This window comes from Verrucomicrobiia bacterium, assembly GCA_035629335.1.
Taxonomy (GTDB): Bacteria; Patescibacteriota; Saccharimonadia; order Saccharimonadales; family Saccharimonadaceae; genus DASUUR01.
The window spans coordinates 115344-170612 of sequence record DASPIB010000001.1 but is presented as its reverse complement, the minus strand read 5'-3'; the positions used below and the strand labels follow the sequence as shown (position 1 = coordinate 170612).

Below are 55269 nucleotides of genomic sequence, written 5' to 3'. Positions count from 1 at the left end.
TAACAGCACCACACTAAACGGTTGCTTCAGCACCTGGGCTGTTAAGCTGTGCGGATCTTCGGCGCCATCGGCGATCAAGCGTGCAACATCACCTGGCCCGACATATTCATTCAGATCGAGTCGGACAAGCTGGTTTTCGCCACCGAAATAAACATCGGCCAGGGCTTTTGAGAGCTCGGTCTTTCCTACCCCTGTTGGGCCTAGGAACAAAAAGGTGCCAATCGGGCGGTTCTGGTTGCGCACCCCCGCCCGCGCCCGGCGCAAAGCATTGCTCACTACATTGACCGCCCTGGTTTGGTTAATCATGCGCTGATGAATCAGCTGTTCCATATTCAGTAGGCGTTCGCGTTCTTCGCTGGTATTCGCAACGCCCACCTTAATATTGTACGTTTTTTCAATCGCCGCTTGCACCGATGGCGCTGATACCAGACCGTCATCGGCGTAGCTGGTAGCTGCTTCCAGTAACTTTAGGGAACGCCCGGGCATGGCTAGCTCGTGAATGTACCGCTCGCTTAAGCGGTAGGCTTCTAGTAGCGCCTGGTACATTACCGTGACTTTGTGCTGGAATTCAAGCACGATCAAGTGGTCCTGTAGCACCCGTAAGGTTTCTTCTTTGGTCGCCGGCGCTATCGTCACCCGATTCAGCGCATTCGCTAGCGCCGGATTCCGCTGGGAAATTTGTAGCCAGCGCTGTTCGTCCATGGTAAGAATAATCCTCAGCGCCCTGCCTTCAAGAATTGGCAGCAGGACATTACTAATATCCACCGACCCTACGCCTTCTTCAAAGAATAACTGCGCGTCATCGAGACAGATAATGATGTTTTTGGCTTTGTAGGCTTCTACCAGCAATTGGTTTACCAGCTGCTCTAATTCGCCACGCCCGGGTGCACTTGCAATTAGCGCCGCGGCATCGAGGCTAATAACTTGATGGTAGCGAAGATTGGCCGGAATATGGGCCGCTCCATCGAGTAGCAGCTCGGCAAAGGCATGCACAATCGTTGTTTTGCCGCTCCCGGCTGGCCCGACCAGCGCTACATTCTGCCGCCCACCGGTACTAAATACATCAAGCATTTGTGCTAATGCTTGATCGTGCGCCTCTAGCTGCACCGAGAGTAACCCCCCGCGAGCAATATTGGTGCTGACATTTACTCCGAACCGGGCAAGATACGGCGTGAAGCCAAACGACCAATCACGAGCGATGCCACCGGTTCGACGCGGGGTTTTATGCTTATTAATTAAATCTTGCACGTGGTGGTACCAGCGCACGCCATCAATTACATCGGCTTCATCCAGCTGCATATGCGCCAGCAAGTTGGTCGCCTCGGGGCTTGCCTGCAGCAAACTGACGGCGATCATCGGCGTTGAAATACCGGCGGTTGCGAATTGCTGTTTTAGCGCCATTGCTTTTTGCCAAATAGCTTGCATTTGGCCTGGGTCTTCAGCGGCAAAGTGTTGCAAAAATGCTGGCCCTAGCCCAAAGCGCGCAATCATAAAATGCCCGCCGCTCGCCTGCATGGCTGCTTCAGCGACACTATTAGGAGTCGGCCGTTCGGGTAATAAGCCAAGCAGCTCACTATCCAAGAAAGCGTCAATCGACTGACCTTTTGGATCGGGCGGGATGGCCTGTAGCTCGTGTTTCCACCAAAAAAGCAGCATCACGCCAAGGCTCGAAACTCCCAACAGTAACCACCCAACAGCCATGCTATACAAGAGCATCCCCGCGCCGCCCAAAATTAGTAGTAGCATCAATAATGCGGCGCTGACCCTTACGGGTTTGGTTAACTTACGAGCGAACCGAGCTTTACGAGCACGTAAGCTCGAGTAGTTAAATTTTACCTCCATGGCAGCCACCCCTGGATAAACAACACAACACCTACTACTGGCAATAGTGGTAACAAAGGCCAGATCATGAGTAGTGCCACATTAACAACAACCGCCAACAACAGGGCAAATGCACCGATAATAATCATGAATAATCGCATAATTGCCCCGATAACGCGCGAAAACAGCCGATCAATAAAGGCACGAAACTGCATGTTCAACGACCCATTCACCCGGCCAGCGGAAATTTGCCGAAAAGGCGCAAAGAGCGTTTTTAATAGTAAATCAATCGAAAACAGATCGGCAATGCCAGCCAGCCGCAAGACTGCCTTTTTTAACTGCTGTTTCCACCCCTCGGTATACCACCACAAGAAAAACGCCACCAACATATATGCTTATTGTAGCATGGGTGCGGTATACTGGACGTATTGATATGGCGAAAAAACACATTACTTTACTAGGCAAAGCTGTGCAAAAGGTTGCCGCGCTTCGCGGTGGCGGTTCGGCACTTCCGGGATTAGTGGTCGAGAAACTCGATCCGCACTTTTTAAGTCGCACTCTGCGTTCACTTCCAATGGGGGTGGTGGTTATTAGCGGCACCAACGGCAAAACTACCACGACTAAAATGGTGGTGGCGCTGCTTGAAAGCCAGGGTTTGCGGGTTTTTACCAACCGCACTGGCAGTAACTTTACCAGAGGCGTCGTTGCGGCGTTGCTCCAAGAAATTGATCTCGATGGCCAGCTGCACGCCGATATTGCGGTTCTAGAGCTTGATGAAGCCCACGCCGTACAATTTGTTGCAAGCGTGGCGCCGCGCTACACGCTACTGCTAAATGTTATGCGCGATCAGCTCGACCGGTTTGGCGAAATCGACAACACTGCAAAACTATTGAAAAAAATCGCCGATAGCACCAGCCATGGCTTAGTACTCAATAGCACTGATCCGCGCATTCGAGCCATTGCCGAAACGATTACCGGCAAGCAAATTAACTTTTTCGGCCTCGGAAAAGAAGTGCGGCCGCTGTTCCCTAGTGACGATGAGCTCTATCACACTAAACTCGATACCCCTATCAATAAAAATGAAGTTGAGCTATCAGCAATTTCAGATGATACCGTCACCTTTACCATCGATAAAAAACCGCTACCGGTAAAACTTAAAATTACCGGCGCATACAACTTTTTGAATGCCGCAGCCGCGCTGGCTTTTACCCGGATGATCATTCCTAGCGCTCAGCGCGATGACGCCAAACTCATGGCTGCCCTGCAGCAGGTCACGCCGGCATTTGGTCGCGGCGAAGTGCTGATGGTGAATGGCCAGCCGCTAGAACTAATTTTAGTCAAGAATCCGGCTGGTTTTCGCCTGGCGCTGCAATCGTTCCTGCCCGAAAAAAACGCCACCATGATCGCTATCAACGATAATTATGCCGATGGACGGGATATGTCGTGGCTATGGGACGTCGATTTTAGTTCACTGCGCGAGTCAGGTGTAGCCGTCGTCAGCGGGGTTCGTGCCTACGACATGGCCTTGCGCCTGCAATACGATGAAGTTGAAATCGGCGACGTCGACACCTCACTGGAGGAGGCACTGGCTACTTTACTTGCCAAGCATCCGGAAAAGCCAAAACGCATTTTCTGCACCTACACCGCCATGCTTGCCCTGCGCCGCAAACTGAAAAAACTGACTACTGTGGAGCACATTTCATGAGCAAAAAAACCATCACAATCGTGCAGCTATATCCGCGCGAAATGAATATTTACGGCGACTGGGGTAATGTGCTTACCCTTGGTCGACGCTTGCAGTGGCATGGCTATGCGCCAAAAGTTGTGCCCTACCACCCAGGCACTCCTTTCCCAAAAGAGGCTGATATTATTGTTGGTGGTGGCGGCCAGGATTCGGGCCAGAATAAAGTACAAGACGATTTACTGGCTATTGGCGATAGGCTTCATGCGCTGGCTGATGACCACGTACCGATGCTCGTTATTTGCGGATTATACCAGTTATTTGGCCGCTTTTTCCGTACGGCGAGCGGCGAAACAATTCGCGGCATCGAACTTTTTAAAGCCGAAACTATCGCCGGACCAAAACGCTTGGTGGGCAATATTATTATTGAAACCGATTTTGGCGATGTTATCGGTTATGAAAATCATAGCGGCCTCACAACGCTCGACCACGACCAGCCCGCCTTCGGCCGCGTCCGAAAAGGTGCTGGCAATAATGGCCAAGATAAAACCGAAGGTGCCGCTTACAAAAACGTTATTGGTAGTTATTTGCACGGCTCAATTCTCCCCAAAAACCCCAGTTTAGCTGATGCGATTATCGAAGCGGCGGTGATACGAAAATACGGCGAGTTTCATCCTGAAATTATTGATGACCGCTTTGCAGAGCAGGCGCGAATGGTGGCGGCTAAGCGACCGCGCTAATATTATCATCAATTTTAAGAGGGCCTCGCCGATTGCTGGCAAGACCCCTTGGTTCTAGCTGAGGCGTGTGTTCAATTCGCGGATATACCGCGGCTCAGCTTGCGGATTGCGCGGCCAATATCGCTCGGTATCCAGGTAACGTACAAGCTTCACGCCCATCCCAAGCAGCATCAACTTTTCGGCGATTGCCTCATCTTTGGTCCAGCGTTCGCCGTGCTGATTCAGACAAACCTCACTTAGCGGTAGAGCGCCTCCTTGAATAAAAGCGATAGGCAACTTCGCCAGGTAGATGCGAATTTCAGGGAGCCTGGTGGCAAGCGCCATGGTACTAAACCTGACCTCGCCTCCTGGGCTCATTACCACAACATCACCGCCACGCCCCTTGAAGTTCTCGTACAAGCACTCCTCAAAGCAGGTCTCAACTTCCTCTGCGGTTTCCGTCGTGAGGTCAGTAAATTCCCTACTCATTAGCATCCCTTCTTTAGGAGCCCTTTGCGCGTAAGTATACCATAGAGGCTATATATTGGATAGATCAGTGAGAGTATCATGCACCAAATATTGACAAATATTCTTTAATCTGTTACCTTAGTAAAGTTGTGTTGAGCTAAAACTGCTCAGTCAAAAATAAACAAGAAAGTAAAATAGCGGCATGCCTAACGAAGATACTACCCTTCTGAAATACATTGAATTATGCTGTTTTCTCAGCGCCTATTTTAAGCTAACGGTGCTCCGACGCGACGACGACTGGCAGCGATCGGCAAACGAGATCGTCGAAAATTGCACTTTTAGGTGCGTTGAAACCATCATTCGTCAAATTAGCCAACTTTTAGATGAGCTAAGTGGCGAAGCGTTACTTAGCTGGGTCACTCGGTTTGCAGCTGGCTGGGAATGTCGGTCGCCACAAGACGCGAAGCAGTGCTTGTTTCGCTTGCAGAATGAGCTAGAAGAAGCGATGAGCCGCAGAGAACAGCAACAATCCTACCTACTCGTGGCTTAGGCTTGTCACTAAACAGGGAATTATTAGAAATATCTTAACTCTAAGCTGTCATCTATTGACGCTTACGCTTGTGGCCGATTACAATACAGGGTACATATAAAGGATCCCTGACGTAACTATGAACAAATGGTTCGCACTGCTATTTCTTGTACTGATTGTTCTTAGTGGCGTCGCTTTTATTCTGCCGGCCACCCCAGGAGTAGAAGCAACTTCCGAGCGGGTTAATTTGGCGATCTGTTTGTTGATTTTTTTCACTCAAGCTGCGGCCACCCTCTTTTTCCTCTCAAGCCTACCGGCGTTTAAGAAGCATCTTCGCCGCGCCTACGGCCTGCTCGCGAGCGGCATTTTCTTGCTTGGCTTAGTGCAGTTACAGTTACCGATCAGTAACTTTATTTTCATCGACCCGATCGTTCTTTCGTGGACGGTGGTACTACTGTCTTTCATGAGTTCAACGGTGATGTATTATTCTGCAAAAAGATTCGCCAAGCAGCTGGCATTCTCTTCGCTATGGACTAATGCACTGGTGGTGGCAGTGTTAGCGGCCATACTATTCTTTGCAACTTCATTGCTCCCCCACGATGAACTTGGTATCGAAGAATGGATTGTCGACGGCGTCTTTGGTTTATTTGCGGGCAGCGGCGTTTTTGCTCTTGCCAGTGCCCTTGTAATGCTTAAACTCCGCCACCGTATCAATCCGCGCTATTTTACACCCATTACCTGGCTCAGCTTCGCTTTTATAGCAGTGGCAGTGGCAGGAGTTCATGAACCAATTGTTCGATTGCTTCCCTATTTTAGCCAAGAACAATTTCTTGATTATTTCCTTTACGGTTTTGCTTTGTGGCCACTACTGCTAGCCTCAAGCCTGTTCTTATATGCCAGCATGGCTTTTGCGCGCCTGCGAAAACCCTCGCCACTGTTTCCTGAACATGCAACTCCTGTGCAAGTTGTTGAAACCGTCGCGGCAATGGTCTCAGATTCGCGCGCTATCCAGCCCATCATCGACCGGCTGCGTGAAATAGATAACGTTCGCGCTTACGCCTTAAGCGATCAAGAACGCATCGCTTTAAAAGATATTTACTTACAGCTGGAAATTTACCTCACTACCGAAGAGCCGATTCGAAAGCTTAACCGCGAAGCTTTGCGCGAATCATTGCCCGATGATTTCAGAAGTGCTTTTAAGCTATAGGGTACGCTATACTTTACTGCATGGATATTGCTGCTTTTCAAAAAGAATTTCAACTTGGCGTTGCACACTTAAAACATCATGACCCGATTTTAGGTGCTCATATTGCAACCGGACCGATGCCGACGCTCACACCTCACACTAATTACTACCAAGATCTTGTGAGTGCGATTATTGGCCAACAACTCAGTGTTAAGGCAGCGGCGGCAATTAAAAAACGTTTTCTTGATCTGTTTGATGGTGCCTTTCCAACGCCCGACATGATCTTGACCAAGGACATTACCACTCTTAAGAGTGTCGGCCTTTCTTTACCAAAAGCTAAGTATATTCAAGACTTAGCCCGACGAATTATTGATGGCACGGTTCGGTTCGATACGCTCGACGCCATGACCGACCAGGAAATAATTGCCGTGCTAACCGAGGTAAAGGGTATTGGCGAGTGGACGGTGCACATGTTTTTAATGTTTTGTATGGGGCGATTGGATGTTTTACCGGTTGGCGATCTTGGGATTCGTAATAGCATTAAGCGATTGTATAATCTAGAAACCCTCCCGTCTCCCACAGTCATCAACGAACTGGCCGATAAGAACGGCTGGCACCCCTATTGCTCAATTGCCGCCTTATATTTATGGCAGGGACTCGATAATATGCCTAAATAATCGAGGCTGTTTTGCGCACTTCCCCCAGGGGTCTTATAGACATTTTTGATGAAAGCATCTCCACGCGACTTGTTCATTGGCCCCTTTCTATAAAACTTCTATTTGCCGTGGTGAAACGTCAGTGGTAATCATGACCTCCGGGCGCGGTACCATTGCTAGATCAGCCTGTTCTAGCGGCACTACCGCCGCCCAATAGCGAACACCGAGTTGCCGTAGCTCGGCTTCAGATAGTTGCTGTATGTTCTGCTTCACGGCGTCGTACAGGTCGAGATTAGAGAGAAAACAGTTACCAAAGGGGACCTGTAAGCGCAGTAACTGCCTCCCTTGTTTTCTGTAATTAGAAAGTGGAACATACCCGCCAGTTTTTATGTCTTTCACCGCCGTTTCATTCCCAAGAAAAGTGTAGAGATTGTTGTCGCGGCTAACTCCCCTTTGCTTTAGTTCGGGCGGACAAATGCTATCAAGAAACTCGTCCGTGCGAATAATCGCCGCAGCTTGCCCTTTTTCACCCCGTGAAGTGCAGCGTAAGCCATTTTTAAGCGCATCGGGGAGCAGGTTTTGGGAAATCTCATGATACAACACCATTGCTTTAAGTATACGGCAATTTGCCATAAGCTGTGAGATAATAACCGATATGAACTTCGACAAACAGCGCCTGCAACTCGCCTCTCATACCGTTTTTATCCAGAAAAGCCTCACCGAGAAGCCACTCACCTTTGTGCTCATCCATGGCATTGGTGCTTCGAGCACCTATTTTTTGCCGCTGTTTGCAGCGCTCGCACCTCATTATAACGTTGTGGCTATCGACCTGCCCGGCTATGGTAAAACGCCAACGCCACCCAAAGCCTTAAGCATCCCTGAACTAAGCGCAGTCGTTATTGAGTATCTGCAGCAGGAAAAAATCAGCCAGGCAGTACTTGTTGGCCACTCGATGGGCTGTCAGATTGCTGCGCACATAGCAAAGCAGCGTCCCGGGCTGTGCAAGGCGCTAATTTTACTGGGTCCAACCGTCAATAAATGGGAACGCGGGCGGTTATTACAGGGCTGGCGTTTACTGCAGGACGCCTTCCAAGAGCCACTGCGACTCAATAAAATTCTCATTCGTAGCTATCTTGAAATGGGGCCGCGGCGCTACTGGCAAACCTCACGCTACATGATCGCTGATCGAATCGAGAAAACACTCGACAATGTTGCCATCCCCACCCTGATTATTCGAGGTGATAAAGATACGGTTGTTTCAAAGGCCTGGATGCAGTATCTAGCTTCCCGATTAAAACATGCCGAAATAGTAGAAATACCAGGTGCCGGACATGTGGTGCAGTTTACTAAACCAAAACAGATACTCAATTTGTGCCAAGGTTTTTTGCGGCGACACTAAGTAGGTTCGTTTACTTTGCCTGAAATAGGTCTATAATAAATAGTAGCCAACATAAATGGGGAAACAGGCATGAGATTTCTTTCATCAAAAATACATACAATTATAGGGCTACTTGTGGGGATTGTGCTGTTATTTGCACCACAATTATTCAGTTTTACCAATAACGCCGCGGCTTCAAACGTTGCTCTCTACGTGGGCATCTTTATTATCTTAAGCGAACTTATTACCACCAGTCGCTTCAGCCCATTAAAACTCGTGCCCATGCGCACCCACCTCATTCTCGACTACCTAACCGGTGCCTTTTTGGCAGTGTCGCCGTGGCTGTTTGGTTTCGCCAATGAACCAAGCAACTACTGGCTACCGCACCTGCTTGTCGGTATCTTGGTCATAGGCTACGCCCTTGTTACTAATCCTAACGCCGACACTAACGAACCGACCGTGAGCTAATGGCGCGCACCACGACCGAAGTATTTGAAGATCACTTACAAAAACGCCTGCATGGCGATATCGAAGGTGATGTCACACAGAATTACGCGAAAGATGTGGTATTTCTCACCGGAACCGGTGCTTTCCATGGGCACGAAGGAGTGCGTCAATCCGCGCAACAGTTAGCGGCAATTGTGGGAGAACAAGCCACCTTCGAATACCGGCATACCTTAGTAGACGGCCCGTACGCCTTCTTGGAATGGACAGCGACATCAGGCAAAAAGACAGTTCTTGATGGCGCAGATAGCTTTGTCATTCACGATGGAAAAATTGTCTTTCAATCGATTCACTACTCTACTAATAAAACAAAGCGCGAGAAGCAGTAACGTCAACTTTCATTAAAAAGGGCAAGAGTGGACGGCTCTTGCCCTTTTATGTTCACTACCCAAAAGCGCCGACAAACTGCTGATGCAGAATATCCGTCACATCCCGGGCCGTCATCGTGGCAACGGTAGCTACATCTCCCAGCAATTCTCCGACTGTTCCCTGATAGCCAATCCGCATCGTTAGCTGCTGCGGCTTAATTCGCATGCCATGCAATGCCCGCAACAGCTGTAGCCGCGAAAAGGTATCAAACCGGAAGGGAACAATCAGGGTGCGATTGAAGGCATCAGGGGGCAGCAACTTAATGATCTTTCCCACGCCTTGCTGCCAAGGACGCTTCACCGCATCCATCACGCCCCCAGCCGGGCACAGCACAACACTGCCTTCATCCAAAACGGTGCTCACACAGGCTTGAAGGCTCAGCGCGTTAATTATCCTGATTTCTTCAGCCGACGGCAATCTGCCACGAGCCCGTAGGCGCCAGTAAAGATCACGATTCAGCTTGCGCTTGCGATCTCGAGCCAAGGTGCCTGGAATAACCGGAATCATGGCGGCTAGATCGACTTTAAGCGAGGCCAGGATACGCGCCTGCATCGAAAATGGTTTAGCCACAAGCCGCACGCTTTCTCGGCCGTACTGGCCAAGCACCGCCAAAAACGGCACCAGCTCAACTGCTTGACGATGATCACCGACAAACAGTACACCTCGTGCGTGTTGTCTCAAGCATTCAGTATCTCCAATCACACGCAGGTCGACTTGAATCGCCTCGAACAAGGAGGCCATTCCAGCAGCGAGACTTTTGCCTTCCATTGCTGCCCGCATCCGGCGAATGATCGGCAGCCCAAAACGATACGGCTGGGGCAACACAAACTGTGTCAAACCGCCCAAACTTTCCGACATCATCGTCTCCCATCGTAGAGCTTGCCTTTACTTGTAGCACATGTAGGCCGTTAGTACAAACCTTCGAAGCTTCGTGACTAATGGTGAGATGCTCTTTTTGTTGACATTTATATGATTCTATTATATACTCTAATTGTCTTCGACACTTCAACAGGAGGCGGGCCTTGCAGTCGCCATTAGCTCAGACACCACGCTTCGCTTTCAATGCCGGCATTGACGAAGAAAGTGTGTCACAAGCAATCAATTGGCTGCTCAACAATCAGACGCAGAAGCATCTCACCGTCCTCCTCACAACTCAAGGAGGCAGTGCTTTTCAAGGGCTGGCGCTTCGCGATGCGATCCGTCTGGTTTCACAGAATACAAAGGTATCTGTCGTAACATTGGGTGCCTGTATGTCAGCCGGAATACTGGTCCTGACCGCTGTCCCGCGTGAGAATAGGTTCTCAGGACCGCTGACGCGTTTCTTGATCCACCCACCGAAGACCTGGAACGACAAGCAGAATTTTGCGCACTCCACCTCACGCCCTAGCGACAAAGTACTAAAGACGCAAGAGGCGATGTTTGACCATCACCTTGAAGAGGGATACAACATTCGGGAGATTCTCATCCGCCTACTGCACGAAGATAGCTGCCTCTCGCTTGAAGAGGCGGAAGCGCTTTACAGCAAGGAAAGTTATTTCTCGGCAGCCGAAGCTCTTAAGATGGGGATCATCGGCAGTGTCCTGAGCCACGCCCCGATCCAATCGGACACAACTGGAATCAAACGCCCATGGTGGCGATTCTGGTAACAACCCGCTCGTGAGATTCCCGTCTCTTGGAGCGGGTTTCTCATTTGTAATGTCTTAGGCGTATATATTTGAAAATATGAAGAACGGGCCTGCCAATAACGGCGGGCCCGTTTAAGATTACTTGCGCAAACGCACGGCGACTATGTTCTTATCGCCTTCTGCGAGCCGTTGCAAGGCCTTGAGTGTGTCCTGGACCACTTCTTCCAGCTTGGCTTGGTCTCTCAGCTCGGGTTTAGTAAGAATCAACGAGTCAAAGCTGTACCTTGTCACCCACTTTTCGTCCTCATCCGGTAGAACATAACATATGCCATGAGGCGCATCGAACGCACTGGGCCGTCGTAGCCTTCCCTCGCTATCCAACTTTTCGTTTGGTAACGTAGAGCCAAAATGCGAAAAGTAGTTCTTGAGCGACCCTGCTCCACGTCCCCGAACTTCAATATATCGGCCGGTAATCAACGCTGCTTCCTCCACTAGGTGATTGTCACGCCAGAAGGTCACATTCAATCTATACTGCTCTTGGCATCACTACGGATACCTGAGTTACTTTAGTGAAAACCGCTTTGCAGTATTCCCCGGCAGTAAATTTAGAATCGTCCACCCATCTTCATAAGAAAGAGGGGTGGACGACCGAAGGGCCGCTACTCGTTACGTGGCGCTTCAGTGGCACCGCTAGTGCGGTCAGGGTCAACGGGTGGAGGAGTAACTCCCTCTCCCGTGTTTGATGGCCTCAACCGTCGACCACCCACGTCCCCTGGAGGATCCGCCGGTCGCTGTGGCTTGCAATGACTAAGCGGACGCTTAACATGAGACATAGCCTCTCCATTAAAACAGGTGCTTTCGCACTGGAATGAATTCGTCAGCAAACCACACGAAACACGAGCTAGCGCCTCTATTATACCATGCATTCCACTAAGGGAAAGATTCGAACCTTCTCGTGTTCTACTGATTAATGCGTCCGATCCCGGCGAGGCATTTAGAGCTTCAGTTGCATGGGATACTGTTTGTTATATTCTTAACATGTACTTCTGAGCGAGTAGACGAGCAAAAAAATGGCTTCTACACTGCAAGAGATTGGATTTTTCATGAGCAATGACTCACAGTCGCACGCTAAGGTTACTGCCGAGAACTGGGATGAATTGCGGCAAGCAGGATTTGAATTCTTGAGCAATATTGGGCGAGAGAGTTATGTTTCCGGGCCCGATGAGAATCACTATCCGCGCTATCTAAACGATCTTCGCAAAGAGCATGGGCCAGAAAATGTCAAATTGGGCCACCCTATGAACAAGCTTACAGGCCATCCGGATCCTGACTTCGGGGGTGGCGACCTTCTCGGCGTCTACGCCAAGCGAAGGTAGCCGCATATTCATCCCCGGCGAGCAGTTTCTGGCTGCTCGCCACTTTTTATGTAATTCTGACTATGCGCTCAGCTTAAAGACTATACTTCAGCTGTTCTTAGCCATAGAAAAATGACAGAACATAAAAGCTCTGTCATTTTTCTATGGTCGCAGAGAAGATACTGCTGTCGAACCTATTTTGGAAGCGCTACAATCATTATTGCAAAACCATCAAACGCTGAAGTCTAAGGTGGTCGACCTAAAATCACTGACGGGCAACATGATTAAATCAGAAAGAGCTATGTCGATGGATTTCTTATTGTAAACCTTTAATCAACCCTAGTTTCTGGGTTGAACTTTCTTCTTGCTTTGCGCTGCATAGTTTGAAGATGTTAGATTTGAGGATAAGTAATCGTCATTTAAGATACTAATGAGACTCTTGGCATCTCTCTTATTTTTAATAATCATCTTGCCAGTTTCAGTATTAAGCTCTATATCGAGGTCGTGCGAGTCTTTAAGCTCTTGGAGTTTTATTTGCGAGAGAGTTATGTTATTGTCTTCAAGTTTTTGTAACTTATTTAGTGCAACTTTATCGCCAGCGAGTAATGATTCCAAGGTTGTACCATCTTCAAGTTCGATATTTGCCGCATGCCGAGATTCAATTCCGCCTAATTTTATTGAAGCTATTGCTACTTTTTGTGTTTCATAATCAAATAGCGCTTCAAAATGCCCAGGATGTAAAATATGAATAGTATCTCCAAAATAAACAACATGGTTATCTCGTGACACCTGAAAGTTGGTAGGATGCTCTAGCTTGCCAAAATTTGAACCCGTAAAAAACAAACCAAATTTTCTGCTTTCTTTCAGTATGTGTGCGGGGAATAATCTTTGGAATACAACCATTTCTTGCTCGTTAAACTGGATGCGAAGTGCTAGAGCTGTCACACCATCTAAATTGCCTTCTTCGTTCTGAAACAATTCGAGAGAATCAAGGCTGCCAGACAACTGGTCTTTAACGGACTCAAAAGCAGGCACCTCACTATCCTTGAGCGTCCATAATACGGGATGTTCAGGAGTTTGCTGGGGGTCGTACTCTTGTTTTACTAGACCCTCGTCGGGTCCCAGCGTAATGTAATTGCATATTGGACGTGCAAAGGAGTCAATCAAGCCATCTTCAATGTTTTGGTCGATATTTGTTCGATACAGTGTCTTGTCTTTGGTCATAACAAGTAACTGAACTGTAATCTCGTCAGTTCTAAGGTCTTGGCCACCTAAAGAATTAACGTACTGGAAGATGTCATTTGTCGGATTCAATGTAAAGTCCTTCGGATAAAATGGTTACCTTTATGCCATTGTCGTTTTTGAGGTTATTTTTTGCAAGCATTAGCACTTCATTGTCTTTAACGACTAATTTAAGTACTTTATACCCTAGTATGCTTAGTACTGGATTTAAGTAAATCATATTCGACTGTATATATAAGAAACCAATCATTCCGAATATGAATATATTTGCTATAAGGGCATTATAGTCATCAAACGTGAATCCTACGAAAGGTATCAAATATGTAATCAAGTAGGCTAGTGTATCCTGCATGTTTCTATCTAATACAGTTGGCCTGATTGTAACTGGTGATAGCTTTTTAGCAATTTTCAAAAAGGACAGCACAATGACTATGCCGATAAACGCTAATGCTATGAATAAGAACGATAAATATGGCAGCTCAAGCCATCCGTATTTGAAACTTCCAAGGAGATTATTTTTCCAATGTAAAATTGAAAGCAAAATAAAAAGGGGTGAATACGAACCAAGAAACAGACCAAACCTAGCACTTCTTTTCATTTCAAAACTCTTAACTTTACATTAGCATCCGTACGTCTATATATCTAGTGAGCATTATAGCCACACATTCAGAACTACAGAGCTAGGTAGAAGCGCCTTACAAATCTTTTGGTGGAATCTGAAAAAGCCTATAGTTATGGAGTTATTGTTATAATCAAAACAATGGACGAAAAAAAGAAACCAGAACCAAAGCTGGATACTAAGACCAAAGTAGTTACTATCCCAGGCCAGAAGTCAGCTCAGGACACCTCTAATTGGGATGATAAGGCCTTTGGAACTCCAAGGGGCCGTGACCTCATACCAGCATTAGCCAAAGAAGCGAAAGACCCTAGCCAAATAAAAAATCACATTGACCCTGCATCTCGTAAGAAGAGACCAAGTGCCAAGTAATTTAGATTAACCAATAACTTGTTGAACCTATCTTTAAGAGACTGTTGATGCAGTATAACTTAGGCCGCCACTAAGAATGACAAAATCAATTCTAACTTTTCATCTCGTGTACGCTTTCTTTTTATATCAGACTCCCAAACTACAAGTAATTTCCAGCCATCTTGCATTAAAGCTTCTCGTACTTCTTTGTCCCGCTCGATATTCCGTGCAATCTTCTTTACCCAATAATCATTTGGGCTGCGGTTTTTAAGCACTCTGTCATAATCTTTGCCGTGCCAAAATTCGCTATCAATGAATACAGCTTTCTTCTTTCGAGGTAAAGCAATATCGGGTTTTCCAGACACTTTGCTGTAGTGTTTTTGAAAGTATACTTTGTTTTTGCGCAAGTAGCGGAATACTATCAATTCTGCTTGTGTATTCTTGGAGCGTATACGAGACATAATCTCGCTTCGCTTTTCGGCAGAAAACGTATCCGCCATAGAAGCTAATCTATCCTATGGAATACTTTACCGTAAGGTAGTTTGATATTTGGAACCCAAAACTCCGCACCATCCCATCCCTTTTCTACTTGACCTAGAAGTTTGTAGAGTATGATTACAGATTGGTTTACATTTGACTTGCTTATACTTCTATCAGTTGGTGACAAGAGGGTTCCTGTTCCTCGCTTGATGTCACGACCCCTGCGGATAACTAATTTTGCAGTATTCCCGAATGCTTTGGACGCTTTAACGGATTCTAGTGCATTTATATAGGCATTGACTGACCAATCGTTTGTTAGGTCTGAAGAAAAGGCCTTTAGCACAAGAATCGCATCATCAATAGAGACTTCATACTCACCATCAACGAAAGCATCTACGACGCTGTCAACATTCGCCACGTTATTCTGGTCAGGACGTGGCGGAAAATAATTCACTCCACCTACGATATAGCCGTACTTGCTTTGGTCGATTACAGCTTTACGTGTAGGCTTTATCTTTGGATGTAAAACAAGTTGAATGTCATCGAAAGTTCCTTCTTGAATTTGTTTGATTAGAACCTCGTTGGCTTCATTGATTTCAGAGAACAAATTAAATAGAGCTTCAGGCATGAATACTCTCATTAACAGTGGGTCGCGGTCATATCCAAACATTCGGCAGTGCTGCCAGAAAGTATCCGCTTGAGGAGTTTTAGCTGAACGACAATAATACACGGTTTGAAGACCCTTGAATGTCACGCCTCGCCCCAGGGTATTTCCTCCAATTACTATATTTAACCCTTCTTCAAAGGTTTGCCCAGACGTACCTTCGGGGCCAGAGTTGAGAGTGTGAATAGAAATTACAGGACTACTGTTGATGAATTCAAAAATTTCATTGAATGAACGAATGTCGGGCTTCGTCTGCTGCAAATCAGTCCATGCTGCCTTGAGCCGCTTAGTAAGTTCATCATTTCCCTTGGATGCAAGGACTTCTTTGACGTATGACGTAACTTTTCTACGTATATTTTCATGGTCATCAATTTTAGAGCTTGGATGTACCAAAAATGTGCATACTTTGGCGCTTGCTGACAATGTTACATGGCCTGCTGTAATTAAGTAGGTTTCGATTGCCCGTTTAATGCCATCGGCAATCACGTCGGTCTTTAGAAGTGTATTAAGTTCGTCGTCTTCAGTTACACGGTTAGTGAATGGTTTCGGTTTACTATAGAAGAACTCGCCGCCAAGATAACTTTTTCCAGGAGGAAAATAGTGCGTAAAACTAGGCTTCCATCCCGATTCTTCACTTTGAAGAAAGAGTGCTTGAGGGGTAGCGGTGACCTGTAGGTAGATACTACTGGTAGATAAACGCTGTATTGCCTGAAGGTGAGTATTGATAGTACTCTGTTCAGCTTTATTAACTTTTGTATTTGGACTCGCCGCATCGGCTTCGTCATCCACTATGAAAATAGGGCGTCCTTTACAAGCATCCGAAGCACTTAATATGTTCCGCCAGTTAAGCAGAATTTTATCGTTCTTTTTTAGAATTATCAGAGTAGGGCGACGTTTGCCCGCTTCTGTAAAACGAACTTCGTCCTGCTCACTACAGACAGCAAAGGTATTATCGAGAGCTTCTAGCGCACGTCTGTAAGTTTGTTTTTGTAGTGCAACATTGTCGCTGGTCAGTAATATAAAGACACCAAAAGCATCATCAGCATCGGCAGCACCTGCAATAACGCCAAACATTTGACCTGTTTTTCCACTTTGTACTTGCCCAAATAACAATCCCTGAATATGTTCCTTGTGAGTAAAGGTTTCAACATATTTTGGGATGAGCGCATTTACTGTATTTTTGACGGAATCAACTGCATCTGGTGCATCTTTCGCTAATACTTCAAGGTAACTGTCTAAATGTTTTCCCATTTTAATTTACTCCAAAATCTAGATACCAAACTTGTGAATCTTCTAATTTAGTCATTGTTAATGTCGAACGGCCATATTCAGTTAGTGTATCGTCTGTTACTAAATCGCCAGGTTTCAAAACCCCTGCGTTTTCCAGCCTACCTTTAAGCCAACGACCCAGTATCTTCAGGTCATCTTCTGAACGTAAGTTTTTACTGAAGTCGCCGCTCGTTTTGCACCTGAATGCCCAGCCGTCATCAGTAATGACATCAAATCCGCCTTCATCATTTCGGGGGCTTGCTTGAGGGTATCCAGGGACTGTAGTGATAGTTTTAGGCACAATCAATTCAACTTCATACCAAGGACGTGGCATGACAAATCCCTGTGAATTTTCCCTACCTTTTCCAAAAGCAGTATTGAATCCGCTTTTCTGAGAACCATCCCCCTTAAGCGGTATCTCGAAACTCAATTCTGAAAGTTTTTGCTTTGTTGCTAAAAGCTCTGAGTCGATTAGCTTCAATACTCCTACTTGGTCCTTTAAGAGATTATTTTCAGGTAATGAGGGTTTTATTTCTAGCTCTGAAAGAGGACGGGCAGAAATATCAATTAAATCTTTAATGAATGATTTAATTTCAGGTGCTGTTGCATCGGCATTATTGAACAAATAGTCTGCTTCGTACTGTCTTTGGCCATCAACGATATTAGTGAGGTTAGATGAACCTAAGATGGAACCAAGTAGAGTTTCATTTTTACTAAAAGCTACCAATTTTCCATGAAAAGGAAAAGTAGTAACCATATAAACTTGACCTAGATTATTGTTACGCAATGTTTCATCTAGTGAACGCAAAGCATCTAATTGAGCAACACTCAATCCATCAAAGTAGTGCATTCCAACGCAAAGCTCTAACCTGGGACCGCCGTTAGCTTCTATAATGCTTTTTAAGTCTACGGCAGAGTCAGTAGAGATGTACCCGCTTGCAATATGTATCTGGTCAGAATCCTCTAAAAGGTCTCGAAAAATTTTGGTATATGTTTTGAACTGAGTTCGCAGAGGTGAGAGGTTGGAAAGCAGCAAGGACATACTAATTTGCTGCCATCACTAAGTGCTTGAGTCCCACTAACTCGCTTGTCATAAAGTTTTTATAATCGACTTCTTTTTGGTTCAGCACTACAACACTGTCTGCACTGAATGCAGGCAACAGGTGCATGGCAACTTTATTGGCTGCAACAGGCGGAACCGAATTACCTATCTGCTTCCTGACTTCAGTGATTGTCCCCTCAAAGATGAAGTCATCAGGGTATCCAAACAGTCTTGCTCGTTCACGGTTTGTGAGTGGACGGTTTTCTTCGTAGTGATAGCCCCACGTCCCACCACCTCCGCCAGCGATGATAGTCGTCGATGGTTTATTGCGGTCTAAGCGTCGGTATACGTGACTAATCATTCCTTTTACGTAGTAAGGGCTATCTTTAGGAATAGATGTGAAGTTGCCACCTTCTGGTATCAAAGCAAGCATCTCTTTAGTCTTTTCTTTGATATTTTGGTGTTCGTTATTGAAAGGTACTTTTTCTACACCTTTAAGAGCTTCTCCCGCAGTAACATAACTATCTGCATCATTAGTAGGTTCAGGCTTAGTGTATGTAAAGTCGATATCGTGCCGAACTCCAACGATTAAGACTCGCTCACGAAGCTGCGGTGCGCCGTATTGTGCAAAGTTGTATAAGTTGATGTCTAGCTTATATCCAAGTGCCGCAAAGTCTTCAGAGATTTGCTGAATAGCTTTACCTTTGTTGGCAGTAAGGAGTCCTTTAACGTTTTCCGCTACAAATACTTTTGGCATTTTAGTTTCAACAGCACGTACAAATTGTTTGTAGAGATTTCCTCGGTCTGTTTCTAGGCCGCCACGCTTAGAAACCATAGAGAAATCCTGGCAAGGGAATCCACCAGTGATAATATCTACATCAGGCGTTTGATTAAAATCAATATCAATGATGCTACCTTCGACCATGTGTGGCCCAAAGTTTCTGCTATAAGTTTTACATGCAGCATGTTCAAAATCGTTAGCCCATACAATTTCATATCCCGCTTGCTTAAAACCTAAATCAAGACCGCCGCATCCTGAGAATAGTGATAAAACTTTTGGCTTCCGTGTCTTCATTTTGTACCCCCGCTTATATTGTTTATGCTGTTTTTGTGGTTAATATCGATTATAAATCATATTGCTTAAAAAAGCCGCTATAAAATGGCCGCCCCAGTCTTGTAAATAGCAGTCAATCATTTGATGGCTACATTGTTTCATCTGTTATCTTAATTCTAGCTCTCTCGATTTTCACTGAAACTTTATTTATTTGGTTGGCCATTTTTTAATATGACATGAAGCTATATTTTATATCCTTTCTTTCAAGCCATTGTTTGAATTCACCCTGTGTTTCAAATGTGTCCTTTATAAGCTCTAGAAATGCTTTCTGAGCGTCACCAAACTCTATAGTGACCCAATACTCGTAATCACTGTCTCCACCGTTAGGAGCCGTCTGTGCGGTTCGTTTTCCCATATCAGTCTGTTCGTATATCAGTTCGCCTAATTTATTGATTTCTAGACTTCTGAATCTTTTATCTCCATCAGGAAGGATAATGGTTGGATATTCTAGTGTTGGCATACATAGCTCACTTTCTGTCGCAATAGAAAACGACTCGAACCTTAATGTTTCGAGCCGCAATAGACGTTCTGATGAACCGCTGTCCTCAGTTATATTATAGCAAAATTACCCCCGTTATCCTAGAATATATTCATGTTGGAATTAACTACGAAACAACTTGAAAAGTGGAAAGAAACTTTTGCCAAGGATGGCATTGTTTACGATAATGATGAAGACTACAGAGAAGCGGTGAGTAACTTGGTTGGTTACTTTGATGTACTGATTAGCATAGACCAGGAACAAAAGCGTAAAATGAAGACAGAAGAAAAAACAAGCTACCAAGGAGAATAAAAAATGAAAGATAATACTCAGCCAAAAACTAGCGAAAAATTTTTATTGAAGCCAATGAAGAATGAATCCAAAGAAGAATTCAAGTCACGGCTTAAACTGCTCATGAAGCCGAAGGTTGAGCGGTCTTAGAATTAACGACGGTCTTTAAGAAGGTCACGAATCTCAATTAGTACAGCTAGTATGTCTTTTAGGTATTTGCCCATATCATTTCTCCTTTTGGATTAGTGTCATGACGGCAAACAAAAAACCTGCCGTCAGTGAGCTTGCGCCCTACAACCGTTTCCAGTTGTAACCACTTAGAAGAAGTCCTGACGACAGGTTTATTACTTCTAAGTGGATTTTCGACCATACCTTCTCTTGCGAGTGGCTCTAGGACGAGAGTAGCCAAAGCTATTCACTTTTGATTATATAAGAAAATGCACAACATCAGAGCAGTATCAGTGAAGAATCGAGTTTATCTCTGACTATTTATGTTGAACAAATATGCTCATTCTTATATACTATTGGTAGGAATTGTTAAGTTAAAACAAAATTATGCCAGAATATCTAACCATTAAGCAAGCATCAGAGATACTACAGGTTCACCCTAACACGCTTAGGAACTGGGACAAGAATGGTCTACTAAAGGCGGTTAGGATTGGCGTACGTAAGGACAGGCGATACAAACGACAGGATGTCATGAAACTGCTGAATGAGGGTTCGGATAATGATTGAAAAGAAGGCCAAAAAACCACGTCAACGCAGGGAAAAGGTTTCACTTACTGAAGAACAATATCAAAAGGCCGCCGAAAAACTTGCTGAGAGAAAGAACAAAAATCCTGATGCGTTTGTCCTTCCCGTAAGTAGACGCACCATTGATGACTTAGCCAGCTACTTCGCTGCTGATGACAAAGATACAAAAAGAATTTTACCTTTAGAAAAACGACGTTACGCCATCTATTTACGAAAGTCTACAGATGATGAAGCAAAGCAAGTTCGCTCACTAGACGACCAACGTTCGGAATGCTTAGAACTGGCAAGTAGAATGGGAATTACTGTACGCAGTGAGGATATTTTAGAAGAAAGTGCATCAGCTAAGAAGTCGGGTAATCGGCCGATATTCGATGATATGATTCTTGGTTTTAAGACTGGTAAATATCACGGGCTTATTTCTTGGTCGCCAGACCGAATTTCCAGGAATATGAAAGAAGCGGGCGAAGTTATCGAACTAATTGACCATGAGTATATACAGGACCTTCAATTTAAGACGTATCAGTTTGAAAATAATCCAAATGGAAAGATGCTATTAGGCATACTGTTTGCAACTTCTAAGCAGTACTCGGACAAACTTTCTGTAGACGTTAAGCGAGGTACAGACGGGAATATCAAAGAAGGTAAGTATAACGGTGTAATCAAGAAAGGTTACTACGTCGATGCTAGCAATGGTTTCTTTATTCCTGATAGTTATAACTGGGACCTGTTGCGAGAAGCCGTTAATATGCGCCTGTACCAAAACAAAGATAATGTAGAAATTGCAAAATTTTTGAATGATTCGCTATTGAGCCAACGCAAAAGCCAAGATGAGCCATTTACTAAAGTCTTTGTAGATAAGCAGATGGTGGGTGACATATTCAAAGACTCCTTTTACTTTGGTTTATATAAATACGGCGATAATCTTGCGGACCTTACGGAAGTATCAGATTTTTTACCACTCATTACGCCTGATGAATATCTGGCCCTCAATCACCAAGTAGGAACAGACTTCGGAGTAAAACAAACACGAAGAAAACCAAATTACGATAAACTGGATTTCGGTTTACTAAGGAATAAAGTCGTTTGTGATTTTTGCGACGTGCCAATGCAATTCCAGCATAATCCAATTAAACGAGGTAAGAATACTGGAAAATGGGTTGTTAGCTTTTACTGCCGTAATAAGGCATGCCAACGCTACAAGACGGAAGAAAACAAGGCAAATGGAATCACTCTCAAGAAGAGTATTCGTGCAAAATATATACTTGCTGCGATTGAGTGGGAGCTAAGACACTGCACTAAGCGCAGTAAAAAAGCGTATCAACTTCACGTTGATAAACTGCGTAATAGAATTGCTCAAGATACTGCCATTGCAAGGCGCAAACTTGCAGAAGCCAAAAATGATTTACGCATAAACGAAAAACAGTACATGAAGTATCAGGACTTTCAGGTAAATCAACCCGAAGACTATAAGCGTCACCATCAAGGCAAACTTGAACATCATCAACAGTTAATCAACGTTGCAGAGCATAGCATTAAGAAGCATACACAGGAACTTGAACAATTGAAGGCTGGGCTACCTACAGAAGATGAGTTCTACGAACTCATCGACTTATATCTGTTAAGTATGCTGAACTTCAATGATTTAGTCGAACTTGATGCAATATGCAATGAACTTGTGTCGAACCTACGTGCTGGAAACGATTCTGTATCTGTTATAAAACTAAATCCACCATACAATTTGCTGGTGGATTTAGGTGAAATATCTTCTGGTCGGGGTGAAAGGACTCGAACCTTCGACCTCACGGTCCCAAACCGCGCGCGCTACCAGCTGCGCCACACCCCGATGATGTGAACTGGTAGGATTATAGCTGATTTTAAGGAGTTGCGCAACTCCAGAAGACACAATAATTACGTGCGACGATAGGCTCGGTCTTCTTCTTCCTCTTGGTAGCGGGTTTGCATGTAGTTGCTCATTTGCTGCGCAAAGCGTTCAATGGTACTGAAGCGGGTTTTAAGCTCATGAATGTCATTTTGCAGCGTCACCACCCGTTGGTCGTCATTTTCGTCGTTGACACCACGCGCGATCTGATCCATCTGCGTTTGCATGTTAGAAATAGCCCGGTGGATATCTTGAACATCGCGGGAAATATCATCAATCAGTTGTACTTGTTGGGCGATGCTGCTACTATCGTTTACCAAGCGCTGGGTGTCATTTTGGACACTGCGAATCGCATCTTGTACCGCTCGCTGTACGTCGTTATAAGTAAGATCTGCCATGGCTTTATTATAGCATTATTGCAAGATGAGCAGTTCGCTCTTGCTACAATAGTCTGTCGTCTCCGTCGGCGTAGCGGGGTTGTTGACTTTGTAAGACCTTAGCTATGAATTGCCGCAAGTGATTGCCGGCCAACATAGCCACCGCTTGCTCCTGCGGCAGCCATCTATACGCCTCAATCTCGCTTTCGTCAATTTGCAGGGCGTCCCGTGCTGGTTTAGTAATGCTCGTATGAAACAGAAAATGTAAGAAGTCGCCCTGGCTAACCTTCGAAGTGCCGTAACGTACCCCAGCAAATTGCAGCGCTTCGGGCGCAATAACCAATCCTAGCTCCTCTTTAATTTCGCGAATCGCCCCTTCAAGCGGTGACTCCCAAGCTTCTACCATGCCACCAGGGATATCCCAATGCTTTTTGTAATTCGGTTTTATAACCAACAACTCTCGCCGTTCATCCCATACCAACAGCTTGCTGCTCAGCGGTTTTTTGGGCTGCGCGGCGAGCCAGGCAATTTTCTCTTGTTTGGTGAATTCGCGGGTCATTTCTTATTTAGCAAATTCAATAGCGCGCGTTTCACGGATAACATTTACTTTAATGGTGCCGGGGTAGCTCATGGTGCTTTCGATCTTGGTGGCAATATCTCGGGCGAGCTTGATGGCACTTAAATCATCGATTTGCTCAGATTTAACAATTACTCGAATTTCACGTCCAGCGCTTATGGCATACGACTTCTCGATTCCCTTAAAGCCATTAGCGACATTTTCGAGGTCACGCATACGTTCAGCGAAGTTTTCGGCACTAATATTGCGGGCGCCTGGACGCGCCGCAGATAGTGCATCGCATACCCGCACCACGAGCGCTTCAACTGTTGTTGCCTCAACATCATCGTGATGAGCTTCTATTGCGTGGGCAATGGCTTCACTCATACCATATTTACGCGCCAGTTCGGCACCAATATGGTGATGCTTGCCTTCCATGCGGTGCGTGACGGCTTTGCCAATGTCATGCAGCAGTGTGGCAGTTTTCGCAACCCGCACATTAGCCCCAATGTCCTGGGCAATGATGCCGGCAATGTGCGCCATTTCGGTGCTATGTTTCAGCACATTTTGGCCATAACTGGTACGAAACTTGAGCTCACCGAGCAGTCGTAGTAGCTCTTTCGGAACACCAACCACTCCAACTTCACGGGCGGCATCCTCGCCGGCGCGATCGATTTCTTTATCGATTTGTTTTTGGGCTTTTTCAACTACTTCTTCTATGCGCGCCGGGTGAATGCGGCCGTCTTTCATTAACATTTCAAGCGCCGATCGAGCAATCTGGCGCCGCACGGGGTCAAAGCTCGAGAGCACAATCATGCCTGGCGTATCGTCCACTAAAATATCTACCCCAGTTGCTCGCTGCAAGGCCTGAATGTTACGGCCTTCTTTGCCAATAATCCGGCCTTTCATTTCGTCGTCGTCAAGCCGCAGGGCGGTAACCGTGCGCTCGGCAGTGACGTCGCTGGCCATCCGCTCCATGGCAGTCACCAAAATCGTCTGGGCGCGCTCTTCAGCGTCGTGTTGGGCTTCTGCTTGTAATTTACTTATAAGCCCAGTAAGATCCTGCTGAATGTCCCGTTCGGTCATTTGTAGCAGTTTTTCAGCGGCTTGATCTTTTTTAAGGCCGGCAATTTTTTCAAGTTTTTCTTGTTGGCGAGTGCGAATTTCGCGAATTTCGGCCTTTAAGGCTTCGACTTCGTCTTCTTGCTTGCGTAGCTTTTCGGTACGAATATCGAGCTCCTCAAGCTTACGATCAAGGTTCGCTTCGCGTTCGGCAGTGCGGTCTTCAGCTTTTTTAAGCTCTTTTCGCCGCTGACTCTCTTCTTTGGTGGCGGCTTCGCGCACTTTTAAGGCTTCGCCTTTGGCCTGCAGTACAATGTCGCTGGCTTTTGTTTTAGCTTCCAGAATCAGCGCTTCGACCTTGTGGGCGGCACTCGAGCCGCGCCGCTGCCCCATATACGCTAAAGCCCCTGCGCCAGCAGCCCCGCCAATCACGAGGCCAATGAGTATTTCTATCATAAAAGGATCCTTTCTTCCCCTCCGGATCGTCGTGCTATGTAGTACTTCTTTGAAAACCTATCTGATACTGAAGAATGCCTGAAACGGTTATCGGCAGTTATACATCTCTAAAGATCCGGCACAGTTCAATAAATGTAAAACGTAAAAATAGTTGCGCAAACTACAACATTAACTGTTGGTAGTGTCACTATGTATTGTATGCTTAAATAGCCCCGAAATGCAAACGGCGAGTTATTTTTTAGCCTTGGTAATATGTGGTTCAGCGCCGTATTCTGGAAGTACTAACTTATCGTTTTCGCTGTTTTGCAGACGTTTAAGGCCGTCAGTGGCCCAAGTGTCGCCTCCAGTACCAACTATTGGGATATCACTGGCATAAGCAATAGTATTAGCAACGGTAATACCAATCCGTAGACCCGTAAAACTCCCGGGGCCTTTAAAAACGATAATTCCAGACACGCTGTCCCAATCGGTCCCCGCTTCAGTGAGCTTAGCTTCAATAAAAGCAAGTAGCCCCTTCGCGAGTTCACGCCCAGCTTCCCAGGTATACATGTGGGGTTGGCCGTTTTCGGGCACCAGCTGGATTTCACAGGTTGGAGTATCGGTTTTAATTGCTAAAATCATAGGTTCATCTCAAAATTTTCCATACCACTAAGGCCGACCCGACGGTTGGTTTCGCCGGTGGCGACAATTTTTAAACGAATATGGCTGGTGGGTAAAATGTCGTGCACCACATCGGCCCATTCCACCACGGTAATTGCCCGCGGATTAGCCAGAGATTCGGCAAATTCGTATTCGAGCACTCCCGCATCGGGCAAACGGTAAAAGTCGTAATGATGCAGTTCCAGGCCACTAGGCGCTTGGTACACTCGGCTAATTGTGAAGCTGGGGCTTTGTATGTCTTCAGTGATACCTAGGCCCTCACCAAGCCCTTTGACAAAAGTGGTTTTGCCGGCGCCAACATCACCCACCAGCTCAAGGCAGTCGCCGCCTTTGACATAGTGAGCCAGGTGCTTTCCAAAAGCACGCATCATGCCTTCAGAGATAATACGGATTTCGTGTTGCTTCATATAACTAAATTGATAATACCATGATTTTTTACGGCTCAGATACCCGAGAAGTTGATCTCGGCTATCTGAGCCTGATTTTAGGACCTAATGGAGGCTCTAACTCTTCTGGAACAGAATCCTTAGACACTGCTTCACTCGCTCCTTCAAGCTTCTGGGGTATAGGCGCTGCTCGAGCGCCCTGATTTGCTTGTCTTTTTCGGCAAGTTGCCGCAAAAGTTCTTCTTCAAGCCGTTGCTGCTTCAGTTGGTAGCGTGCAGCGATCTTTAGGCCTTGAACCTGAAGCCGCTTCCGCATACCATCAAGAGCTGCTTCGAGATCATTGATTCGTCGCTCTTGCGGCGAAACCGTAAGACGTGGCATCATTGCCGGCGTTACGCCTGGCGTAGCAGTAGTAGCCTTACTCCTTGGCGCAGGTAGCGGAAAATTGACCTGGCATTCATCCGTTCCTGGCGCGACAACCCAGCAACCATTATTCAGCCGAATTTTACCGTCATCACGCAGACCGGTAAAGGCATGACGCACGAGCTTTTTATGCTCTTGTTCCGTCACGCCTGACCGGCGAGGAATTGCAGTTTCCATTTCCTCCCACAGGTAAATATCTCGAATCCCCCCCTCTCTGCTTGCAATTACTTCAAGCATTGTTTCGTCGAGCCGAACACCCATCTCCTTACCCCGATCATTAGGCGACGAGGACATATATATTTATAACAGAATAAAAATATTTGGTCAATTCAGCGGTGCCTTAAATAAGACACCGCTGAATTTGTTAAAAATGCCCAAGGGAAGAGGAAAAGACTTTATCCTTTACTTCTTTTGGTGTTGCCTTTTGCACGACCAGCCCCAATTGGAAGTCTTCATACCGAAAGCTGCGAACTTCTTCAAAGCCCGGCCAGACTTCGCACTGCGCAACTACACTACCTCCTTCTGGCGCATGGAGAAGCTTAGCATATCGCCAGTCGTCATCACCGTAGTGGAACTTAATATACCCGCCCAACAACTCGTAGAGATCGTTGATGCAGGTGATGCTATTGTCTTGGTTCGGTTGCTTCGCCATGTGCATTCCCGCTTTGTTAGGTATGGTTGGGCGTCATTATGTTCTCACTCATATGGTCTATTCGTCAAGCAAATAAGCGGTCAGAGGCGAACTTGCGCTAATAGCAGAGTAGAACAGCTTCTAACAATGCAAATTGCTACTATTTACTTTTATCAAAATTAATGTTATTATAAAATAAATCGATCTACTCATCGCTTAAAGCGCTAGGAGCGATCTTGCACCTTTCTGCGTCTACCCGAGAACCGGAAGTTTCCATCGAGGAAGCCTGGTCGCGTATCGAGGACCAGGTCTATTTCATGCTCGGCGGTGAAAGCATCAACTACTGGTGGCGCTGCATTCAGCAGACCGTGACCGCCGGGCAGCTCAATCGCGTTTGGGATGAGTGGCCGGAATACGAAAAGTGGCTACACGCCAAGCTGCACGAGAGTCGCGAAAACCGGCTGCTTTACCTGTTGAGCGAACTCACGACCACCGACAACCCGTTCATGGTTGTGCAAATCATGGACAAAATCTCCCGGCCACCCTTCGGCGACCAGCTGCAGGAGCACTTCGGCTTCAGCCAAGAGGGGGTCGAAAAGCTGGAGAAGGTCGCCTGGAAGCGTTGTGGGCCGGCCATGATGGCCCAAATCAAGGATGACATGGCCGAAGGTTCACCGATCCTAGTCGAAGACTCTGTCAAGTGGCTCATCCGAACCATCGAGGAAGGCTTCGACCCCAGCACCTTGCCGCCCGACGACCTCAAGTTGTGCCAGGAGTTGATCAGCGGGAGGATCGAAATATAGGCCCGCACGAAGAAGCAAATAGCCCGCCGAAGGGCACCGCTTCTTCGGCGGGCTATTTGCTTGTCCGTAAAACCACCCCATAACTCATGGTTCATTCTTTTTCACCCTAACCATTAGCATTGTCAGCTAAAATTGCTTATAGTAATAAGTAACTATGAGAATTTCTGACGCCACAATTGAAGCGCTCATTCAATCGAGCGGCTATGTCACGCCGGAGCAGATGGCCGAGCTTAAAGACGAGCAGGCCGCCAATCACCGGCCGCTCCAAGATTTGGTTATTCGTCATGGGCTGCTCACCGACCAACAGCTCACCGAGCTGTACGCCCGCTACGCCGATATTCCGTATATCGAAATCGACCCGCGCGAAGTGCCCAGCGAAGCCCTGCTGCTCATTCCCGAGCGGGTTGCCCGTCAATACAACGCGGTGGTATTTAAAGTGGTTGATGGCGTCCGGTATTTGGCCATGGAAGACCCGGACGATATCCAGGCGGTTAACTTTATTGAAAAACAAATCGGGACCGATGTAAAAATTCATATTGCGACCCACGAAAATATCCTCCAGGTGCTCGATAACTACCGGGCCGATGTTGATAAAGAGCTTAGTAACGTTATTCAGGTCCAAAAAGATGACAGCGACGAAGACGACAATCAGGCCGAGCGTGTCTCGGAAGCCGATATTGCCGAAGATTCGCCAATCGCGAAAACTGTTAACTTGCTGCTTGAATACGCCATTCGTTCGAATGCCTCTGATGTTCATATTGAACCGCGTGAAGAATATGTGCAGGTGCGCTATCGAATTGACGGCGTACTCCAAGAAGCTAATCGGCTGCCACGTAACGTGCTTGATGCGCTGGTGAGCCGCATTAAAATCTTAAGTAACCTCAAGATTGATGAACGACGCGTACCACAGGATGGCCGCTTTAAAATTACTATTTCTGGCCACACTTATGCTCTGCGCGTGTCAACCCTACCGGTAACTGATGGTGAAAAGGTGGCGATGCGTATTTTAGATGAAGACAACTCGGCGTTATCGCTTGAACAGCTAGGTTACTGGGGTCAGGCTCTTACAACCGTTTCTGAAGCTATTACCCAGCCCTATGGTATGGTACTGGTGACCGGCCCAACTGGTTCCGGGAAATCGACCAGCTTATTTAGTATTTTGACGATTCTCAACCGACAAACGGTCAATATTTCTACCATTGAAGACCCTGTGGAATACAAGATTCAAGGCGTCAACCAAACCCAGGTTAACCCAAAGGCGGGCATGAGCTTTGCAGCTGGGCTTCGGGCGCTTTTACGCCAAGACCCAAATATTATTATGGTGGGCGAGATTCGTGACTCCGAAACTGCCAATTTAGCAGTGCAGGCCGCACTCACTGGCCACTTGGTGCTGAGCACCCTGCACACCAACAACGCCTCAACCACTCTTCCCCGCCTGCTTGATATGAATATTGAACCATTCTTAATTGCCAGTACCATTCGTACGGTTGTTGGCCAGCGCTTGGTGCGCAAGCTGTGTCGTAATTGCCGCGTATCGTACAGCCCTAGCAAAGATCAAGCCGCCGAAGTCGCCCGGCTGTTTGGTATTGAAAAATCCCTGGCTACCGTTCATAAGCTTGAAACCGAAGCCGCAAAACAAAATATCGGTAATCTTCCGGCCGATGAACTAAGCTCAAGCTCAACCGCCATCACTCGCCTGTGGAAGGCCTCAGAAGCCGGCTGCGATGAATGCAACCACCTTGGTTACCGCGGCCGTATAGGAATTTACGAAGCTTTGCCGAATTCTGATACAATCCAAAAACTGATTGTGAGTAATGCCACCAGCGCCGTCATTCAAGACCAAGCAATTAAGGACGGGATGGTGACTATGCAGATGGATGGGCTGATTAAAGTGCTTCGCGGTGAAACAACCATCGAAGAAATTTTACAGGCAACCCGAGAGTAAGCTATGGCATTTTTTTCGTATCAAGCGGTAAATAAATCCGGCAGCATTATAAATGGCACGGTCGAAGCGACTGATCGCCCAGGCGCGCTTGAAGCGCTCAGCCGTGAAGGGCTCCGGCCGGTCAGCCTGAAAGAGCAAAGGCAAAAGGCATCATTTGATATTAAACGCCTCTTCAAAAAACGAGTAAAGGCTGACAGCTTAGTGATGTTTACCCGGCAGCTGAGCACCATGGTCAGTGCCGGCGTGCCGCTGTTTCGCGCCCTGACCGGCCTGCAGGCCAACACCGAAGATGCCATGCTCAAAGAAGTACTTGAACAGGTCAGCAAAGATATCCAAGGCGGCTCCACGTTAGCCGATGCATTCGCCAAGCACCCCCAAGTTTTTAGCGATGTCTACATCAATATGACCCGCGCCGGCGAAACGGCTGGTATTCTTGATACCATTTTGAAACGGCTAGCGCTTCAGCAAGAAAAAAACGCTGCCATTCGTAAAAAAGTCCGTAGCGCCATGACCTACCCGATGATCCTTTTGGTCATCACGGTCGGGGCATTCTTTGGCCTGATGATATTTGTCGTACCGCAAATTGGCGCTATCATCAAAGATCTTGGTGGACCCGATGCTGAATTACCACTGATTACCCAAGTGATGCTTGGCCTCAGCGGCTTTATGCAAACCTTCTGGTACTTGATTATCGGGGGTATCGCTGCGATCTTTTTCTTGGTATCGCGCTACATCCAAACACCAACTGGTAAGCGAAAATTTCATCAGCTACTGCTACGGGTACCAATAGTTAAAAATGTCATTAAAAAAGTGGCGTTGGCTCGTTTCGCCCGGACCTTTGCTGCCCTGCTCGGTGCCGGCGTCAGTGTAATCGAATCATTAAAAGTAACTGGTCGGGCAATCGGCAATGTTGTCTACGAAGAAGATGTTGCCCGGGCAATTGACGAAGTCAAAAACGGCAAGCAGCTTTCTGAAGCCCTCAAAAAAAGTAGCCTGTTTCCGCCACTGATTTCCCAAATGCTGGCAGTCGGTGAAGAAACCGGCCAAACTGACACCGTACTTATAAAAGTAGCCGACTTTTATGACGAGGAAGTCGACGCCACCATCGAATCGCTCAGCTCGGTAATTGAGCCGGTCATGATTGTTATTATGGGTGCCATGGTGGGATTAATTGCTGCCAGCGTGATGGGGCCGATTAGTAGCCTGGCCCAAAACATTAAACAGTAAATCATAAGCTTTTTATGCTATACTGGTCGTAATAGCTAGTGGGCATCATGAGTAAATTATTTTACAGGGACAAGCCGATCATTGGTCTCGACTTTAGTCAAACGAGTATTAAAGTCATGGACTGCGACCCGCGCCGTAATAAGGTGTTTGGGTATGGTTCGATTGATCTCGACCCGGTAAAGGCCCAGCAAGCTTTCGACGAGGGTGACAGCGACTACTTAGCTAGCTGCATTGAGCAACTACTAAAAGACAAACTTGTCGGAACCGTTCAGAGCAATCATGCCGTGGTAAGCATCCCAACTGCCCGCACCTATACCCGTTCATTCAGCCTGCCGGCAAGTGCCGAAAAAAACCTCAGCGAGGCCATTACGCTTGAGGCCGAGCAGTATATTCCGGTGCCACTATCACAGCTCTATAGCGATTATGAAATTATCGAGCGTACCAACGAAACTATCTCGGTACTCCTTTGTGCGGTACCACAACGAATTGTCGATGTCTGTTTAGCTGCCTGCAAAGCCGCTGGGCTTCGGGTCATACTGGTTGAGCCGAGCATAAGCGCCGTCGCTCGCTTACTTACTCACACCGAAGAAGGTGGGCTCTCGACGGTAATTGTTGATGTTGGGCCGGCAACCACCGATATTGCCATTCTCGATGGCTCTATTCGGGTGACCGGCGGTATCGCTATCGGAGGCAACACGTTTACGCTTGATATCGCCAAAAAGCTGCATGTCACCCTAGAAAATGCCCATCAGCTTAAAGTACTTCATGGGTTAAACGCCGGGCCACGACAAGCAAAAATCTTAGAGGCGGTCGAACCAAACTTAAAGCGAATCGTCACTGAAGTCCGAAAAGTAATGCGCTATTACACTGAACGCATTGGCGTTGGCAAAAAGATTGAACAAGTAGTGATTGTCGGGGGTGGATCAAATATCCCTGGTCTTGGTGACTACTTTACCAACTCCCTGGTTATGCCGGCGCGAATCGCCAGCCCGTGGCAAATCCTCGATTTTAATACGCTCGAACAGCCGCCGCGTCAGTTTAAGCCGCGCTACATCACTGTCGCGGGGCTAGCGAGCATCGCCCCGGAGGATGTCTGGAAATGATCAACCTCCTCAGCCCAGAAGAAAAACGGCAACTGCGGGCCGCCCGAACCAATGTTTTATTGCTTCGCTACAACATTTTAGTCGCGATTACCATCTTAGCTGTCGGTGGGGTTTTTGGTGTCGGATTCTTTATTACTTTCCAAGAACGTGAACAAGCGCTACAAGAGCAGCGTGATAACCAAGCGCGAACAGCAGATTTCAGCCAGGTCCGACGCGAAGCAGAAGAATTCACGAAGAACCTAGCCACTGCCAAATCTATTTTGTCGCAAGAAATCGTCTACAGCGAACTACTGGTAGCGGTTGCCAAAACACTCCCGCGTGGCACGGTACTGACCGATATCTCCCTGACCCCAGCTAACTTCAACACTCCCTCAACCCTGGCTGCCCGGACAAAAAACTACGATGGCGCACTGCAGCTCAAAGGCACCCTCGAAGCTTCGCCGCTATTTAGCAACGTCAGTATTACCAATATCATCCAAGATAGCACTAACCGAGCGTATCCTGTCAGCGTTCAACTAAATGTTACTTTGCACCCTGAAGGAACCACCCAATGAAACAAGGCATGACAGCGGTGGCGTTTCGCCGGGTGCTGCTTGGGAGCTTGCTATTACTGATTCTTCTTGCAGCACTTGGGTATTACCTGCTCGGTACAATGCTTACCGAGGCTGCGCGTGACTCCATGCAAAAGAAGATCGATGCCACAGTCGGTCGGAGTGACTTAGAGCAACTGCAGCGCATGGAAACGTACTTGCGCGACCACCAAGACATTGTGAAGCGAGCGTCAGAGATTGTCGCCGAATCAAAAGAATACCAGTATCAAAATCAGATCATCGACGATATCAATACTTTTGCTCGGCGCTCAGGTGTAACCGTCACTGGTTTCAGCTTTGATACCAACACCGCGCCAACCACTGGTAGCGGACAAGCCGCCCCCCGGGTAGCACCAGGAGGATTAAAAATCGTCCCGGTCACAATTACCCTACAAAACCCGCTACCTTACACCAACTTTCTTCGCTTTTTAAAATCTATCGAGCAAAATTTAACCAAAATGCAAGTCACCGGCGTGTCGCTGAGCCCTGATACTGAAAACGCGGCACGAATCACCAACCCAACTATCGGCCTTGAGGTATATGTGAGGTAATATGAAAACCAATTTTCTTGCTCCTAATAAATTTAATCGACTCACATCGCCATTCCGTAAGCACCACGCGCTGATCTTTATTTTGTTAGCACTAGCGGTGATGATTATTAGCGTTTATAGCATCAACCAAATCTTAAGCCAACCAGTTGACCAAAACTATAAAGCCGAGGCCGAAGCTAAGTCTTTGCGCACCAACTTTGACCAACAAACAATCGATAAAATCACCGAACTTCGCGGGCGTGGCGATAATTGGGCAAACAACTTACCTGGCGGCCGAATTAACCCGTTCAGTGAATAAGCATACCGAATGATTTAGCTTTCGCTGCTTTTCATATATACTGCTTATAGTATGTTATTCATGGTCCAAAACTTTATTGGCACACCGGTAATGAGCCTGCAAACCGGCACCGAACTGGCAGCAACGAGCCAGCCGGTGATTGATCCACGCCGCTTAGAAATTGTCGCATTTTACCTTGAAGGGTCACTTCTTGATTTTAACCCCGCGCTGCTTCTGGCTGAGGATATTCGCGAGGTAAGCGATATCGGTTTTATTATAAATTCCAGCGAAGAGCTGGTGTCACCGGAAGATATGTTTTCTATGCAAGAAATACTTGATCTTCAGTTTGCACTCGAAGGTATGGCCGTATTCGATGATACCGGCAGCAAGCTCGGTAAGGTAATGACATATAGCGTGAATTCTGCTAACTTTTTAGTCCAGCAATTATACGTACAGCGCCCATTTTTGCAAAATTTGGTCAACACCGAGCTGCTAATCCATCGTTCGCAAATTGTCAATGTGACCAATAAAGCCATTACCGTCCGCTCTACCCGCACACCAATTAAAAACCCGGTTGCTACCGCTCAGGAAAAGCTATTTTATAACCCATTCCGGAGCGGCGAGCCACGGCCGAAACCCGAAGCCTAGCTATCTTCGCTTTCGCGCAAGACTTGTTTAATAGCATCAAAGCTAAACCCCTGACGCGCCAGATACGCCATAAACTTCTGTTCATCCGTATAACGGTGCCGTCGCTTGTCGACAATTCGCCGCAATTCTCCTAGTTCATCAAAGTCATTTTCTTCCAGCGCCTGCTCTATGCTGGCCGCATCCACGCCTTTTTGCCGTAGTTCAAGTGTCAGTTTTCTTTTACTGCTGGGTTTCGTAGCCTGGCGCGAGCGCACCCACGATTCGGCAAAAGCCGTATCGTTTATATAGTTTTTCTCTTCTAGCTTCTTGACGATCTTAGCCGTCATTTCGGGTGGCCACTGCTTCCGGTAGGCATACGTTTCAATCTCTTTGCGGCTGCGCGGTCGTCGAAAAATGTACTCTAATGCGCGCGCGTAGGCTTTACCAAACGCGCTGTCGTCTTTTAGCCCAGCCAGACGTTGTTCGGTAATCTCGAGCCCAACCCTGACACCGCTATCAATCAGCTGGGCTTCACTAAGCGAGAACGAAAACGACCCATCAATAAATATGTTGTAGCGACCTTTGGTTTTTACGGCGCCCTTGATGGCAGTTACTTTAGGCATGCGCTACGCGAAATCCCTGTTTTTTAGAGCGTTGAAGTAAGTTACCTTCGTGCTACACCTCTTCAGCGGCAACTTTTTCGCGGACTTTAGCTTCAATTTCGGCCATAACATCGCTATGTTCTTTAAGGTAGGCCTTGGTAGCTTCACGGCCCTGGCCAATCTTAGCATCGTTATAGTCGAACCAGGCACCAGCCTTACCAACAACTCCGTGCTGCACGGCAAGATCAAGCACATCGCCAGTTTTAGAAATACCTTCGTTGTACATAATGTCAAATTCTGCCACACGGAATGGCGGCGCAATCTTGTTTTTCACGACTTTCACTTTGGTGCGGTTGCCGGTAATATCTTCGCCCACCTTAATCTGGCCAGTACGGCGAATATCGAGCCGCACCGATGCGTAAAACTTTAGAGCATTACCACCAGTAGTGGTTTCTGGGTTACCAAACATCACGCCAATCTTCATGCGAATTTGGTTAATAAAGACAACCGTCGCTTTTGACTTATTAATAATACCGGTCAGCTTGCGGAGTGCCTGACTCATCAGCCGTGCCTGTAGGCCCATGTGGCTATCGCCCATATCACCTTCAATTTCAGCTTGCGGTACCAGTGCCGCCACCGAGTCGACCACAATTAAATCAACCGCGTTTGACCGCACCAAAGTTTCGGTAATTTCGAGTGCTTGTTCACCGTTATCTGGCTGACTCACCAGCAGGTTATCAGTATCAACTCCAAGCCGCTTGGCGTAGCTCGGGTCAAGCGCGTGCTCGGCATCAATAAAGGCCGCCGTGCCACCCTGGCGCTGCACTTCGGCAATAGCATGGAGCGTTAAGGTGGTTTTACCTGAGCTTTCTGGCCCGTAAATTTCAATAATACGCCCTTTGGGGTAGCCGCCGCCCAAAGCAAGGTCCAAGCTCAACGAGCCTGACGGAATTAACTCAACATGCGCCCGGTGCCCTTCACCAAGCTTCATGATCGAGCCGTCGCCGAATTGCTTGGTGATTTGCTCAACTGCTAGCCCCAAGGCCTTCAGCTTACCATCATCAGCACTTGATTCTTTCTTTGCAGTCTTTTTCGTCGTCTCTGCCATTATCCTGTCCTCCTGAAAACCTATTTACTCTTACTTTAATTATACGCGAGAGTACCACGCCTTGGCTACATGCTACAATACCTATATGAAGAATTATGCACGCGGATTTACGGTAGTTGAGCTTTTAGTAATAATTGTGATTACAATTGGCGCTGGCGCGCTGTTTATTATCCAGAAAAATGACCTCGAGATGCTTGCCCGCGACACCCAGCGTAAAACCGCCATTAACGCCATGCACCAGAGCTTAGAAGAAGTATTCTTTAAGGAGCACAAATTTTATCCAGAAAAAATCACCGCCGAAATTCTGCCCTCAGTTGATCCACAGCTACTGACGGATCCCGCTGGTAACAAAATTGGTGATGCAAAAAGCACCTATCGCTATGATCCAACTAATTGTAGCCAAGGAAAGTGCGAAGGTTACACGCTCCGCACTAGCCTCGAAAAAGAAGCTGATTACGTCAAAACGAATCGTTAACTAATCGTCGTTAGGCATCACTGGCCGGCCGTTTTTGAAGGCTTCAACCGCATTGTTCAAAATGGAAATTTGTTTACGCGGGTTAATGGCAAAATGAAAGCGATACGTGGTTTCTTCACCTTCGGTCGATAGCCGGATCGAGCCGTAATCAAGCAAATGCTGCAAAATACCATGTTGACGAAAACTGGCATCTTCGACGTTTTGTAAGCTGATTGTCTGTTCTTTTCGCGAAAACAAACCAGTTTGAATAAACTGAATCACACTTTCGTTAGTCAAGAAGAACTTGTTGCCAAGATAAATAATCGTCCCGACCCAACCGAGCAAGAAGAGTAGAATGATCACTAAAATACCGATGCCCATCATCGCATCGAAGTTAAGCCCCAGCGAATTTAGTAGCTGGGCGCCATCAGGAGTTGTGGCGTGGATGCCAAGCGCTGCAAACAGCGCAATCGCCACTCCTTCGGCTAGCCATACCGACAAAAGACCAATTGGATGACGAGTTATAGCACTGACAACATATTCGCCTTCGCTCAGGTTAAGAAAAGGATATTTGCGTTTTGATTCCTCGTGTTTACGCCGAATCTCCTCGGGTATTACCGGATCTTGCGGCTGCAATGGCCGCGCCATGTAGACGACTTGCGGCGCTGCATCTTGAGCGGTACCAGAGCTTGGTGGATGAGCAAAGAGCGGTCGACCGGCTTGATCATAAGCTACCGGCTGCGCTGCTGGGTCGGGCTGCAGCGGCGCCGATGGTGGCTGAATGTGTGGCGATTGCGGATACTGAGGTGGTTGCTGGTCTTTCTTCATTACCGTTATTATAACAGATCGTGATTCGCACGCGCACAGAGCCCGTCGCTGGGATCCATACAATCTATTGACTACGCAGCCGATTGCGTATCAGGAGCCGATAGGCCAAGATGTGCATAAGCCTTATGGGTCACCTTTCGCCCCCGCGGCGTGCGCTCGAGGAAGCCAATCTGTAGCAGATAGGGCTCGTAAAAGTCTTCAATTGTCGAACGCTCATCACCGGTAATCGCCGCGAGTGTTTCAACACCTACTGGGCCACCCCTGTAATTCTCGATGATCGCTGCGAGAAGATTGCGATCGGCAGTATCAAGGCCAAGCTCGTCAATTTCGAGCAGCTCCAGCGCTTTATGGGCAGTGGGATGATCAATTATGCCGTCACCATTCACATCAGCGTAATCTCGCACCCGCTTAAGAAGACGATTAGCAATCCTTGGAGTAAGCCGGGCCCGAGTCGCGAGGCTGGCCGAAGCCTTCGGATGAATAGCGACACCGAGGATTTCCGCGGCCCGCTCGATAATTTGCTGCACTTCTTGTGGCGTATAAAATTCTAACCGATGAATAATCCCAAACCGATCACGCAAAGGTGCTGCTAACGCGCCAGTTCGTGTTGTAGCACCCACAACAGTAAATTTGGGTAGGTCAAGTCGCACACTATGCGCCGCCGGCCCCTTGCCGATCACAATATCGAGCTTGAAATCTTCCATGGCGCTATAAAGTACCTCTTCAACCGTGCGGCTGAGGCGATGGATCTCATCTATAAACAAGATATCCCCTTCATTTAGATTGGTCAGGATACTTGCGAGGTCGCCTGCCCGCTCGATTGCCGGCCCGGCAGTCACCCGAATCGCCGCTCCCATTTCGTTAGCGATCACCGTGGCCATGGTGGTTTTACCGAGCCCTGGTGGGCCATAAAGCAATACATGATCGATCGGTTCACCACGTTTTTTTGCGGCGGTTATTGCCAGTTGTAAGTTTTTCTTTAAACGTTCTTGCCCGATATATTCGTGAAACCGTTTCGGACGCAAACTTATCTCCAGAATTTCTTCTTCTGGAACCGTTTGATCCACCGTTGTTTGCACAATCCGTTCGATAGCCATAATCATTACAAGTATACAGTAAGTTGGCTAGAAAAACGAAATTGTATTTAAGTTATGGAATAATGGACTAGACTCCCTCAGTTCAGATAGCGCAGCTCGGGAGACTGTGAAAATCGATTACAATAATCGATTTTCAGCCGAACGCTTCTATAAGCTTCCAGTGGAAGGTTATAGAAAAAGAGTGCTCCCGGGCTGTGCTATCTGAGCTGAGGGAGCTCCATGACACCCCCTTTATCTACTGCCGCGCCAGCCGCTTTAAGGCAGTACGAATTTTTTCTTCAACCGAAAGACTCTGATCAATTCCATCCAACGCCTCCGTGGCCTGCCGCAAAGTGTAGCCCAACGCCATCATGGCTTCAAGAGCGTCGTCTTTTTGTGGCCTCAGTTCTGTTATATGCGTGCCGCCGCTTATGCCGACTTTGTCTTTCAAGTCCACCACCACTCGGTCGGCCGTGCGCTTCCCAACGCCACTCGCCCCCTGAATATAAGCGCCGTCGCCAGCTGCAATCGCCGAACGTACCGCCTCGCTACTCCCCAGGCTTAAAATCGCCAGCGCCGCCTTCGGTCCAACACCCTGCACGGTAATTAATAGCTCAAATAACCTCTTCCCGGCAAGGGTAGAAAATCCGTATAATTCTTCGGCCTGTTCGCGTACATGATGATGCGTGTAGAGCTTTGCCGTGTCGTGCAGCTGCAAAGCGTCGTACTCGCCGGCTGGCACCTGCACTTCGTAGCCAACGCCATTAACGTCAATAATAACTGAGCCAATAAATTTTTCTGCAACTTCTCCGTAAACATGGGCAATCATAACTTTAAGTATACCTTATTACGGCCGCGAAGAAGCGCTCCCGCTATATTGACCTTGCCTCACTCGTCGGCACTAAACCTTAACTATTTATTTATAACAAATATATTTTCGAAGCGAATACGACTTAATCATCGTTATTAAGGGCGCCAAAGACCATGTCTCTGGCGCCCTGTTGGAGCAAGCTACCTAAGCCTCCTTACATCGAACGCATCACGAATCATCCATAAGACGGCGTCGTCAAAATCTTCTTGACTACAGGCATCAGCCTTCTGCCAAATCACGAGTGATTCGTTTCTCACAGTTCTTGCGGCACTGATGACAGTGGGAAACGTCTCTATAAGCTCTGCGCACCAGTTCGCGAGAGATTCTTTACTGCTCGTAAAAATTCCCAAAATCGGTATGACGGTGATCGTGAAGGTATCCTTCTGGGTACTGCGTACGACTCGAACAGCGTCTCGATTTATCTGAATTTCTTACCGCCTTTCGTGACCACATTTACTTTGGGGTATTCGGCTCGAGGTATAGCCGATTTCGGCTCAAGTACTAGAGACCAAAGCGATCCCGGAGCATCTGTCCGTGTCGCTCTACCTCCGCTTGGATCACTGGGTCATCTGCCGAACGGTGCGTGACCGCAACCATCATTTCAGCAAATTCAGCCACTGTTTGTGGAGCGTGGTCTTGCCAGCAAGGAGGACGAACTTCGTCCATGCCTGACCGGCCGACATTGGTCTGCAGCAATCGTACCACCCACTCGGCCAGATTGCTCACGCCGCGCCATCCTGTAATCTCTTCGATCAGTGATTCGATTCGTGGCTGAGCTGCACTAATCTTTCGATTGAAGGAGTCGTAGAGGGAACTTTCGTGCGCCAGTGGCGAGTTGTTAGGAGTCACAGCCATACAATAACACAATTATTTTAATTTGCAAAGCTGAAGAATTATCCGTCTTGCGCTAAGATGATCGAGCGACCAGCGAATGCATAATTGCTACCGCCAGGGCGTCCGCGCAGTCGTCTGGTTTTGGCACTTCTGTTAAGTTAAGCTGGATACGTACCATTTCTTGAATTTGTTTTTTTGTCGCCCTGCCATAGCCAGTCATAGTTTGCTTTATTTGAAGAGGAGTGTATTCGGCAATCTGTAGCCCAGCCTGCGCGCCGGCGAGCATCGCCACCCCACGAGCATGAGCCACGCTCATAGCGGTGGTGACGTTTTGTGCAAAGAATAACTTTTCGATTGCCATATATTGCGGGGTAGTGTCGGCAATAATTTCGGTAAGCGATTGGTGGATTTCGAGCAAGCGCTCGTCGAGCGGCTGGTGGACGCGCGTGCGAATCACACCGGCATCCACAAGTTGTAGTTTCTTACCAGCCGCGACTTCTATCACACCAAACCCTAATATACCGGTGCCCGGATCTATCCCAATAATACGCATGTGTTTAGTATAGCTTATTCCTGTGGAGGGCGGCGAAAGATACTGCTCACCCGCCTGAAGGCGCCCGCAATTGGCTGTCGCCACTCGTAGGCAGCATAGCCGAGCGCCCCCACGGCCACCGCGCCGCCAATCCCCCAACCGAGCATATTTTCGGGTTGCGGTGGGGTATCGGTTTTGATTTCTTGGTCGGCAGCCGTCGTTGCTGCGATCTTACGACAACGGTTCGTTTCCGGATGCCGCTCTTGACCAGGCTTACATGGCACTAAAGTTGCTTCCGCTACCGCAATCTTCCGGCACCGATTAGTTTCTGGATTTCTGGCATATCCTGGCCGGCAGTCGGCCGCATCACTCGCCAGCACCGCACTGCGGCAGCGGTTAGTTTCTGGGTGACGGGTTTGGCCAGGCTTACAAGGAGTTAGGACGGCTGTACTCGTGCTAGTCTGTTTTCGACAACGCTTGGTTTCAGGGTGGCGATAGTACCCGGCTTTACAAGCGGCCGTTACTGGTGTTTTAGCAGCTTGAGGCGGTAAAAACAGATTTTTTCCGAGTGGTTGAGGTTCGCCTTTTCGCCAATTTCCAGTGCGAGCGTCGTATGCCCACGATACACCTTTGTCGAGCGAGGGGTGCCCAACCAACGAGTCTCCAAATACCGCCACGCCCTTAATATCCTCCAGCCAAATATAGCCGCCGTTCACGAGCTCAATTGGGGCTGGCTTTTCGGGAGCATTATTATTTTGGACCGCTACCACAATATAAGCGCCAGGTGACAAAATGTATTCTTCTTCATTAGTTATTTCCCTTCCCCAGGTGAAAGTATTTTTTACCGTCGGATTTTGGCCGTGATACCCCGTTCGTAGCCGGTACCGGGCTAGATCGATGGGTTGGCTTGATGTGTTTTGCAACTTAACATAATCGCCGCAGGAAATGGTCACTTCTGCCGGGCTACACTGCCGCGGATTTGCCAATACTTCAATAATTTTGAGGCCTTCGGTTGTCGTTGCTGGCCGGTAGAGCGGTTCGCTGTAAATTTCGGCGTCATCTGTTTTGACCGTATAGTCTTTTGTAAAAATACCGGTGTGCGTTAAAGAAGTTTTTCCGCGCTGCTTGTGCTGCGCCCACTGCCCAGGTAGCGCCGCCCCGGGCACGATGCTTTGACGCACGACTTGTTGATGATCAACTAGCTTCACTTCTTGGAGCACTGGAGACTCAAGCGTCGCCAACTGCGCTTCATCAACCGTAAAACCGGTACTAATTGTGCCGTCGGCATCTCGCTGATAAGCAGTGTATTTTTCGGGGAGCAACCACCCTTGTAGCACTGGTGTTTCAAATTGTAGTTTCTTGCTGGTATCTTCAGCGTCATTTACGACAAGTTTAACTCGCCAGCCAGTAACATTTACCGCCACATCAAGTTGGTTGTAGAGCTCTACAAATTCTAAAGTAGCCTCACCGCCGAAACTGGTTATTACTATTGGTGGTTTGGCAGTAAGGTGGGGTTTGGGCGGGGGAGACACCACCGGAGCCGCGTGTAGTTGCAGCGCACTCAGGACGCACAAAACAACACTTGTCATCGAAGCAAGCAACAGTCGCATAAACACCTCTTTCTGGATTAATGTGGGTTCATTCTGCCCCAGTTAGGCTCGAACTGTCAAGCGAATTATTCGCTTTTACCGTGCTATAAAAGCTGCAACCCTACCGCTTCCCGTGTTTCAAGCAGTAAAAATACTCCCGGAAAGGGAGTATTTTTGGTCACTTTTTTGGTTATCTCTTAGTCGGCAATCTCAAAGTTACTATGTACATTCACCACATCATCAAGATCGTCAAGCGCATCCATTAACTTCATAGCCTTGCGCGCCACTTCAGGGTCGGTCAGTTCAATGGTATTATTTGGGACATATTGTAGCTCGGCCTCTGTTACCGTGAGCCCAGCCGCAGTTACTGTTTCACGAACCTTAGCGAGCTCTTTTGGCTCGGTATACACCACTAGTTCATTATCTTCTTCAACTGCATCTTCAGCGCCAGCATCGAGCACGGTCAGCAGCGCTTCTTCGCCGCTGGCCGCCACCCGAATCACCCCTTTGCGAGTAAACTGAAACATCACACTGCCGGGTTCGGCTACTGAGCCGCCATTTTTGGTTAAGGCGTGGCGCACTTCAGGGAAGGTGCGGTTACGGTTATCGGTAGCGCATTCGATGATAACACCAATGCCACCGGGGCCGTACCCTTCGTAGGTGACTTCTTCCATGGCAGCAGCGTTTTTATCAGCCACGCGGTCGATTGCCCGCTGGATGTTGGCCATGGGCATATTGGCTGCTTTGGCTTTTTCAATTACCAATGCTAGCGCCGAATTGATACTCGGATCAGTACCACTGCGGGCAGCTACGGCAATTTGATTACCGATTTTTGTGAAAATAGCGCCACGCTTAGCATCGTTTGCACCTTTTTGCCGCTTGATCGTAGACCATTTGCTGTGTCCGGACACGTGAACTCCTTGTAACTACTCCGCATATGGTTTTATCGGAGCTTGTAAAATATACTCTTTATCTTATTATACCAAATGGTCGCGCCCTCTGACACTCCTTGTAGTCTTTTTGAGCCAACTAGCCATCAATAATTGAAGCGCTGCGAAAATCATACCCAGTTTTGCGCCATAAAATTAGCAGCAGCCCCAGAATCCCTAGGTAACTCGTTGTAAGCGCAATTTCGCCAAAGGTCACTTCGATTTGTGCGTGCGGCAAACGCGCCACCCATTCAACCACGCCGGTCATGTACTGTAGTAGCGCATTAGCCGGTACCCCCACCCACCCGGCAATTGGTGGCGCCAGCACCCCACCGACGCCGGCTATAAAAGTCAGGAGCATCGCCAGCGGCACGAGCGGCACCACTACCAAATTAGCCGGCAGCGAAACCAGCGACAGCGTACCAAACATGTACAAAATTACCGGCAACGTGAGCACTTGCGCCGAAAAAGTTTCAATCAGCACCTGCTGCCAAAGCCCAGGTGTCTTCTGTTTGTATATCATTTTGGAAAGCATCGGCGCCATAATCAACACTCCCGCAAAAGCCAAGAATGACAAGTACCAGCCAGCATCACCCCAGATAAAAAACGGATTTATCAGCACCGTTACCGCCGCCGAGAATACTAATAGCAGCACCGGATGCATCACTCGGCCGTAATACCAAGCGAGCAAGCTCAAGCCAGCCACGAGCGCTGCCCGAGACATGCTTGGGCTAAAACCTGTTACCAGTACAAAGCTGGCAATCATTCCGGCCGCGGCAATAAACGACAAATATTTCGAATGTCGACTAAAAATCCTCCGGGCGAGCCGCACCAAAATTGTTAAATTATAGCCACTGGCTACCACAATGTGCGTTAAGCCGGCTATCTGCAGCTGCTCATCAAGCTCTGGTGGCAGCGCACTGCGCTGGCCCACCACATACCCGACTCCTAAACTCGCTTGCGGTTCTGGAATAGCATTACGCACCCCAGCCGCAAACCAGTCACGCACTTCTCGGGCGGGGTCGTTCATCACCGGGCGTTCAGCGGCTTGCACGGTTGTGTATGACATCGCCCCCACGAACGCCCCAAAGCCCGCCCGTAACTTTCCGCTTACAATTACATGGTCGCTGCGTTTTATATCCAAAATACTAAGTGCACTTACCCACAGCTTGCCAGGGACTTTTTGGCCATCTACTTCTAGTTCACTGATCCTTAGCTGTTGCTCGCCTCGTTTGCCATATTCTGGATCGTCAGTCACTTTTCCCTGTACAGCGACCTGATGACCCACTAGCTGGGCTAGTTGCTGGACGCCATGCAGTTCACTATTTCCTCGTACCACACCAAGTAGGCTGCCGGCAAACAGCACCAGCAGCACACCTACTGGGGTTCGTAGCACAAAACCAATCCCGCCGCATAGTAGCGCCACACTCAGCGCCCACCCGACATTTAAAGCTAAAAATTGCGACGCCACCACACCAATGAGCACACCAAGCGCACCCCAACCTATTAGAAAAGAAGGGTGGAATTGACGCCGTATGAGAGCTGGCCGCAGCATGCGCCCTAGTGTGACATACTTTACCTCAGAAAATAAATGCTTTTATTACATAAATCTCATAGTACGTTAAATTATACTATTGATAAAATACTATCCATAGGATATAATATCCAAGTTATCGATCCCGCAGGAAGGCGATCATGGCTATCAGTGTCATTAATGACGGCACGCATCTGTTTGACATCCGTGACGTACACGGGCCTATCCAGGCACATGGCGACACGGCCGAAGAGGCGCGTGCCAATCTTGAGCGAAAGGCCTCGGAGTCCGACGTTAGCTTGATCACCTGGTACTCAAACGGCCGCGGTGGCGCTTTTGGCCGCAAATACACGGCAAAGGGTATCGGCTATATTGCTTCCGATAGGCCGATCAAGTTCCAGACGCCCCGTGAGCCGTTTGACTTCCGCCACGCCCCAAAGGGCACCGTCGTCAGGCTGACGTTCACCAACGACCACAAGGTTGATATCCTGTTCACCGGTGATAAGACCCATGGCAGCATGGATGGAATCTTGGTGAAGGTGCTGGACTGCACTGTCACTCACCGAGCACCCATCAAGGCGCATCTGTTTGTTCATGCTATTGCCGGCGCGCGACCCACGCCACGCGAGCTCTTCGATATGACCGCTCAGCACATCGAGCCCGGAATCTACGTTCGACTCGATGATTATTACAACCAGGCAGACGGTCGCTGGAAGGTGGGTTGCAAGATCGCATCGATCGAAGTCAGGGAGAAGTAATTAACACCTCATAACTAGCAGCATGTTAGTTAAGGGTTGGTCCGTAGCGATGCGGATCAACCCTGTTTTTTATGAAATAATGGCCATCTAAAAAGTCCTTCGATTCGTCATAAAATCAAAGGACTTTTTTATAATAATACCTGGAGGAACCACTGGGACTTGAACCCAGGACACCCTGCTTAAAAGGCAGGTGCTCTAACCAGCTGAGCTATGGTTCCATACATAATGCTCAGAAAAGACAATACCATTTTCGAGCCATGTCTGTCAATGCCCGCCCGCGATTTTCACGGTTATTCGTGCTTTTCGCGCCGAGGGCGTTTGAATTTTGGCGTTTTCAGCAAAAAGGTATCGAGCACCGCTAGACTCAGCCCCGCTACCACGATATATGGCCGATAGGTTTCAATAACTAGTGCAAACATTGCGCTTGTGTGGTCGAACTGCAAGGTGGCAGCAAAGTAATTAAACAAAAAGGTCGTGGCCAGCAATGCAAAAATTAACGAACCGATAAATCGCCACAATTTACTAGTGTACATTGGCCCGCTGAATAGCAAGATCACCGGCGGCAGCAATAACAATACCGATCGCACGAGTACTTCTAGCGGTGGTGCAGCAACGTAAATCCCCTGCTGCTCAATCGCTGGCGTTAAGGTGGCCGCCCAACTCTCACTAATTAAAGCACCGGCAGCGAGCGCCAAGCCCAGCACCCCAAACCGCCGTTTGGTAATAAAACTAAACAAAAATAACCCGGCAAGCAGAATTATAAAGAAAAGACTAGCTGACATACCCTTACTATACCGCTAGTGACGCGGGAGTTCAAAGCTCGCCTGTTTGCCAATGGTAATATTTTTGGCGTCAACCGTTCCGGCTGGCACTTCTAGGATATATCGGGCTGGATTTTTCGGCTTAAAAGTACCGGGGTAGGTATCGGGCGAAATGTTTTTGACAATATGCACTACTTTTTTATCTTTGTCGAGCCAAATAACATCAATTGAAAAACGCATGCCCTTCATCCACACACTCCATAGATCGTCTTTATCAAAAACGAACACCATACCTTCGTTGGCTTTCAGCGATGAAACTTTGCTGAGGCCATTAGCGCGTTCTTGCTCGCTGCGAGCAATCTGCGCATCAATCACAGCGTCGCCCACGACCACTCGGGTAGACGACCGCCAATCCATAAACAAAGACCAAACGGCGAACCCCAATAGCAGCAGTACCATGCCTCCAATAACCCACGCTGCTTTTCGTTCCCCGCTTGCCATAGCTCTATTATGCGCCAACTTTGTCTTTTTTATTACGTCTTGGGGCGTTTAATTCAACATAATCAATGATTTTTCCGGCAATGTTACGCCCGGTTACCTGCTCGATGCTTTCGAGCGCCGGTGCTGAATCAAGCCGAAGTACAAACTGTCGTGAAGGCGTTAGCAGCATGTCTACCACGCAGACGCTGAGGCCAATAGCCCGAGCCGCCTTAACCGCTAATTTACGCTCTTGTTCGGTGAGCTTGGCGCTCATGCCATATTCTTGCTTGCCGGAACTTGAAAAGAAACTACGAGCCGAACCTTCGCGCTTGACGCTGGCGACAACCGTACTCCCTACCACCACGGCTCGAACATCCTGAATTTCTTCGGTGGTATTGCCGGCATATTCTTGGATTAAAAGGTCAGCATCACCCATATAAAACGCCTGCAGCACAGAATTTGCTGCCTTTTGGCTTTCTACCAGTACGGCGTGGTTATTGCGCGCTTGGGCAACCTTAATAACCGCCGGGAGCCCTACCCGTTCGAGCAAGTTATCGATCTGGCTTGGTTCGCGGGTAATGATAGTTTTTGGGATGCCCACGCCGGCTTTATTGAGTAACTGTAAGCTACGAAGCACATCGTGTGAACGACCGATAGCCAGCGATTTTGCCGTGGTATAGACGCCCATCATTTCGAATTGCCGTAAAATAGCATTGCCGTACGATGACGCGCTGGGTAAGATGCGCGGAATCACCGCGTTTAAATCATCAAGCGCTTGGCCTTGGTAGATCACCGTTGGGTGTTCGCTGTTGATCTCGACGTGACTCGCCGAAGAACGAATCATCATCACATCGTGGCCGCGTTTTTGCGCCTCTTCTTCAAGCCGCCGTTCGGTGTAGTAGTTAGGCAGGTGGGTCAGAATTCCAATTTTCATATTATCCTACGATTCGATCTTAAAATGCTGCTTTATTTTTGCGACCAACTCTTGGGCCGGTTTGTCGAGGTCGGCGGTTTCTGCACTCATAGTCGCACCCTTTTTGATAATTTTCAAGATACGAGAGCCCCGATTGATCGTATCGCCTTTTTTGAAGCGACTCAAAATAATAACATGGTCTTCGTCGGGCAGATCAACAATCGAGTAGCTGCTTTTCACAAATTCTACGCCCTGCTCGGTCAGCTTGTAAATGCCGCTTTTAATCTCGGTTTTAAGTATTTGCTTGGTTTCGAGTTGGTTACAGAGAATCAGGTAAGAATATTTATCGTCAAGCGAGTTCATGGTCGGCAGTGCGTCGGAATCGTTGACTTCGTAGCGCATATTCGCAAGCTCAAGGATATGCAGCAGCATAAAGGGGATTTTTTGTTTCTCAAACTGCATGTCGCTCAAAACACCGCTATAACCAGTGAGCCGGGCGTTAATTTCGATCGCATAAACTTCATTTTCTGGCGTAATAATTAAATCGATACCAAAAATACCCCGGTAGCCGTGACTCGCTAGCTCCGACCCGACGACAGTGGCGATTTCCTGTGTGCGATGCTTAAGAATTTCCGGATATTGCCCGCCGAGCTCGCCACCCACCCATTTGGTCACTTCGGGTAGGTTAGGGTTACAGAGGTAAGGGCTGTCCACTAGTTGTCGCTGCAAGCCACCGGTAAAAATGCCGTACTTCGTCACACACACCTGGACGCTAAAGGTTTCGCCATCAATAAACTTAGAAACCACTACCGTACCACTGTAAGAAATGGCCTTCAAGTTTCTGACGGCTGCTTCAAATTGGGTGAGGTTTTTAACAATAAACGTCCCTTTTGACCCAGACGATTCAACTTCCTGGACAACAAATTTTTCGCCAAACATCGCCGAAAGCTCAGCGTAAGCATCGGCGTTCAGTTCATCCAGGCGCTTCACTACATGATCCGGCAGGTTAATGAGATCGGCAAATTCATCCCGGAAGTAGCGCTTATGTTCGTAGGCGTGCGCGATTGTAGGTGAGTTCATGATGTACATCAGTGGATTAACCGGGTACGGTGGATCGAGCGGGCCATATAGTACAAATTTGCGCCGTGGGTGCGATTTTACCACCTCGGCAAAGCTTTCAGAAGCAGCCAAGCGCGGATTGGTATGTGCCTCGCCATCTGACTGTAACTGAATGTGTTTGTCGTACAGATCGAAGTCTTTTAACCACTGGTTGTGCGAGTTACCCACCATGAGATAATCGTCAAAATACTGATTTAAATAAATAAAATATGACTGGTCATAATAAACAGAGCCCATCTGCCGGTTACGGTTGTAAGAAATTGCGTTTTCAAGCCAAGCCATATATAAAACCTTCTCTGTATTATGTTGCTGATAACGGCGAATGCTTACTCTAAATTATAACAATAAAGCCGATTCGTCAATTATAGACTTCTTTGCATATTCGTGTTATAATGTTAATAATCTTCAGTTCGCCACAAGGAGGATCGATGCAAATTCGTAACACTCCTGACGTCGTCCGACAGATCCTATGCGTCTACACCGAAAACGGCGAGGACGTCCACCTCACGTGGCACCCGTGCCATAGCGGTATGAGTGGCGAATCCACCCCCGCAAAGCTCGCGGCCGCTAACGTCGATGGCATCCACCTTGCAGACCTCTTCGGTCTCAGCCTCGACATGGTCCTCCAGGCATTGGGTACCGACGAAAAAACGGTCAACGAGCGCTGGCGTAGAGACTACGGCGCCGAGCACGAATTCTCGAAGCTTCGAGTTAGGCGTACCGAAGACACGTTCGAGATCCGCAACATCGCCTAGACGCTAGTCACTCAGATACGGTAAAAGAGGTTATTCGTTACTCTCCAACAATGATTCGCCGCCCGGACGTTTCCGGGCTTTAGTTTTGTCGATTTATCCTAATATTTTTAACTTTTTAGGAGTCTAGAAGTTCACCGACGTGCCGAGCAAAGCTATCTCTCACCTTGGCTCCTATTTCCGGATGCTGCTCTTCGTCTATGAGGCGAGTAAACCTTGAGTTCGATTCAATTAATCGCCAATCAGGAGCTTCGGCACCACGTTCACCGTAGCCAAAATCGACAGAAATATACACCGCGGTCGCTCCGGCAGCCTGTGCTAACCGTCTTGCGGTTTCGGTTGTTGGTGGCGCTAAGCGCTCAAGTAGCGGCTCGGGCTGCACAAAAAACCAACGGGCATGAACGCGATCTTCGGTAAGGCTGGGCTCGTTGTGGCGTGCGACCGGCAAGATTGTGGTGATATCTGATGTCGCATTATAAAACGTATACATCCTCACTTCTTTTACCAGCGGCGAGTAGTTGCGCTCTAAAAACGCCCCTTCATCAGCTGGTGAATACGGCCTTAACCCAGGAAGCGGCTTCGTGAAATCATACTTCGGCTGAAAAATATATCGCTCAGCAGCCTCGCTACCCTCTCCGTTTACCCAAGCTTGAAGCTCGGCCTTCGAAGCGAATGTTTTTATGCCTACCCCGAACGAGCCTTTGATGGGCTTGGCGATAAAAGGGCCATCAGGAATTGCTTCAAGGTACTGCTCGTGTTCGCTCGCCAGAAAGGTGGGAATCGCTTCTGGTAAGTGACCATGGATGTCTTTGTAGGCAGCTAATTTATTCGCACCATACGCCTGGACCTCGGTTTCGTTCACTTGCGGCATACGTAGATCTCGCTGCTTTTGCCCATAGGCTAAAGTGTGACGATCAAGAATAACCCGGCCGAGTTCCAACCCCGAAATTTGCTTAACACCCTCGACAATTAGCTCCTGGTTGTCGTCAAATTCCGGCTGATGAATTATATCGTAACTTTCCTCGCCAGAGCGAACAGCAGCAACACTCAGCGAAATATCATAGTTCGCTAAGTGGCGAGCCAGGCCGGCACGGTCGGATAGCATCGAATCGAGAGCCCATTTTGGCTTGCCATCGCGTAGCTCATCCCCATAGAGAATTGTGGCGGTTCGTTCACTCATATCTAAAACAGGCCGCGTTTTTTATGGCTGCGGAATTCTTCGAGCAGCTCTTTTTGGCGCTTCGAAAGCTTGGTTGGCGTATCAACATGTATCGTAACGATGTGCGAACCACGCCCACCGCCGCGCAGATGTGGCACCCCATGACCCGACAGCTTGAAATCGGTGCCGCTTTGGGTACCGGCAGGAATTTTCATGGTGAGCGGGCCATCGACAGTGTCGACTTCGATCTCTGTCCCCAGCGCCGCATCGACCATCGTCACGTGTTCATCACTTAAAATTAAGTCGCCCTCACGCGTGAAATGTTTGTGTGGGTTTACCCGAACATGCACATACAAATCGCCCTTTCCACCATTAGCAATTGCCTCTCCGCGTTCACGCAGGCGAATAGTGGCGCCGTCATCGATACCGGCGGGGACCTTTAGAGCAATCGTTTGGTGGCGTCGCTCGGTGCCCTTGCCTTTACAAACGGTGCAAACTTTTTCTGGCACCTTACCACGGCCTTCGCAGGTAGAGCACATGGTTGACTGCTGAATTTGCCCAAAAATAGTATTCATGATGCGCATTTGCTGGCCTGAACCCTGGCAGGTTGGGCAGGTTTTCAGGTTATGGCCAGGCTCTACTGTGGTGCCCTTACAGTGCGAACAGGTATCGTCAAGATAAATACTTATGTCTTTTTCGACGCCAAATACCGCTTCTTCAAAACTAACCGTTACATCGGTTTCAACGTCTTGGCCACGCCGAGGGCCTTGTTGCTGCTGGCCACCACCAAAGAAGCTGCCAAAAATGTCGCCAAGGCCCAGATCGCCAAAATCGAAGCGAGCTCCCTGGGCACCACCGAAGCCCTGAAAACCTTCAAACGGATTACCGCCACCAGCACCGGCACTACCACCCACTCCAGCGTGACCAAATTGGTCGTAGCGCTGGCGTTTTGAAGGGTCTTTTAAGACTTCGTAAGCTTCGTTGACCTCTTTGAACTTCTCCTCATTACCGCCCTCTTTATCCGGGTGGTATTGAATCGCCAGCCGCCGAAACGCCTTCTTGATTTCGTCTGGTGAGGCGTTTTTGCTTATGCCTAAAACTTCGTAATAATCTCTTTTACTCATTTATTCCATGATAATCGACTGGCACTCAATATTCAAGAGTGCTAAGATCACGGTATTACCACTCCCGGAATCTAACCGACTCCGGGAGCTAAATCATGCCGCCGTCACATTACTCTCATTTTGTGCGATATCTTGGAAGATATGCCACGCTCCTTTAAAGAAATCTTCCCAGCTTACTTCGGCAGGCTTAGTCACACGACAGCCGCTACTTCCCATGCTTACAATAGTAGCACCGAGGCTCTTCAGTCGCGCCTGTAGCTCAGATTTGCCTTGCTGGGTCAATCGCTTATTGCGATGGTGAGGTCGCCGGTATCGCCGGTGCGATTCTGCAAGCTCACTTCAACGCGCATCGGTAACTCCTTATCGATTGCAAAACGTTGCGTCGGGGTAAAGCGGAATACCGCCGAGTTACCTCGTACAACCCTGCATGCCCGCTACTGTTTGAAAGACAGTGTTAATCTCATCGTCTAGGTCGCTCCAAGCGTAGCCGCCTTCTTGCCGGACCGCGCAGCCAATTGTACTGGTACTTAGCACTTCAGAAATGCCAATAATCCTTTCAATATTACTTGAAAGTACTTGTTGACCTTTTGGGGTAAGTGTCGTGTCACTGGTATAGGCGTACCGCTTAACGCCAGTCTCAACGTCGTATGAACGAGTGATCCAAGCCATGTCCTTCACCTTTCTTTTGGCCAAGATTAAGCATACACCATTATAGTCGCCTGCTCAATCATCTTGCGGATAATACTAATTTATATATACTACTTTAGCCTGTCGGCACGTCCATGAGAAGAGCTTGGCATGTCAGTAGTAAGGTTCCGTGTAGTAGTCAAGACTCGTAATAAAAACCTACGGCATGCATATTTTGAGGTTGGGATTGACGAAAGAAAGCTTCTAGACGCGGAAACTAAGGCTAAAATCCTGGAATCGGCTACGCAGAAGCTACATGATGAGGAGCAAATCTCATCGATTGGAATATGCACCCGATATAGCACGTACCCGGAGGTGTATTACAGGCAAATCGAAGGAAATCATGCCGGAGAGATGGTGTGGGCGCCTCAAGCAGATATTAGCGCTGGGTTTGCTGTCGCGTATGCGGCCAAAAAGCAGCGCAAGCAATAACAAAAATCTCATCTCACGGTTTGAGGCTGTGTAGTACGGCCAAGACCTGTGGTCATTCGTTCGCCGCTTAAAGGTATTAGAAAAAATACCTGCCGGTAACAGAAAGCCTGCACTAGCCACGGCGTCTGTGATTTGCAGGCGCCGATTTTTATTAGTTGACTTATGCGTATAGGTGATGTATATTGTCTTGGCCATACGATGCATGGCAAAGCCACGGCCGCAAAAGTAGTGCGAATTCTTGTTATTCATCGCAATCAAGGAGAAGTGATGGCGACAGCCGAATTCCAAGCAGTTTTCAACAATGGAAAAGTCCTTCGCAGATTCACTGCCGAGGCTACGCCCAAAGCAATTCTAGCTGGCGCAGAGGCTCAGCGCAGAGGAAACCAGACACTATCGTACATCAAGGCGGTAACGAGCTACCACGAAGTCAATTGGCCTAATGTGTGGCAAGCGCCTGTACCAGGTGACCCTACTCCTGAGTGGTCGCGTAAGCTGGAAGAGATTCTTGAACAGGCCCGCGCCGAATACGTTCGCCGCAGTGGCGCATAAGTTATAGTTTGCACCTAAACTAACCTCGCATCGTATAATCAAAGGCAAAAACGCCCTAGCGTAGGTTTTCGCTAGGGCGTCCTTTATTGCTAAATGCTTAGCTATTTTTTCTCGTCAACCACCTCGCCTTCAACCGGCCCGTCAGTTTTGTCTTCAGTTTTGTCCGCTTCTGGCTTCGCATCGTCGGCTGGCTGCTGGTACAATTTGGCGCCAATTGCCTGAATTTTATCAAGCAGTTCTTTGGTGGCAGCTTCCAGTTCTTCTTTGTTATCTGAATCTTTATGTTTCTTGGCAGCTTCTACCGCTTCGGTAATCTCTTGCTTGTCGTTATCTGAAATCTTATCCTTAAACTCATTCGGCATTTTTTCGGCCTGGTAGATAGCGTTTTCTAAGCCGTTGCGGGCGTCGATGGCTTCACGCTTTTTGCGGTCTTCTTCAGCGTGGGCCTCGGCTTCTTTTTGCGCCTTTTCGATATCTTCTTTACTGAGGTTGCCACTGTTTTGAATGGTAATGCTCTGCTCTTTCCCGGTGCCTTTGTCTTTGGCTGTCACGTTCAGAATACCATTGGCATCAATATTGAACGTCACTTCAATTTGCGGCACACCGCGAGGCGCCGGCGCAATGCCATCTAGCTGGAAGATACCGAGCCGTTTGTTATCGGCAGCCATCTGGCGTTCGCCCTGAAGCACCGAGATCTCTACTTGTGGTTGGTTATCTGCTGCAGTTGAGAAGATCTCTGACTTGCTAGTTGGAATGGTGGTGTTGCGTTCGATTAGCTTGGTCATCACGCCACCCATGGTTTCAATGCCAAGGCTCAACGGGGTAACATCAAGCAGCAGCACGTCCTTTACGTCTCCAGCTAGCACACCACCTTGAATTGCCGCGCCAATAGCTACTACTTCGTCTGGGTTAACACCCTTAAGCGGTTCTTTACCGAAGATTTTCTTTACTTTTTCAACCACGGCTGGCATGCGGGTCATACCGCCCACCAATACAATCTCGTCGATGTCACTAGCCGAAAGACCAGCGTCTTTGAGCGCTTTTTCACATGGTTCGGCGGTTTTTTCAACCAAGTCGGCCACTAATTCTTCAAGCTTGGCCCGGGTGAGCTTGTACTCAAAGTGCATTGGGCCATCGGCGTTAGCGGTAAGAAATGGCAGGTTAATATCGGTTTCAGTAGTGCTTGAAAGCTCTTTTTTGGCTTTTTCGGCTTCGTCTTTTAGGCGCTGCATAGCCGCGTTGTCGCCACGGAGGTCAACGCCGTGTTCACTCTTGAAAACATCAAGGAAGTGGTTAACGATGCGGTTATCGAAGTCTTCACCACCAAGATGAGTGTCACCATTGGTTGACTTCACTTCAAATACGCCGTCGCCAAGTTCAAGAATCGAGACGTCAAAGGTACCACCGCCAAGGTCGAAAACGGCAATTTTTTCTTCTTTTTTCTTATCGAGGCCGTAAGCAAGGGCAGCGGCAGTTGGTTCGTTAATAATGCGCTTCACCTCAAGGCCAGCAATTTTACCGGCGTCTTTGGTGGCCTGGCGCTGTGGATCGTCGAAGTAAGCCGGCACAGTAATTACAGCTTCAGTGACTGGTTCGCCTAAGAACGCTTCGGCATCGGCTTTAATTTTACTGAGAATCATGGCTGAGATTTCTTCAGGGCTGTAATCTTTGTCGCCCATTTTTACCCGTACGCCATCGCCGGCCTTGATAATTTCGTAAGGCATAATATCGAGGTCTTTTTGCACCTCTTTATCGCTAAATTTGCGCCCAATCAAGCGCTTCACGCCAAACACGGTGTTTTTAGGATTAGTCACCCGCTGGCGCTGAGCCACCTGGCCGACTAATCGTTGGCCGTTTTTACCAATCGCCACCACGCTTGGCGTTGTGCGGTTGCCTTCGGCGTTGGCGATTACCTCGGGCTTGCCAGCCACCATGTAGGCCACGGCGCTGTTGGTAGTACCAAGGTCAATACCGATAATTTTACCCATACTTTTCCTCCGTTACGATCTATAAAAGCTTCAGATATGTGTTCTA

Annotated in this window: 66 protein-coding genes and 2 tRNA genes (1 of these 68 cut by a window edge); 27 read left to right on the top strand and 41 right to left on the bottom strand. The window is 47.9% G+C overall.

Annotated features, from left to right (window positions below; translation table 11 throughout):
* Together VD907_00930 and VD907_00925 are read right to left on the bottom strand one after the other, a co-directional pair.
* Positions 1-1842: the 5' portion of an ATP-dependent Clp protease ATP-binding subunit gene (locus tag VD907_00930; protein HYG83425.1), read on the bottom strand. It extends 555 nt beyond the left edge of the window; 1842 of the gene's 2397 nt are visible here — the first part of the coding sequence; it begins with the start codon at positions 1840-1842; the stop codon falls past the left edge of the window.
* On the bottom strand, positions 1833-2210 hold the full coding sequence (locus VD907_00925; protein HYG83424.1) for a hypothetical protein: 378 nt from the start codon (positions 2208-2210) through the stop codon (positions 1833-1835). The genes VD907_00930 and VD907_00925 overlap by 10 nt, the downstream gene beginning before the upstream one ends.
* A 44-nt stretch (positions 2211-2254) precedes the next feature.
* Between VD907_00925 and VD907_00920 the strand changes: the two genes are divergently transcribed.
* Together VD907_00920 and VD907_00915 are read left to right on the top strand one after the other, a co-directional pair.
* Entirely contained in the window at positions 2255-3526 is a 1272-nt protein-coding gene (locus tag VD907_00920; GenBank protein ID HYG83423.1) for a MurT ligase domain-containing protein, read from the top strand.
* Complete coding sequence (locus VD907_00915) at positions 3523-4242, top strand: glutamine amidotransferase (protein HYG83422.1); 720 nt, start codon at positions 3523-3525, stop codon at positions 4240-4242. Before VD907_00920 ends, VD907_00915 begins: the two co-directional genes overlap by 4 nt.
* Before the next feature lie 54 nt (positions 4243-4296).
* Here VD907_00915 and VD907_00910 read toward each other — a convergent pair whose 3' ends face one another.
* On the bottom strand, positions 4297-4710 hold the full coding sequence (locus tag VD907_00910) for a hypothetical protein (GenBank protein HYG83421.1): 414 nt from the start codon (positions 4708-4710) through the stop codon (positions 4297-4299).
* A 181-nt stretch (positions 4711-4891) separates the two neighbouring features.
* Between VD907_00910 and VD907_00905 the strand changes: the two genes are divergently transcribed.
* The 3 genes from VD907_00905 (at position 4892) to VD907_00895 (ending at position 7081) form a co-directional block, all read left to right on the top strand.
* A complete protein-coding gene (locus VD907_00905) occupies positions 4892-5239 on the top strand; it encodes a hypothetical protein (protein ID HYG83420.1) in 348 nt (115 codons plus the stop codon).
* A 118-nt stretch (positions 5240-5357) separates the two neighbouring features.
* Positions 5358-6425, top strand: coding sequence for a hypothetical protein (locus VD907_00900; GenBank protein HYG83419.1), 1068 nt, complete (start codon positions 5358-5360; stop codon positions 6423-6425).
* 20 nt (positions 6426-6445) lie between these two features.
* Positions 6446-7081: a DNA-3-methyladenine glycosylase gene (locus VD907_00895; protein ID HYG83418.1), complete on the top strand. Its 636-nt coding sequence runs from the start codon at positions 6446-6448 to the stop codon at positions 7079-7081.
* Positions 7082-7168: 87 nt separating this feature from the next.
* Here VD907_00895 and VD907_00890 read toward each other — a convergent pair whose 3' ends face one another.
* Positions 7169-7693, bottom strand: coding sequence for a hypothetical protein (locus VD907_00890; protein ID HYG83417.1), 525 nt, complete (start codon positions 7691-7693; stop codon positions 7169-7171).
* Positions 7694-7715: 22 nt separating this feature from the next.
* On the opposite strand from VD907_00890, the gene VD907_00885 reads away from it, so the two are divergent.
* The 3 genes from VD907_00885 to VD907_00875 all read left to right on the top strand — a co-directional run bounded on the left by VD907_00885 (position 7716) and on the right by VD907_00875 (position 9271).
* On the top strand, positions 7716-8459 hold the full coding sequence (locus VD907_00885) for an alpha/beta hydrolase (GenBank protein ID HYG83416.1): 744 nt from the start codon (positions 7716-7718) through the stop codon (positions 8457-8459).
* Between the two features lie 69 nt (positions 8460-8528).
* The gene (locus VD907_00880) at positions 8529-8906 is read left to right on the top strand and encodes an SPW repeat protein (protein ID HYG83415.1); all 378 of its coding nucleotides are present in this window, start codon (positions 8529-8531) and stop codon (positions 8904-8906) included.
* Positions 8906-9271, top strand: coding sequence for a nuclear transport factor 2 family protein (locus VD907_00875; protein HYG83414.1), 366 nt, complete (start codon positions 8906-8908; stop codon positions 9269-9271). The genes VD907_00880 and VD907_00875 overlap by 1 nt, the downstream gene beginning before the upstream one ends.
* Before the next feature lie 55 nt (positions 9272-9326).
* Here the strand turns inward: VD907_00875 and VD907_00870 are convergent, their stop codons facing one another.
* On the bottom strand, positions 9327-10172 hold the full coding sequence (locus VD907_00870; GenBank protein ID HYG83413.1) for a hypothetical protein: 846 nt from the start codon (positions 10170-10172) through the stop codon (positions 9327-9329).
* 161 nt (positions 10173-10333) lie between these two features.
* Between VD907_00870 and VD907_00865 the strand changes: the two genes are divergently transcribed.
* Positions 10334-10957, top strand: a complete 624-nt coding sequence (locus tag VD907_00865; protein ID HYG83412.1) for an ATP-dependent Clp protease proteolytic subunit — start codon at positions 10334-10336, stop codon at positions 10955-10957.
* 117 nt (positions 10958-11074) lie between these two features.
* Here the strand turns inward: VD907_00865 and VD907_00860 are convergent, their stop codons facing one another.
* Together VD907_00860 and VD907_00855 are read right to left on the bottom strand one after the other, a co-directional pair.
* Complete coding sequence (locus VD907_00860; protein ID HYG83411.1) at positions 11075-11455, bottom strand: hypothetical protein; 381 nt, start codon at positions 11453-11455, stop codon at positions 11075-11077.
* 140 nt (positions 11456-11595) lie between these two features.
* Complete coding sequence (locus VD907_00855) at positions 11596-11769, bottom strand: hypothetical protein (GenBank protein HYG83410.1); 174 nt, start codon at positions 11767-11769, stop codon at positions 11596-11598.
* Positions 11770-12039: 270 nt separating this feature from the next.
* Here VD907_00855 and VD907_00850 point away from each other — a divergent pair, with 270 nt between their 5' ends.
* Complete coding sequence (locus VD907_00850) at positions 12040-12312, top strand: hypothetical protein (GenBank protein ID HYG83409.1); 273 nt, start codon at positions 12040-12042, stop codon at positions 12310-12312.
* Between the two features lie 318 nt (positions 12313-12630).
* Here VD907_00850 and VD907_00845 read toward each other — a convergent pair whose 3' ends face one another.
* The gene (locus VD907_00845; GenBank protein ID HYG83408.1) at positions 12631-13605 is read right to left on the bottom strand and encodes a Kiwa anti-phage protein KwaB-like domain-containing protein; all 975 of its coding nucleotides are present in this window, start codon (positions 13603-13605) and stop codon (positions 12631-12633) included.
* Positions 13589-14131, bottom strand: coding sequence for a hypothetical protein (locus VD907_00840; GenBank protein HYG83407.1), 543 nt, complete (start codon positions 14129-14131; stop codon positions 13589-13591). Before VD907_00840 ends, VD907_00845 begins: the two co-directional genes overlap by 17 nt.
* Positions 14132-14239: 108 nt before the next feature.
* Here VD907_00840 and VD907_00835 point away from each other — a divergent pair, with 108 nt between their 5' ends.
* Positions 14240-14521 carry a hypothetical protein gene (locus VD907_00835; GenBank protein HYG83406.1) on the top strand — a complete coding sequence of 94 codons (282 nt, stop codon included), beginning with the start codon at positions 14240-14242 and terminating at the stop codon, positions 14519-14521.
* Between the two features lie 59 nt (positions 14522-14580).
* Here VD907_00835 and VD907_00830 read toward each other — a convergent pair whose 3' ends face one another.
* The 5 genes from VD907_00830 to VD907_00810 form a co-directional block, all read right to left on the bottom strand.
* Positions 14581-15000: a very short patch repair endonuclease gene (locus tag VD907_00830; protein ID HYG83405.1), complete on the bottom strand. Its 420-nt coding sequence runs from the start codon at positions 14998-15000 to the stop codon at positions 14581-14583.
* Positions 15001-15005: 5 nt separating this feature from the next.
* The gene (locus VD907_00825) at positions 15006-16895 is read right to left on the bottom strand and encodes a Z1 domain-containing protein (GenBank protein ID HYG83404.1); all 1890 of its coding nucleotides are present in this window, start codon (positions 16893-16895) and stop codon (positions 15006-15008) included.
* Position 16896: 1 nt separating this feature from the next.
* Entirely contained in the window at positions 16897-17955 is a 1059-nt protein-coding gene (locus VD907_00820; GenBank protein ID HYG83403.1) for a restriction endonuclease PLD domain-containing protein, read from the bottom strand.
* A gap of 1 nt (position 17956) precedes the next feature.
* Positions 17957-19030 (bottom strand): DNA (cytosine-5-)-methyltransferase, encoded by a 1074-nt coding sequence (gene dcm / locus VD907_00815; GenBank protein HYG83402.1) that lies wholly within the window; start codon positions 19028-19030, stop codon positions 17957-17959.
* A 205-nt stretch (positions 19031-19235) separates the two neighbouring features.
* The gene (locus VD907_00810) at positions 19236-19529 is read right to left on the bottom strand and encodes a hypothetical protein (GenBank protein ID HYG83401.1); all 294 of its coding nucleotides are present in this window, start codon (positions 19527-19529) and stop codon (positions 19236-19238) included.
* A gap of 132 nt (positions 19530-19661) precedes the next feature.
* Here VD907_00810 and VD907_00805 point away from each other — a divergent pair, with 132 nt between their 5' ends.
* The 3 genes from VD907_00805 to VD907_00795 all read left to right on the top strand — a co-directional run bounded on the left by VD907_00805 (position 19662) and on the right by VD907_00795 (position 20573).
* Positions 19662-19859, top strand: coding sequence for a hypothetical protein (locus tag VD907_00805; protein ID HYG83400.1), 198 nt, complete (start codon positions 19662-19664; stop codon positions 19857-19859).
* Between the two features lie 3 nt (positions 19860-19862).
* A complete protein-coding gene (locus VD907_00800) occupies positions 19863-19988 on the top strand; it encodes a hypothetical protein (GenBank protein ID HYG83399.1) in 126 nt (41 codons plus the stop codon).
* A gap of 405 nt (positions 19989-20393) precedes the next feature.
* On the top strand, positions 20394-20573 hold the full coding sequence (locus tag VD907_00795; GenBank protein HYG83398.1) for a helix-turn-helix domain-containing protein: 180 nt from the start codon (positions 20394-20396) through the stop codon (positions 20571-20573).
* Between the two features lie 1785 nt (positions 20574-22358).
* On the opposite strand, the gene VD907_00790 is transcribed toward VD907_00795, so the two are convergent.
* The 8 genes from VD907_00790 to VD907_00755 all read right to left on the bottom strand — a co-directional run bounded on the left by VD907_00790 (position 22359) and on the right by VD907_00755 (position 27042).
* Positions 22359-22434 (bottom strand) — tRNA-Pro (locus VD907_00790).
* 65 nt (positions 22435-22499) lie between these two features.
* On the bottom strand, positions 22500-22868 hold the full coding sequence (locus VD907_00785) for a hypothetical protein (GenBank protein ID HYG83397.1): 369 nt from the start codon (positions 22866-22868) through the stop codon (positions 22500-22502).
* 43 nt (positions 22869-22911) lie between these two features.
* Positions 22912-23406 (bottom strand): NUDIX hydrolase, encoded by a 495-nt coding sequence (locus VD907_00780; protein HYG83396.1) that lies wholly within the window; start codon positions 23404-23406, stop codon positions 22912-22914.
* A gap of 3 nt (positions 23407-23409) precedes the next feature.
* Positions 23410-24921 carry a ribonuclease Y gene (gene rny, locus VD907_00775; GenBank protein HYG83395.1) on the bottom strand — a complete coding sequence of 504 codons (1512 nt, stop codon included), beginning with the start codon at positions 24919-24921 and terminating at the stop codon, positions 23410-23412.
* Between the two features lie 231 nt (positions 24922-25152).
* Positions 25153-25542 (bottom strand): tRNA (adenosine(37)-N6)-threonylcarbamoyltransferase complex dimerization subunit type 1 TsaB, encoded by a 390-nt coding sequence (gene tsaB / locus VD907_00770; GenBank protein HYG83394.1) that lies wholly within the window; start codon positions 25540-25542, stop codon positions 25153-25155.
* Positions 25539-25988, bottom strand: coding sequence for a tRNA (adenosine(37)-N6)-threonylcarbamoyltransferase complex ATPase subunit type 1 TsaE (gene tsaE / locus VD907_00765; protein ID HYG83393.1), 450 nt, complete (start codon positions 25986-25988; stop codon positions 25539-25541). The genes tsaB and tsaE overlap by 4 nt, the downstream gene beginning before the upstream one ends.
* A gap of 96 nt (positions 25989-26084) precedes the next feature.
* Positions 26085-26684 carry a hypothetical protein gene (locus tag VD907_00760; protein HYG83392.1) on the bottom strand — a complete coding sequence of 200 codons (600 nt, stop codon included), beginning with the start codon at positions 26682-26684 and terminating at the stop codon, positions 26085-26087.
* 70 nt (positions 26685-26754) lie between these two features.
* Positions 26755-27042, bottom strand: coding sequence for a hypothetical protein (locus tag VD907_00755; GenBank protein ID HYG83391.1), 288 nt, complete (start codon positions 27040-27042; stop codon positions 26755-26757).
* A gap of 215 nt (positions 27043-27257) precedes the next feature.
* Between VD907_00755 and VD907_00750 the strand changes: the two genes are divergently transcribed.
* The 8 genes from VD907_00750 to VD907_00715 all read left to right on the top strand — a co-directional run bounded on the left by VD907_00750 (position 27258) and on the right by VD907_00715 (position 34165).
* Positions 27258-27824: a hypothetical protein gene (locus VD907_00750; protein HYG83390.1), complete on the top strand. Its 567-nt coding sequence runs from the start codon at positions 27258-27260 to the stop codon at positions 27822-27824.
* 154 nt (positions 27825-27978) lie between these two features.
* Positions 27979-29769: an ATPase, T2SS/T4P/T4SS family gene (locus VD907_00745; GenBank protein ID HYG83389.1), complete on the top strand. Its 1791-nt coding sequence runs from the start codon at positions 27979-27981 to the stop codon at positions 29767-29769.
* 3 nt (positions 29770-29772) lie between these two features.
* Entirely contained in the window at positions 29773-30996 is a 1224-nt protein-coding gene (locus VD907_00740) for a type II secretion system F family protein (GenBank protein HYG83388.1), read from the top strand.
* Between the two features lie 47 nt (positions 30997-31043).
* A complete protein-coding gene (gene pilM, locus VD907_00735; protein ID HYG83387.1) occupies positions 31044-32099 on the top strand; it encodes a pilus assembly protein PilM in 1056 nt (351 codons plus the stop codon).
* On the top strand, positions 32096-32653 hold the full coding sequence (locus tag VD907_00730; GenBank protein HYG83386.1) for a hypothetical protein: 558 nt from the start codon (positions 32096-32098) through the stop codon (positions 32651-32653). Before pilM ends, VD907_00730 begins: the two co-directional genes overlap by 4 nt.
* Complete coding sequence (locus VD907_00725) at positions 32650-33240, top strand: hypothetical protein (GenBank protein ID HYG83385.1); 591 nt, start codon at positions 32650-32652, stop codon at positions 33238-33240. Before VD907_00730 ends, VD907_00725 begins: the two co-directional genes overlap by 4 nt.
* Position 33241: 1 nt before the next feature.
* Positions 33242-33538 (top strand): hypothetical protein, encoded by a 297-nt coding sequence (locus tag VD907_00720; GenBank protein ID HYG83384.1) that lies wholly within the window; start codon positions 33242-33244, stop codon positions 33536-33538.
* A 51-nt stretch (positions 33539-33589) separates the two neighbouring features.
* Positions 33590-34165, top strand: a complete 576-nt coding sequence (locus VD907_00715) for a hypothetical protein (protein ID HYG83383.1) — start codon at positions 33590-33592, stop codon at positions 34163-34165.
* On the opposite strand, the gene VD907_00710 is transcribed toward VD907_00715, so the two are convergent.
* Both VD907_00710 and recA read right to left on the bottom strand, forming a co-directional pair.
* Positions 34162-34767: a RecX family transcriptional regulator gene (locus VD907_00710; protein ID HYG83382.1), complete on the bottom strand. Its 606-nt coding sequence runs from the start codon at positions 34765-34767 to the stop codon at positions 34162-34164. The two genes, VD907_00715 and VD907_00710, sit on opposite strands and share 4 nt — an antisense overlap.
* A gap of 52 nt (positions 34768-34819) precedes the next feature.
* Positions 34820-35854, bottom strand: a complete 1035-nt coding sequence (gene recA, locus VD907_00705) for a recombinase RecA (GenBank protein HYG83381.1) — start codon at positions 35852-35854, stop codon at positions 34820-34822.
* An 85-nt stretch (positions 35855-35939) separates the two neighbouring features.
* On the opposite strand from recA, the gene VD907_00700 reads away from it, so the two are divergent.
* A complete protein-coding gene (locus VD907_00700; protein HYG83380.1) occupies positions 35940-36329 on the top strand; it encodes a prepilin-type N-terminal cleavage/methylation domain-containing protein in 390 nt (129 codons plus the stop codon).
* Here the strand turns inward: VD907_00700 and VD907_00695 are convergent, their stop codons facing one another.
* The 8 genes from VD907_00695 to VD907_00660 form a co-directional block, all read right to left on the bottom strand.
* Entirely contained in the window at positions 36330-37136 is an 807-nt protein-coding gene (locus VD907_00695; GenBank protein HYG83379.1) for a PH domain-containing protein, read from the bottom strand.
* A gap of 71 nt (positions 37137-37207) precedes the next feature.
* Positions 37208-38233 carry a Holliday junction branch migration DNA helicase RuvB gene (gene ruvB / locus VD907_00690; protein HYG83378.1) on the bottom strand — a complete coding sequence of 342 codons (1026 nt, stop codon included), beginning with the start codon at positions 38231-38233 and terminating at the stop codon, positions 37208-37210.
* 235 nt (positions 38234-38468) lie between these two features.
* Positions 38469-39041 carry a Holliday junction branch migration protein RuvA gene (gene ruvA / locus VD907_00685; protein ID HYG83377.1) on the bottom strand — a complete coding sequence of 191 codons (573 nt, stop codon included), beginning with the start codon at positions 39039-39041 and terminating at the stop codon, positions 38469-38471.
* Between the two features lie 543 nt (positions 39042-39584).
* Positions 39585-39938: a hypothetical protein gene (locus VD907_00680; protein HYG83376.1), complete on the bottom strand. Its 354-nt coding sequence runs from the start codon at positions 39936-39938 to the stop codon at positions 39585-39587.
* A gap of 52 nt (positions 39939-39990) precedes the next feature.
* Positions 39991-40470: a crossover junction endodeoxyribonuclease RuvC gene (gene ruvC / locus VD907_00675; GenBank protein HYG83375.1), complete on the bottom strand. Its 480-nt coding sequence runs from the start codon at positions 40468-40470 to the stop codon at positions 39991-39993.
* 14 nt (positions 40471-40484) lie between these two features.
* On the bottom strand, positions 40485-42059 hold the full coding sequence (locus VD907_00670; GenBank protein ID HYG83374.1) for a hypothetical protein: 1575 nt from the start codon (positions 42057-42059) through the stop codon (positions 40485-40487).
* Between the two features lie 176 nt (positions 42060-42235).
* Positions 42236-42949 (bottom strand): YebC/PmpR family DNA-binding transcriptional regulator, encoded by a 714-nt coding sequence (locus VD907_00665; GenBank protein HYG83373.1) that lies wholly within the window; start codon positions 42947-42949, stop codon positions 42236-42238.
* A 118-nt stretch (positions 42950-43067) separates the two neighbouring features.
* Positions 43068-44522 carry a ComEC/Rec2 family competence protein gene (locus tag VD907_00660; GenBank protein HYG83372.1) on the bottom strand — a complete coding sequence of 485 codons (1455 nt, stop codon included), beginning with the start codon at positions 44520-44522 and terminating at the stop codon, positions 43068-43070.
* Between the two features lie 140 nt (positions 44523-44662).
* On the opposite strand from VD907_00660, the gene VD907_00655 reads away from it, so the two are divergent.
* Positions 44663-45259 (top strand): hypothetical protein, encoded by a 597-nt coding sequence (locus tag VD907_00655; protein ID HYG83371.1) that lies wholly within the window; start codon positions 44663-44665, stop codon positions 45257-45259.
* A 141-nt stretch (positions 45260-45400) separates the two neighbouring features.
* Here VD907_00655 and VD907_00650 read toward each other — a convergent pair.
* The 5 genes from VD907_00650 to VD907_00630 all read right to left on the bottom strand — a co-directional run bounded on the left by VD907_00650 (position 45401) and on the right by VD907_00630 (position 48814).
* A tRNA-Lys gene (locus VD907_00650) sits at positions 45401-45477 on the bottom strand.
* 72 nt (positions 45478-45549) lie between these two features.
* On the bottom strand, positions 45550-46041 hold the full coding sequence (locus VD907_00645) for a hypothetical protein (GenBank protein HYG83370.1): 492 nt from the start codon (positions 46039-46041) through the stop codon (positions 45550-45552).
* Between the two features lie 15 nt (positions 46042-46056).
* A complete protein-coding gene (locus VD907_00640) occupies positions 46057-46521 on the bottom strand; it encodes a DUF192 domain-containing protein (GenBank protein ID HYG83369.1) in 465 nt (154 codons plus the stop codon).
* A 7-nt stretch (positions 46522-46528) separates the two neighbouring features.
* On the bottom strand, positions 46529-47434 hold the full coding sequence (locus VD907_00635) for a RimK family alpha-L-glutamate ligase (protein HYG83368.1): 906 nt from the start codon (positions 47432-47434) through the stop codon (positions 46529-46531).
* Positions 47435-47440: 6 nt separating this feature from the next.
* Positions 47441-48814 carry an ATP-grasp domain-containing protein gene (locus VD907_00630; GenBank protein ID HYG83367.1) on the bottom strand — a complete coding sequence of 458 codons (1374 nt, stop codon included), beginning with the start codon at positions 48812-48814 and terminating at the stop codon, positions 47441-47443.
* 146 nt (positions 48815-48960) lie between these two features.
* On the opposite strand from VD907_00630, the gene VD907_00625 reads away from it, so the two are divergent.
* Positions 48961-49287, top strand: a complete 327-nt coding sequence (locus VD907_00625; GenBank protein ID HYG83366.1) for a hypothetical protein — start codon at positions 48961-48963, stop codon at positions 49285-49287.
* Positions 49288-49402: 115 nt separating this feature from the next.
* Here VD907_00625 and VD907_00620 read toward each other — a convergent pair whose 3' ends face one another.
* From VD907_00620 to VD907_00610, 3 genes are all read right to left on the bottom strand, one after another.
* The gene (locus tag VD907_00620) at positions 49403-50464 is read right to left on the bottom strand and encodes a hypothetical protein (protein ID HYG83365.1); all 1062 of its coding nucleotides are present in this window, start codon (positions 50462-50464) and stop codon (positions 49403-49405) included.
* A 2-nt stretch (positions 50465-50466) separates the two neighbouring features.
* The gene (dnaJ, locus tag VD907_00615; protein HYG83364.1) at positions 50467-51567 is read right to left on the bottom strand and encodes a molecular chaperone DnaJ; all 1101 of its coding nucleotides are present in this window, start codon (positions 51565-51567) and stop codon (positions 50467-50469) included.
* 408 nt (positions 51568-51975) lie between these two features.
* Positions 51976-52236: a hypothetical protein gene (locus VD907_00610; GenBank protein ID HYG83363.1), complete on the bottom strand. Its 261-nt coding sequence runs from the start codon at positions 52234-52236 to the stop codon at positions 51976-51978.
* 129 nt (positions 52237-52365) lie between these two features.
* Here VD907_00610 and VD907_00605 point away from each other — a divergent pair, with 129 nt between their 5' ends.
* Together VD907_00605 and VD907_00600 are read left to right on the top strand one after the other, a co-directional pair.
* The gene (locus VD907_00605) at positions 52366-52686 is read left to right on the top strand and encodes a hypothetical protein (protein ID HYG83362.1); all 321 of its coding nucleotides are present in this window, start codon (positions 52366-52368) and stop codon (positions 52684-52686) included.
* Between the two features lie 162 nt (positions 52687-52848).
* Positions 52849-53235, top strand: a complete 387-nt coding sequence (locus tag VD907_00600; GenBank protein HYG83361.1) for a hypothetical protein — start codon at positions 52849-52851, stop codon at positions 53233-53235.
* 101 nt (positions 53236-53336) lie between these two features.
* Here the strand turns inward: VD907_00600 and dnaK are convergent, their stop codons facing one another.
* Positions 53337-55223 carry a molecular chaperone DnaK gene (gene dnaK / locus VD907_00595; GenBank protein HYG83360.1) on the bottom strand — a complete coding sequence of 629 codons (1887 nt, stop codon included), beginning with the start codon at positions 55221-55223 and terminating at the stop codon, positions 53337-53339.
* Positions 55224-55269: the final 46 nt, after the last annotated feature.

What these genes read in the sequence shown, in the direction of transcription:
- VD907_00680 (HYG83376.1), bottom strand. Translation starts at nt 39,938, where the DNA reads ATGGCTGTGACTCCTAACAACTCGCCACTGGCGCACGAAAGTTCCCTC.
- VD907_00920 (HYG83423.1), top strand. Translation starts at nt 2,255, where the DNA reads ATGGCGAAAAAACACATTACTTTACTAGGCAAAGCTGTGCAAAAGGTT.
- VD907_00925 (HYG83424.1), bottom strand. Translation starts at nt 2,210, where the DNA reads ATGTTGGTGGCGTTTTTCTTGTGGTGGTATACCGAGGGGTGGAAACAG.
- VD907_00850 (HYG83409.1), top strand. Translation starts at nt 12,040, where the DNA reads ATGAGCAATGACTCACAGTCGCACGCTAAGGTTACTGCCGAGAACTGG.
- VD907_00880 (HYG83415.1), top strand. Translation starts at nt 8,529, where the DNA reads ATGAGATTTCTTTCATCAAAAATACATACAATTATAGGGCTACTTGTG.
- VD907_00695 (HYG83379.1), bottom strand. Translation starts at nt 37,136, where the DNA reads ATGAAGAAAGACCAGCAACCACCTCAGTATCCGCAATCGCCACACATT.
- dcm (HYG83402.1), bottom strand. Translation starts at nt 19,030, where the DNA reads ATGAAGACACGGAAGCCAAAAGTTTTATCACTATTCTCAGGATGCGGC.
- VD907_00660 (HYG83372.1), bottom strand. Translation starts at nt 44,522, where the DNA reads ATGCTGCGGCCAGCTCTCATACGGCGTCAATTCCACCCTTCTTTTCTA.
- VD907_00805 (HYG83400.1), top strand. Translation starts at nt 19,662, where the DNA reads ATGTTGGAATTAACTACGAAACAACTTGAAAAGTGGAAAGAAACTTTT.
- ruvB (HYG83378.1), bottom strand. Translation starts at nt 38,233, where the DNA reads ATGGCTATCGAACGGATTGTGCAAACAACGGTGGATCAAACGGTTCCA.
- VD907_00755 (HYG83391.1), bottom strand. Translation starts at nt 27,042, where the DNA reads ATGGCGAAGCAACCGAACCAAGACAATAGCATCACCTGCATCAACGAT.
- rny (HYG83395.1), bottom strand. Translation starts at nt 24,921, where the DNA reads ATGATAGAAATACTCATTGGCCTCGTGATTGGCGGGGCTGCTGGCGCA.
- dnaJ (HYG83364.1), bottom strand. Translation starts at nt 51,567, where the DNA reads ATGAGTAAAAGAGATTATTACGAAGTTTTAGGCATAAGCAAAAACGCC.
- VD907_00875 (HYG83414.1), top strand. Translation starts at nt 8,906, where the DNA reads ATGGCGCGCACCACGACCGAAGTATTTGAAGATCACTTACAAAAACGC.
- VD907_00715 (HYG83383.1), top strand. Translation starts at nt 33,590, where the DNA reads ATGTTATTCATGGTCCAAAACTTTATTGGCACACCGGTAATGAGCCTG.
- VD907_00700 (HYG83380.1), top strand. Translation starts at nt 35,940, where the DNA reads ATGAAGAATTATGCACGCGGATTTACGGTAGTTGAGCTTTTAGTAATA.
- VD907_00655 (HYG83371.1), top strand. Translation starts at nt 44,663, where the DNA reads ATGGCTATCAGTGTCATTAATGACGGCACGCATCTGTTTGACATCCGT.
- VD907_00915 (HYG83422.1), top strand. Translation starts at nt 3,523, where the DNA reads ATGAGCAAAAAAACCATCACAATCGTGCAGCTATATCCGCGCGAAATG.
- VD907_00830 (HYG83405.1), bottom strand. Translation starts at nt 15,000, where the DNA reads ATGGCGGATACGTTTTCTGCCGAAAAGCGAAGCGAGATTATGTCTCGT.
- VD907_00730 (HYG83386.1), top strand. Translation starts at nt 32,096, where the DNA reads ATGATCAACCTCCTCAGCCCAGAAGAAAAACGGCAACTGCGGGCCGCC.
- VD907_00625 (HYG83366.1), top strand. Translation starts at nt 48,961, where the DNA reads ATGCAAATTCGTAACACTCCTGACGTCGTCCGACAGATCCTATGCGTC.
- VD907_00760 (HYG83392.1), bottom strand. Translation starts at nt 26,684, where the DNA reads ATGTCCTCGTCGCCTAATGATCGGGGTAAGGAGATGGGTGTTCGGCTC.
- VD907_00800 (HYG83399.1), top strand. Translation starts at nt 19,863, where the DNA reads ATGAAAGATAATACTCAGCCAAAAACTAGCGAAAAATTTTTATTGAAG.
- VD907_00745 (HYG83389.1), top strand. Translation starts at nt 27,979, where the DNA reads ATGAGAATTTCTGACGCCACAATTGAAGCGCTCATTCAATCGAGCGGC.
- VD907_00710 (HYG83382.1), bottom strand. Translation starts at nt 34,767, where the DNA reads ATGCCTAAAGTAACTGCCATCAAGGGCGCCGTAAAAACCAAAGGTCGC.
- VD907_00645 (HYG83370.1), bottom strand. Translation starts at nt 46,041, where the DNA reads ATGTCAGCTAGTCTTTTCTTTATAATTCTGCTTGCCGGGTTATTTTTG.
- VD907_00870 (HYG83413.1), bottom strand. Translation starts at nt 10,172, where the DNA reads ATGATGTCGGAAAGTTTGGGCGGTTTGACACAGTTTGTGTTGCCCCAG.
- VD907_00630 (HYG83367.1), bottom strand. Translation starts at nt 48,814, where the DNA reads ATGGCTTGGCTTGAAAACGCAATTTCTTACAACCGTAACCGGCAGATG.
- ruvC (HYG83375.1), bottom strand. Translation starts at nt 40,470, where the DNA reads ATGCGTATTATTGGGATAGATCCGGGCACCGGTATATTAGGGTTTGGT.
- tsaE (HYG83393.1), bottom strand. Translation starts at nt 25,988, where the DNA reads ATGAAGCAACACGAAATCCGTATTATCTCTGAAGGCATGATGCGTGCT.
- dnaK (HYG83360.1), bottom strand. Translation starts at nt 55,223, where the DNA reads ATGGGTAAAATTATCGGTATTGACCTTGGTACTACCAACAGCGCCGTG.
- recA (HYG83381.1), bottom strand. Translation starts at nt 35,854, where the DNA reads ATGGCAGAGACGACGAAAAAGACTGCAAAGAAAGAATCAAGTGCTGAT.
- VD907_00635 (HYG83368.1), bottom strand. Translation starts at nt 47,434, where the DNA reads ATGAAAATTGGAATTCTGACCCACCTGCCTAACTACTACACCGAACGG.
- VD907_00910 (HYG83421.1), bottom strand. Translation starts at nt 4,710, where the DNA reads ATGAGTAGGGAATTTACTGACCTCACGACGGAAACCGCAGAGGAAGTT.
- VD907_00600 (HYG83361.1), top strand. Translation starts at nt 52,849, where the DNA reads ATGCGTATAGGTGATGTATATTGTCTTGGCCATACGATGCATGGCAAA.
- VD907_00820 (HYG83403.1), bottom strand. Translation starts at nt 17,955, where the DNA reads ATGTCCTTGCTGCTTTCCAACCTCTCACCTCTGCGAACTCAGTTCAAA.
- VD907_00840 (HYG83407.1), bottom strand. Translation starts at nt 14,131, where the DNA reads ATGAAAAGAAGTGCTAGGTTTGGTCTGTTTCTTGGTTCGTATTCACCC.
- VD907_00890 (HYG83417.1), bottom strand. Translation starts at nt 7,693, where the DNA reads ATGGCAAATTGCCGTATACTTAAAGCAATGGTGTTGTATCATGAGATT.
- VD907_00780 (HYG83396.1), bottom strand. Translation starts at nt 23,406, where the DNA reads ATGACCCGCGAATTCACCAAACAAGAGAAAATTGCCTGGCTCGCCGCG.
- VD907_00720 (HYG83384.1), top strand. Translation starts at nt 33,242, where the DNA reads ATGAAAACCAATTTTCTTGCTCCTAATAAATTTAATCGACTCACATCG.
- VD907_00670 (HYG83374.1), bottom strand. Translation starts at nt 42,059, where the DNA reads ATGCGACTGTTGCTTGCTTCGATGACAAGTGTTGTTTTGTGCGTCCTG.
- VD907_00610 (HYG83363.1), bottom strand. Translation starts at nt 52,236, where the DNA reads ATGGCTTGGATCACTCGTTCATACGACGTTGAGACTGGCGTTAAGCGG.
- VD907_00900 (HYG83419.1), top strand. Translation starts at nt 5,358, where the DNA reads ATGAACAAATGGTTCGCACTGCTATTTCTTGTACTGATTGTTCTTAGT.
- VD907_00905 (HYG83420.1), top strand. Translation starts at nt 4,892, where the DNA reads ATGCCTAACGAAGATACTACCCTTCTGAAATACATTGAATTATGCTGT.
- VD907_00605 (HYG83362.1), top strand. Translation starts at nt 52,366, where the DNA reads ATGTCAGTAGTAAGGTTCCGTGTAGTAGTCAAGACTCGTAATAAAAAC.
- VD907_00895 (HYG83418.1), top strand. Translation starts at nt 6,446, where the DNA reads ATGGATATTGCTGCTTTTCAAAAAGAATTTCAACTTGGCGTTGCACAC.
- VD907_00640 (HYG83369.1), bottom strand. Translation starts at nt 46,521, where the DNA reads ATGGCAAGCGGGGAACGAAAAGCAGCGTGGGTTATTGGAGGCATGGTA.
- VD907_00795 (HYG83398.1), top strand. Translation starts at nt 20,394, where the DNA reads ATGCCAGAATATCTAACCATTAAGCAAGCATCAGAGATACTACAGGTT.
- tsaB (HYG83394.1), bottom strand. Translation starts at nt 25,542, where the DNA reads ATGATTTTAGCAATTAAAACCGATACTCCAACCTGTGAAATCCAGCTG.
- VD907_00885 (HYG83416.1), top strand. Translation starts at nt 7,716, where the DNA reads ATGAACTTCGACAAACAGCGCCTGCAACTCGCCTCTCATACCGTTTTT.
- VD907_00725 (HYG83385.1), top strand. Translation starts at nt 32,650, where the DNA reads ATGAAACAAGGCATGACAGCGGTGGCGTTTCGCCGGGTGCTGCTTGGG.
- VD907_00785 (HYG83397.1), bottom strand. Translation starts at nt 22,868, where the DNA reads ATGGCAGATCTTACTTATAACGACGTACAGCGAGCGGTACAAGATGCG.
- VD907_00620 (HYG83365.1), bottom strand. Translation starts at nt 50,464, where the DNA reads ATGAGTGAACGAACCGCCACAATTCTCTATGGGGATGAGCTACGCGAT.
- VD907_00810 (HYG83401.1), bottom strand. Translation starts at nt 19,529, where the DNA reads ATGCCAACACTAGAATATCCAACCATTATCCTTCCTGATGGAGATAAA.
- VD907_00740 (HYG83388.1), top strand. Translation starts at nt 29,773, where the DNA reads ATGGCATTTTTTTCGTATCAAGCGGTAAATAAATCCGGCAGCATTATA.
- VD907_00825 (HYG83404.1), bottom strand. Translation starts at nt 16,895, where the DNA reads ATGGGAAAACATTTAGACAGTTACCTTGAAGTATTAGCGAAAGATGCA.
- VD907_00855 (HYG83410.1), bottom strand. Translation starts at nt 11,769, where the DNA reads ATGTCTCATGTTAAGCGTCCGCTTAGTCATTGCAAGCCACAGCGACCG.
- pilM (HYG83387.1), top strand. Translation starts at nt 31,044, where the DNA reads ATGAGTAAATTATTTTACAGGGACAAGCCGATCATTGGTCTCGACTTT.
- ruvA (HYG83377.1), bottom strand. Translation starts at nt 39,041, where the DNA reads ATGATTGCCCATGTTTACGGAGAAGTTGCAGAAAAATTTATTGGCTCA.